The organism is Enterobacter cloacae complex sp. P13B (assembly GCF_014895915.1).
In the GTDB taxonomy this organism is placed as follows: Bacteria; Pseudomonadota; Gammaproteobacteria; order Enterobacterales; family Enterobacteriaceae; genus Enterobacter; species Enterobacter bugandensis.
On the sequence record NZ_JADBQN010000012.1, the window covers coordinates 1 to 57671 of the forward strand.

Here is a 57671-nt window from a genome sequence, read left to right on the forward strand (position 1 = left end):
ATTATATTTGTTTTTCTCTATTATTATTCCAGCTATGGTTCGTCATTATTCCATTAATTTAAATCCCCCCCTTGAAGATCATTCTCCCCGAAGAATATTATTTCATCGCATTTGGGATGGCGTTGTCTTTATGATAAACGCAATATTGATTTAATTAATGGAGTTATCATGAAAAATAATGGAATTACGGTGGCGATTGCACTCGCATCGGCGTTAATGGCAGGACAATCATTTGCTGCGGATGGTACGGTTCATTTCCGCGGAGAGGTTATTGATTCAACGTGTGAAGTGACGCCTGATACCGCCGATCAGACGGTGAATATCGGCCGCGTTGCCAAAACGACGTTCTCCGGCATTGACTCAACGGCGTCAGTAAAAGATTTCCATATTAAACTGGAGAAATGCCCTGCAACCTATACTCAGGCAGCAGTTCGTTTTGACGGAACAGAAGATAAAGACACCATCGGCAAAGGATATTTGTCTATTGGCACGCCTGTTAACGGTGAAGCGGATACTGACGGTATTTACACCGGCGAAGGTGAAGCCGTTACGGCTACCGGCGTTGCAATCAAGCTCTTCAACCTGAACGATGATACGGCGATCCCGCTGTATAACAATTCAAATTATGTTGCTATCACCGACGGCAAAGCGGACATGGGCTTTAAAGCGAAGTTTGTGCAGACGCTGGCTACGGTTACGCCGGGTACAGCGAACGCGGATTCCCAGTTCACCATTGAATACCTGAAATAATCTTCAGCTGTTCGCCTGGAGCCTGTTTTATCCTTTTTGCAGGCTCCTCCACAGGATGTGAGGATAACTGATGTATTTACGGCGTTTGTTGACTCTGTTCATCATGCTCTCTTTTTCATTTTTAACACCCTTGTCGACGGCTGGCGTCATTATTGGCGGAACCCGCGTTGTTTATAGTAGCGATAAATCCGATGCGACAATCAGCATAAAAAATAACGAAGCGACCACGCCTTATCTCATACAGACGTGGGTCGATCCTTTTAAAGGCGATACAGCGTCGAATAAACCTCCTTTTACCGTTATTCCGCCGGTTTCAAGGCTGGAGGCCGGGCAGGAGAAAGTATTGCGCATCATGAAAGTGAAGGGCGAACTGCCTCACGATCGGGAATCGCTGTTCTGGCTCAACATCAAAAATATTCCGCCGTCCAGTTCAAACCCCAATTCGCTCGAAATTGCGATTAAGACGCGGATAAAACTTTTTTGGCGTCCGGCGACCCTGAATATCACGCCTGAACGGGCTGCGGCGAAGGTTAAATGGCGTGTTCAAAACCGGCAGCTCGTGATTGAAAATCCGAGCCCGCTACATATTAACGTTATGAATGTCACCGTCGATAAAAAAGACGTTCCCTTAAACATCATTCCCCCTTTTGACACCGTGCGTTTGCCGCTTCCGGAAGGGATTAACGGCCACGCGCTGGTCTGGCGTTTCGTTAACGATTTTGGGGCAATCAGTCAGGAAATTCACGTCACGCTGTAAACATAGGGATGTTTGATATGGGGTGTTTCCGTTTTTTCATTGCGCTGGCCTCGGGGGTATCTCTCGGCTTTTCAGGCGTGACGCTGGCAAAAGATATCTTTAACCCTGCGCTTCTTGAAATTGACCATCCGGTGGATGTTGATATCCACCAGTTTAACCGCGCCAATACGTTACCTGCGGGCTCTTATAAGGTTGATATTCATGTTAACGATGAGTTTATCGATAGCCGGGAGGTCACCTTTATTGAAGATAAGGCTGGTGATAGGCTGCATCCCTGTTTTAAGCACGTCAGGACGGTGCTTGCGGAGCTCGGGGCTAAGGTGGCGGCGATCGGTTCGCTGGATCGCCTGGACGAAAACGCCTGTGTGGACCCTATCCCGCTGATCCCTGGCGCCACATGGACGTTCGATACCGATAAGCTGCTGCTCAACGTCACGCTGCCGCAGATTTACATTGATACCACCGCCCGCGGCTCCATCAATCCTGCCCGCTGGGATGAAGGTATTAATGCGTTGATGATGAACTATGACTTTTCCGGCTCCAGCACGTTGCAGTCTGATGATGACGACAATAGCGATTTCTACTATCTGAACCTGCGAAACGGGGCGAACATTGGCGCGTGGCGTTTACGCAATTACAGCACGCTAAACATCATTGACGGTCATTCGGATTACCATTCCATCAGCACCTATGTGCAGCGAAACCTCGCGACGTTACGCAGCCAGATCATGCTGGGTGATACCTGGACCGCGAGCGATGTCTTCGACAGTACCCAGGTGCGCGGCGTGCGCCTGTATACCGATGATGAAATGCTTCCTTCCAGTCTGACGGGCTTTGCGCCGGTCGTTCGGGGCGTAGCGAAAAGCAATGCGACGGTGATTATTCGGCAGAACGGCTACATCATTTACCAATCTGCCGTTCCGCAGGGACCGTTTGCGCTAAAGGATCTAAACACCACCAGCTCCGGCGGCGACCTGGACGTGACCATCAAAGAAGAAGACGGCAGTGAGCAACACTTCACGCAGCCCTACGCCTCGCTGGCCATCCTCAAGCGTGAAGATCAGACCGACGTCGATATCAGCGCGGGTGAACTGCGCGATCAAAGCGAATTCCAGCCCAACGTTTTTCAGGCGCAGATTCTGCACGGCTTTCCTGCCGGGATAACGGTTTACGGTGGCGTGCAGGCCGCGGAAGCGTATCGCTCGGCAGCGGTGGGGGTCGGCAAAGATATGGGGGCAGTTGGCGCGTTTTCCGTCGATATCACCCAGGCACGCGCGCAGTTTACGGACGAGGACTCAGAGGAGTCCGGCCAGTCCTGGCGTTTTCTCTATTCGAAACGGTTTGATGAGACGGATACCACGCTGAGGCTGGTGGGGTATCGCTACTCAACACAGGGCTACTACACCCTCAATGAATGGGCGTCACGCCAGAACAGTCAGCGCGATTTCTGGGTAACGGGCAACCGACGCAGCCGGCTTGAAGGGACCTGGACGCAGAATTTCGGCGATGGCATGGGGAACATTTATCTCACGCTGAGCCGCCAGCAGTACTGGAAAACCGACGAAGTTGAACGCCTGGTTCAGCTTGGCTACAGCAATGTCTGGCGGTCGCTTTCCTGGAACCTCTCCTGGAACTACAGCGATTCCATCACCACGGCGCAGAGCGCGGAGTATACAGATAGCGACGATCGAGAAAGCGAACAGGTTTTTATGCTGTCGTTCTCCGTGCCGCTGTCAGCATTGCTGCCGGACAGCTATGTGAGCTACGGCCTCACGCAGAATAACAGCGGAAAAGGAATGCACCAGCTTGGTCTGAACGGTACGGCGCTTGATAACCGTAATCTCTCCTGGAACCTCCAGCAGTCCTGGGATGCGGATGACAGTGTGTACAGCAGCAGCGCGGGGGTGGGATATGACGGAACCTATGGTTCGGTTAACGGCAGCTATGACTACAACCAGGACAGCCAGCGGCTCAACTACGGCGCGCGCGGCGGGATCCTGCTGCATGGCGATGGAGTGACGTTCTCGCAGGAGATGGGCGAAACCGTGGCGCTGATTAAAGCACCCGGTGCAGCCGGTCTGGCAATGGAAAACGGCACCGGTACGGCAACCGACTGGCGAGGCTACACCGTTCAAACGCAGCTTAACGCTTACGATGAAAACCGTGTGGAAATTGAGAGCGGCTATTTTGAAAAAGCGAACGTCGAGCTGGAGAACAGCGTGCTTAACGTCATCCCCACGCGAGGTGCGGTAGTGCGGGCGGAATTTATCACCCACGTTGGCTATCGCGTGCTCTTTGAGGTCACACAGGCCAACGGCAAACCGGTTCCCTTTGGCGCAGTGGCGTCTGCCGAACTGGCGACGGGCAGCGTGTCGGGCATTACCGGCGAGAATGGCGAACTCTATCTTTCGGGCATGCCGGAAGAGGGAACGTTCACGCTGAAGTGGGGGAGTGAAAAGACAAAACCTTGCAAGGTCCATTATCAGTTCCCCAAACCAACGGGTGTTGAACTGGTTCAAACAGCGGTCGTGTGCCAATAGGGAAATGAGATGAAACGACGTATCACTTTTATAGCAGTTGCCATGCTGCTTTTTACCCCTTTTTCCCACGCTGCGACGACAGAAGGCGGGGTGTGTTTCGCCATCGGCGGCACCTATATTTTCAATCTGAATCTTAACGGGGCAGAAATACCGGCAGATAAAAACCAGGCGGGAACCGAGGTGCGCGATCTAACGACCCTGCAATCGCCTTCCCAGTATAAACTGGGATGTAACTGCCTGAGCCATTTCACCACAACGTATCGTAGCGTCTACTTCACCGCACGTTCGCCCTTAAGCGTTAATACCGTTAAAAACGGATATACCTACTACAGGTTGAACGATCACCTCATTATTGCGTCCTCCATTCACGTGCTGGGACGTGACTATCTCCCCGTTCCCTTTGAGGCCGAGCCCAACCGGGTGACATCTGGTATTTACTGCTATGCCTCCGGTGAAGAAGGCTCAGAGGCAACGCTTGATACCGGCTCTCAGGTAAAATTATCGTTTTTAATCGACAAGCCCTTTATTGGAAAAGTTACCGTTTCGGGTACGACGATTGCCACGCTCTACGGCGGTATTGATGAAGCGTCCTCTGTGGCAAGCACCGAGAAGCTCGCCGAAATAAAAATTGCCGGAGACATCGTGGTACCGCAAAACTGCGAGATTGCGCCGGGTCAGTCGCTGGAAATTGATTTTGGAAAAATTCCCGCCAGCGCGTTTTCCGCCACCAAAGGCGAGGCGGTCGGTAGCCGCAAAATCCGCAAGATGATTCAGGTGAAATGTACCGGCATGCTGGATGAGAACATCGTCCGATCCGCTTTCCATGCCGATCCCGTTGACGCTGACGCCACGATGATGAAAGTGAACGGCAATGATGACGTAGGGATCGTTATTTATGATAAATGGGACCGCGTCGTCAACGTCAATGGGGGGAGCATGGAGATGGATATGGGAGCCAACCAGGGGGGCGCCGAAGTTAACTCGCTCACCTTCTCTGCTGCCCCGGCCAGCGCGACGGGGAGTATTCCGAAGCCCAGCGCCTTTGAAGCCTGGGCAACCGTGACCTTCGAAATTCAAAATTAATAACAACGGCTGTTTATGACAGCCGTTGTCATATTCACATCTTTGAACCAGGCTTAACGCATCTCAGTGTGACATTATCATGACAGAGATATGATTTTATTTGTATTAAAATCATTACCTTAACTCAAACACGTTGATTGTCATAAAACTGTCATATTTCGTACATTTATCTGTCACCTGTTTGTCCTATTTTTCTCATCGTAGCCACTTAAACAATGATTTACGAAATCCTTGCAGGAGACATTATGAAAGTTATGCGTACCACTGTCGCAACTGTTGTCGCCGCGACCTTATCTCTGAGCGCTTTCTCTGCTTTTGCAGCAGCAAGCCTGACTGGCGCTGGTGCAACCTTCCCTGCGCCGGTGTATGCCAAATGGGCGGATACCTACCAGAAAGAAACCGGTAACAAGGTTAACTATCAGGGTATCGGCTCCTCCGGTGGCGTAAAACAAATTACCGCGAATACCGTTGATTTCGGCGCATCCGACGCACCGCTGTCTGATGAAAAACTGAATCAGGAAGGCCTGTTCCAGTTCCCGACCGTGATCGGCGGCGTTGTGCTGGCCGTTAACATCCCTGGCCTGAAATCAGGCGAGCTGGTGCTGGACGGCAAAACCCTGGGCGACATCTACCTGGGCAAAATCAAAAAATGGGATGACGAAGCCATCACTAAGCTGAACCCTGGCGTTAAGCTGCCTTCGCAGAACATCGCTGTGGTTCGCCGTGCTGACGGCTCTGGTACCTCCTTCGTGTTCACCAGCTACCTGGCAAAAGTGAACGAAGAGTGGAAATCGAAAGTCGGCTCCGGCTCTACCGTTAACTGGCCAACCGGTCTGGGCGGTAAAGGTAACGACGGCATCGCTGCCTTCGTACAGCGTCTGCCTGGCTCTATCGGTTACGTAGAATACGCTTACGCGAAGCAGAACAACCTGGCTTACACCAAACTGGTTTCTGCTGACGGCAAACCGGTTAGCCCAACTGAAGAGAACTTCGCTAACGCAGCGAAAGGCGCTGACTGGAGCAAATCCTTCGCACAGGATCTGACTAACCAGAAAGGCGACAACGCGTGGCCAATCACTTCTACAACGTTCATTCTGATTCACAAAGATCAGAAGAAACCAGAGCAAGGTACTGAAGTGCTGAAGTTCTTTGACTGGGCGTACAAAAACGGCGGCAAACAGGCTAACGACCTGGATTACGCCAGCCTGCCAGACAGCGTGGTTGAGCAGATTCGTGCTGCATGGAAAACCAACGTGAAAGACAGCAGCGGTAAAGCATTGTATTAATTTAGCATTCTGACGAAAATGGCGGGTGGCGCTTGCGCTTACCCGCCGATTTCGTAAACGCGTTTAACAGAAGAGTGATTTATGGCTGCAACCAAGCCTGCATTTAACCCTCCGGGTAAAAAAGGTGACATGATTTTCGGCGCGCTGGTCAAACTGGCTGCGCTGATTGTGCTATTGCTGCTGGGCGGCATTATCGTGTCTCTGATTTTCTCCTCCTGGCCGAGCATTCAGAAATTCGGTTTCTCCTTCCTGTGGACCAAAGAGTGGGACGCGCCGAACGATATCTACGGTGCGCTGGTGCCGATTTACGGTACGCTGGTGACCTCGTTCATCGCCCTGCTGATTGCGGTTCCGGTAAGCTTCGGTATTGCGCTGTTCCTGACGGAACTGGCGCCGGGCTGGCTGCGTCGCCCGCTGGGTATTGCCATCGAACTGCTGGCGGCCATCCCAAGTATCGTATACGGCATGTGGGGCCTGTTTATCTTTGCGCCGCTGTTTGCCACGTACTTCCAGGAGCCGGTAGGTAATGTTCTCTCCGCCGTTCCGTTTGTGGGAGCCCTGTTCTCTGGCCCGGCATTCGGTATCGGTATTCTGGCGGCAGGTGTGATCCTCGCCATCATGATTATTCCGTACATTGCGGCGGTAATGCGCGATGTCTTCGAACAAACCCCGGTGATGATGAAAGAGTCGGCCTACGGCATCGGCTGTACCACCTGGGAAGTTATCTGGCGCATTGTCCTACCGTTCACCAAAAATGGGGTGATCGGCGGCGTAATGCTGGGCTTAGGTCGCGCGCTGGGTGAAACTATGGCGGTCACCTTTATCATCGGTAACACCTACCAGCTCGACAGCGTTTCACTCTATATGCCGGGTAACAGTATTACCTCCGCGCTGGCAAACGAATTTGCCGAAGCGGAATCCGGGCTTCACGTCGCAGCGCTGATGGAACTGGGTCTGATTCTGTTCGTTATCACCTTCATTGTTCTGGCGATTTCCAAGCTGATGATCCTGCGTCTCGCGAAAAATGAGGGGGCACGCTGATGGCAACTCTCGAAATGCAAAGCACCGCTCAGCTTGCCGAATCCCGCCGCAAAATGCAGGCGAAGCGTCGTTTTAAAAACCGCATTGCGCTGACGCTTTCCATGGCAACGATGGCATTCGGCCTGTTCTGGCTGATCTGGATCCTGATGTCCACCATCACCCGTGGTATTGATGGAATGTCACTGGCGCTGTTCACCGAGATGACGCCGCCGCCAAATACGGCGGGTGGTGGTCTGGCGAACGCCCTGGCGGGCAGCGGCCTGCTGATCCTGTGGGCGACCGTTTTCGGTACGCCGCTGGGCATCATGGCCGGCATCTACCTGGCCGAGTACGGGCGTAAATCCTGGCTGGCAGAAGTGATTCGCTTCATTAACGACATCCTGCTTTCCGCTCCGTCGATTGTCGTGGGCCTGTTTGTTTACACCATCGTAGTCGCGCAAATGGAACACTTCTCCGGCTGGGCGGGCGTAATTGCGCTGGCGCTGCTGCAGGTGCCTATCGTCATTCGTACCACCGAAAACATGCTGAAACTGGTGCCGGATAGCCTGCGTGAAGCCGCTTACGCGCTGGGTACGCCGAAATGGAAAATGATTTCTGCGATCACCCTCAAAGCGTCGGTCTCCGGGATCATGACCGGTATCCTGCTGGCTATCGCCCGTATTGCCGGTGAAACGGCACCGCTGCTGTTTACTGCCCTCTCCAACCAGTTCTGGAGCACGGACATGATGCAGCCGATCGCCAACCTGCCGGTGACGATCTTTAAATTTGCGATGAGCCCATTCGCGGAATGGCAGCAGCTGGCCTGGGCCGGGGTGCTGATCATCACCCTTTGCGTACTGTTGCTGAACATTCTGGCGCGCGTCATTTTCGCGAAGAAGAAACACGGTTAATTTTTTACGGCGCGGCAGCTCGCGGCGTCGAATGAGGAAATGAGTCAATGAGTATGGTTGATACTGCCCCGGGTAAGATTCAGGTTCGTGATTTGAACTTCTACTACGGCAAATTCCATGCCCTGAAGAACATCAACCTGGATATCGCGAAGAACCAGGTCACGGCATTCATCGGTCCGTCTGGCTGTGGCAAGTCCACGCTGCTGCGTACCTTTAACAAAATGTATTCGCTCTATCCGGAGCAGCGCGCTGAAGGTGAAATTATCCTGGATGGCGAAAACATTCTGACCCAGGCCCAGGATATCGCCCTGCTGCGTGCCAAAGTGGGCATGGTGTTCCAGAAACCGACGCCGTTCCCGATGTCCATCTATGACAACATCGCGTTTGGCGTTCGCCTGTTTGAGAAGCTCTCCCGTGCGGACATGGACGAGCGCGTGCAGTGGGCATTGACCAAGGCCGCATTATGGAACGAAACCAAAGATAAACTTCATCAGAGCGGGTACTCTCTCTCCGGTGGTCAACAGCAGCGTCTGTGCATTGCGCGCGGTATCGCCATTCGCCCGGAAGTGTTGCTGCTGGATGAACCATGTTCAGCGCTGGACCCGATCTCAACCGGCCGTATTGAAGAGCTGATCACCGAGCTGAAGCAGGATTACACCGTGGTTATCGTGACCCACAACATGCAGCAGGCTGCGCGTTGCTCAGATCACACGGCGTTTATGTACCTGGGCGAGTTGATTGAGTTCAGCGATACGGACGCGCTGTTCACCCGGCCCGCGAAGAAACAAACCGAAGATTATATTACTGGCCGCTACGGTTGATTTGCCTTAGTGCATGTGGAGAAACCATGGACAACCTCAATCTTAATAAACACATTTCAGGCCAGTTCAACGCAGAGCTGGAAAGTATTCGCACGCAGGTGATGACCATGGGTGGCATGGTTGAGCAGCAGCTTTCTGATGCGATTACGGCAATGCATAACCAGGACAGCGAGCTGGCGAAGCGCGTCATCGAAGGCGACCATAACGTCAACATGATGGAAGTGGCGATCGACGAAGCCTGCGTGCGTATTATCGCCAAGCGTCAGCCGACCGCGAGCGACCTGCGTCTGGTAATGGCGATCATTAAAACCATCGCCGAGCTGGAACGTATTGGTGACGTGGCGGATAAAATCTGCCGCACCGCGCTGGAGAAGTTTTCCCAGCAGCATCAGCCGCTGCTGGTGAGCCTGGAGTCGCTGGGCCGCCACACCGTGCAGATGCTGCACGACGTGCTGGATGCCTTTGCGCGCATGGATCTGGACGAAGCGGTCCGTATCTACCGTGAAGACAAGAAAGTTGACCAGGAGTATGAAGGCATTGTGCGTCAGCTGATGACCTACATGATGGAAGATTCCCGTACGATCCCAAGCGTGCTGACGGCCCTGTTCTGCGCGCGCTCTATCGAGCGTATCGGCGACCGCTGCCAGAACATTTGCGAATATATTTTCTACTTCGTGAAGGGTCAGGACTTCCGTCACGTGGGCGGCGACGAGCTGGACAAGCTGCTGGCGGGTAAAGATCCGAAAGAGTGATGTTTGTGGCGGGTGGCGCTGGCGCTTACCCGCCCTACGTTAGCTTAACGCGTAATATCCCACCCGCGCGCCTTCCACAACTCTGGCAATTGCGCCAGATCGGTAAAGGTCGTCACTTTTGGATGATCGATCGGCTTGTTGTGCGGATCGGCACAGAAGTAAAACACCTCCATCCCCGCATCAATCCCCGACTGGGCGCCCGCAGGCGAGTCATCCACCAGAATGCAGTTCTCCACGTTGACGTTCATCGCTTTCGCCGCGTGGAACATCAGCGCCGGATCGGGCTTCCAGCGCTGGATATCGTAGCCGCTGAACAGTTTTTCCGGAAAGTGGTGCAGCATTTCAAGCTTGCCCAGTGAATGCTGCATTTTGCTGACTGGACCGTTGGAAACTACGCAGATTGGCACCGTCATCGCATCCAGCAGCGCGTTAGCCCCGGCAATAACTTCCAGTTCTGAGTCGAAGAGGCGTGCGACCTCGGCGCGGTACACTGGTTCCAGCTCCGCTTTCGCCAGATCCACCCCGTGCTCTTCGTTAATGATGTCGATGATCTCGTACAGCTTCACGCCCTTAAAGCGTTTGAACACCTCTTCGAGATCGAGCGTAATGCCAAATTCCTGGAACATGGCGACATACGCGCGGGAACAAATGACCTCACTGTCGACCAGCGTACCGTCACAGTCGAAAAATACCGCTTCAATTCCGGACATGCCCTTCCCTTTTAACAAGTTTAACGTTTACGTACGACAGATTTACGAGACGCAATCGTTGCCGTATAAGCATAATCAATGAAAAAAGTATCCCGTAACCGCCACTATTGTCGCATTTTGGTATAGGATAGCGACGAATTTTCCCTCCTTGTTCGGAAATTGATGATGAGTCAACAACACACAACCCAGACATCTGGTCAGGGTCTGCTTGAGCGCGTATTCAAACTGCGCGAGCACGGCACAACGGCACGCACCGAAGTGATCGCCGGTTTCACCACCTTCCTGACGATGGTCTATATCGTTTTTGTGAACCCGCAAATTCTGGGCGTCGCTGGCATGGACACCAGCGCCGTCTTTGTTACCACCTGTCTGATCGCGGCCCTTGGCAGCATCCTGATGGGCGTTTTCGCTAACCTGCCTGTGGCGCTGGCACCCGCTATGGGCCTGAATGCGTTCTTCGCGTTCGTGGTGGTTCAGGCGATGGGCCTGCCGTGGCAGGTTGGTATGGGCGCTATCTTCTGGGGTGCGGTCGGCCTGCTGCTGCTGACCATCTTCCGCGTCCGCTACTGGATGATTGCCAATATCCCGGTGAGCCTGCGCGTGGGTATCACCAGCGGTATCGGTCTGTTCATCGGCATGATGGGGCTGAAAAACGCCGGTGTGATCGTGGCGAACCCGGAAACGCTGGTGAGCATCGGTAACCTGACCTCGCACAGCGTGCTGCTGGGCGTGCTGGGCTTCTTCATCATCGCGATCCTGGCGTCGCGCAACATCCACGCTGCGGTGCTGGTCTCTATCATCGTGACCACGCTGCTGGGCTGGATGCTGGGTGACGTGCATTACAGCGGTATTGTCTCTGCGCCGCCGAGCGTCTCAACCGTGATTGGTCACGTTGACCTGGCGGGTTCCCTGAACCTGGGCCTGGCGGGCGTGATCTTCTCCTTCATGCTGGTCAACCTGTTTGACTCCTCCGGTACGCTGATTGGCGTGACGGACAAAGCGGGTCTGGCTGACGAGAAAGGCAAATTCCCGCGCATGAAGCAGGCGCTGTATGTGGACAGCATCTCTTCCGTGGCGGGTTCTTTCATTGGCACCTCATCTGTTACCGCTTACATTGAATCCTCTTCCGGCGTGTCCGTGGGTGGCCGTACCGGCCTGACGGCGGTGGTGGTGGGTATCCTGTTCCTGCTGGTGATCTTCCTCTCTCCGCTGGCGGGTATGGTTCCACCGTATGCGGCTGCCGGCGCACTGATTTACGTGGGCGTGCTGATGACGTCGAGCCTGGCGCGCGTGAAGTGGGAAGATTTAACCGAAGCGGTGCCAGCCTTTATTACCGCCGTGATGATGCCGTTCAGCTTCTCGATCACCGAAGGTATCGCGCTGGGCTTTATCTCTTACTGCGTAATGAAGATCGGTACCGGCCGCTTCCGCGAACTCAGCCCGTGCGTGATTATCGTTGCGCTGCTGTTTGTGTTGAAGATTGTGTTTATTGACGCGCACTAAGGTGCGGTTTGTGGTGTCAGGTGGCGCTTCGCTTACCTGACCTACAGACGAGTGTAGGCCCGGTAAGCGCTGGCGCCACCGGGCTTTTTTATCAGGCTTTAACCCGCTTAATATAATCCCCGAACGCGGTCAGCTGGCCAGAGAGATGGTCACGCGTGCTCTGATCCACCACTTCACCCGTCTGCGGGTCGACCTTGTTTTGAATCACACCGCCCATAAATTCCGGCTTGTTCATCACCATCGCATCCAGGAACACCAGAATCTGACGCAGGTGATACTGGCAGCGTGCGCCACCAATCGCGCCCATTGAGCTGGTCTGGATCAGCACCGGTTTGCCAGACAGCGGCTGCTCCGGTAAACGGGATAACCAGTCAATGGCGTTCTTCAGGCCACCCGGAACCGAGTAGTTATACTCCGGCGTGACAATGACCACACCGTCGGCCTGGCGGATCTGCTCGGCTATCGCCTCCACGCTCTGCGGGAACCCCTCTTCCTGCTGGACATCTGCATCATACAGCGGGATATCGCCAATAGATGGCAGGGCGCTAATTTCCATACCTGCCGGGGCCAACTGCGGCAGCGTGCGGGCAACCATTCCGTTAAATGAACCTTTGCGCAGGCTTCCCAGTAACGTAACTACTTTCAACGTATCAGACATGATTACTCCTGTTTCATCATGATGACCCTGATTGGATCAGCTATGGGTAAATGCTTTTTCTGCCGGTAAACTGGTTAAACGCATCAGGCGTGCGGCGGGCTCGTTGGCGCGCTCGGGCACATCCGGAAGGCTACTCCATCCCTCTTTACTGTCAAATTCCCAAATCTTTAGCCGTTCGATGGCTGGGCTAACTGCAACAGACCATATCAACACATCTTCTGCATCGCTGAGCGCCTCTACAAGCGTGGCTTTAGCGGCACGCAGGCGTCCGGAGCCGGGCAACAATTGCAACAGACTGGCGTCGTCTGAAGCGCATCCGCAGAGCTTGCGAATACTCTGGCGCAGGGTGATGAGCTGGGCTCTGGCCTCGACGGAGTCGTTCTGGTTGCGTACCCACAGCTTCTCATTACTGGAGAGCGGGTAGTCATCGTGCGGGCTTGCGCCGTGGAAGCTCCGCGTCGCACGCTGAAGCTCCATATCCAGCCCGCAATCCCCTTCGGTGGTCAGCGCCACGCCAATGATATTGCCCGTATAGGCAATGGAAAAACGGGGGAGTTCCGGGTCAGCAAAGACCGGGCGGCCTTCTGGTTGCGTGATGATCTCCGGGAGTTCGCTGGCGCCGTACAGCATAAACAGCAGTTCTGCGAGAAGTGCTCTCGAGGCTAAAAACCGCGTCCTGCGGTGTTCGGGGAGTTTGAGCGCCTCACTGTGACAGGCTGAAGAGAGTCTGGCCGATACGAGACGTCCTTCTGTAAGTATCCCTCTTGCAAAGTGCGTTGCCATTTTTCGCTCCTTGATAATGGTCGTAATCGGTTAAACGGTTACATGATTATCGCTTAACTTGACTCCTGTTTTAATCAGTAAATCGGAGTAAGAGAAGCCTGAAGGCCGAACTTTACATTTTCTTAGGCAAAAATTGGATCGCTGCCACCGTACAACGCCTTGATGGTCTCCCGCAGCCAGAGGATTTTCGGATTATGGCTGTTCCGTTTATGCCAGATCAGCGTGAAGGGAACGGTCAGCTTTTCAGCCTGCGCTTCGTCAATGGGAATAGGAAGCGCGATCAGCTTCCGCTGGTGGAGTTCATTGTAGTGGCGGCAGTAGTGGGGAGCCGTGGCGATATAGTTATGGCCGGGCTGCGCCGCCATAAACATCGACTGCTCAAAGCCCGGCAAACACATGGCAATGTTTCTCTCCCGCCCCATCTCTTTTAGCACCTCATCCAGCGCCCACGTGTCGCTCCGTTCCCAGAAGATACTGATATGGGGATAGCGCAGGAAGGTCTCCAGATTCCACTCCTCCTGCAGAGCGGGGTGGTCCTCACGCAAGTAGACGTATGGACGGTCGCTAAACAGGATTTCGTAGTCGATAAACCACGGCATCAGCTTCAGCAGTTCACGCGAGCGCGGGTGGGTTTCGCGACCGGTGAAGCCAACGTCCACTTCCCCGCGCGTAATGGCGTCCAGCGAGTCGTAATCCCAGTGACGCATCTTCACCGTCGCCTGCGGATAACGCTGGTTCACCTGCTCAAGCAGGGCGTTAAAGCGGATGAGCATCAGCGGCGTTTCGGCGGCCAGCACAAACGTCAGCCCGCCAGGCGAATCATGGTGAGATTTATCGAGGATCTGGTTGCCGATCTGCATCCAGTCGGCCAAATCCTGCTCCAGGCTGACCGTCAGCGGCGTAGGCAGCAGCCCTAACGGCGTTTTGACAAACAGCGGGTCGTCAAACCAGTCGCGCAGCCTGGCCAGCGATTTACTCACTGCCGACGGCGTCACGTTCATCCGCTTCGCGGCTTTGGTGACGCTGCGCTCCTGCAGCAAAAGCTGCAGGCAAAGCAACAGGTTAAGATCGAGACTGCTGATGGGCTTCTTCATACTGTGCCGCGGGCTGGATGACCATAAGTAAGGTGATGCAGACTATGCTACAGCCAATCAGAATCCCGATCAGCATATTGAGCGCGTTAAGTCCGATGACTGCCGCCAGCCATATCCACAGAGACGAACCGCAGACCTGCGCAATCCCCAGCACCGAGCTTGCCACGCCTGCCCGCAGCGAGAACGGGCCGAGCGCCTGACTCATCGCCACGCCAAAGCCAACCGAGAACCCGGCACAGATGAGCGTAATGCCCACCAGCATCAGCGCATGAGAGCTGGTGGTTGCCAGAACCACACCTGCGGCGAGAAACAGTACCTGCGAGGTCAGCATCAGCGTGCGCTGGCGGAAGATATTCAGCGCGAAGGGGGTAGAAAATGAGACGGCCATACTGACCATGGCGGTTAATGCCATCACCGTTGAATACTCACCGCGATCGAAACCCATGGTCTCCATCAGCAACACCGGGGAAACGTTTACATACGTCAGGATCACCGCCACGCTTAACGTGGTTACGGCCAGACGGCTGAGGAAAAAGCGATTGAGAAGTTTCTCTGCCGGATGAATGGTCGCGGTATGGCTGGGATTCTGCGAGCCCGGATGGGTCTCTTTCAGTACGGCGATCGACAGCACAAAGACCAGGGCGCCCATGGCAGCCATGGTCCAGAACAGGCTCTGCCACGGGAATTTCAGCATGATCAGATAGCCTACAACCGGTGCCAGGACCGGAATGATGCAGGTTATCCCGTTCAGCATGGAGAGCACTTTAGCGCGTCGCTGGGCGCTTAAGGTGTCGCGCAAAATGGCAAACGCCACCACGTAACAGCCGCCGGCTCCAATGCCCTGGATGAACCGTCCAGCCAGGAACAAGGTGCTGTTCTGTGCCTGTGAGCAGAGAAGAGAGGCCAGGGCAAAGATGATGGCTCCGGTTATTGCGACGGGCTGACGGCCAGCCTTATCCGCGATCTTCCCGGCAAAGACCATCGACGACGCCATTCCTGCGAGGTAGGCCGAAAACGCGATATGCAGCTGCGCTTCGCTGGCACCCAGATCGCGGGCGATGTGCGGTAATCCCACCAGATACATATCAATACCCGACGGATAAAGCAGAACTAATGCGAAACTACAAAACAGAAAACGCGCCATAAACCCCCCATAGATGCAGGCATGCAGGATAGGGGGTGAAATGGGATTAGGCGAGTTGCCATTTGGACAATGGTGATTTCCCAGGAGGAAATCACCATGGACTAGCGGGAATTACTTACCAATACAGAAGCTTGAGAAGATCCGTCCCAGCAGATCGTCCGACGTAAACTCCCCGGTGATCTCGCTCAGATTCTGCTGCGCCAGACGCAGCTCTTCCGCCAGCAGTTCACCCGCCCACGCACCAATCAGCTGCGCTTTGCCCTGGTCAAGATGGCGTGCCGCCTCTTCCAGCGCCTGCAGGTGACGACGACGCGCCAGGAAGCCGCCTTCCATGCTGGTGTCAAAGCCCATGCTCTGCTTGAGATGGTTACGCAGGTCGTCCACGCCTTCACCGGTCCGCGCCGACAGGCGAATAAGTGAGTGACCATTCACATCGCTGATGCCCAGCGTTTCGCCGGTAACGTCCGCTTTGTTACGCACCACGGTGATAGGCAGCTTGGCCGGCAGACGGGCGATAAAGTCCGGCCAGATCTCCGCCGGATCGACGGCGTCGGTCGTTGTGCCGTCCACCATAAACAGCACGCGGTCGGCCTGCTCGATTTCCTGCCAGGCGCGTTCGATGCCGATACGCTCGACTTCATCGCTCGCATCGCGCAGGCCCGCGGTGTCGATAATGTGCAGCGGCATCCCGTCGATGTGGATATGCTCGCGCAGCACGTCGCGGGTGGTGCCGGCTATGTCGGTCACGATCGCCGCTTCACGGCCCGCCAGGGCGTTCAGCAGGCTCGATTTCCCGGCGTTAGGGCGACCAGCAATGACGACCTTCATCCCTTCACGCAGCAGGCTGCCCTGACGCGCTTCGGCGCGGACGGCATCCAGATCGCTCATCACCTGGTTCAGCTGTGCTTCGATTTTACCGTCAGAGAGGAAGTCGATTTCCTCGTCCGGGAAGTCGATAGCCGCTTCGACATAGATTCGCAGGTGAGTAAGTGCTTCCACAAGGTGATTCACACGCGCGGAGAATGCCCCCTGCAGCGAGTTAAGGGCGGAGCGGGCCGCCTGTTCAGAGCTGGCGTCGATCAGGTCTGCAATCGCCTCGGCCTGTGCCAGGTCGAGCTTGTCGTTCAGGAAGGCACGCTCGGAGAATTCGCCCGGCTTCGCAATGCGCAGGCCTGGCAGGGTCAGAATACGTTTTAACAGCAAGTCGAGGATAACCGGGCCGCCGTGGCCCTGCAGCTCCAGCACGTCTTCGCCGGTAAAGGAGTTCGGGCCGGGGAACCACAGCGCAATGCCCTGGTCCAGCGGCGTGCCGTCGGCATCTTTAAACGGCAGGTAATCAGCGTAGCGTGGCTTTGGCAGTTTACCCAGCACCGCTTCTGCCACCTCGCGCGCCTTCAGGCCGGAGATGCGCAGAATGCCTACACCACCGCGTCCCGGTGGGGTTGCCTGGGCGACGATAGTGTCGTTATGGCTCATGGTTGCTCTCGTTCAATACAAATAAAAAAGGCGGTCAATCGACCGCCCTTATTTTAGCGTTATCTTACCGAATCAGGACTTTTTCTTTTCGCGGCTATGCAGGCCACGTTTTTCCAGACCACGGTAAATCAGCTGCTGCTGGATGATGGTCACCAGGTTGCTGACGATATAGTACAGCACCAGACCTGACGGGAACCACAGGAAGAACACGGTGAAGATGACCGGCATAAAGGTCATGATCTTCTGCTGCATCGGGTCGGTCACGGTGGTTGGCGACATCTTCTGGATGAAGAACATCGTCACGCCCATCAGGATCGGCAGGATGTAGTACGGGTCCTGTGCGGACAGGTCATGGATCCACAGGGCGAACGGCGCGTGGCGCAGCTCAACGGAACCCATCAGCATGTAGTACAACGCAAGGAAGATTGGCATCTGAATCAGCAGCGGGAAGCAACCACCCAGGGGGTTCACTTTCTCTGCCTTATACAGGGCCATCATTTCCTGGCTCTGACGCTGTTTATCATCACCCAGACGCTCACGCATCGCCTGAATCTTCGGCTGCAGCATGCGCATCTTCGCCATGGAGGTGTACTGCGCTTTGGTCAGCGGGTACATGATGCCACGAACGATGAAGGTGATAACGATGATGGAGAAGCCCCAGTTACCCAGGAAGCTGTGGATGAACTTCAGCAGCTTAAACAGCGGCTGAGAGATGAACCACAACCAGCCGTAATCAACGGTCAGATCCAGGTGCGGCGCGACGGCAGCCATTTTGTCCTGGATTTCCGGGCCGACCCACAGGGTGCTTGCCAGCTTACCGGTTTGACCCGGCTGAACCAGAACAGGCTGTGATTTGTAGCCGATGGCTGCAATACCGTTGCCCAGGTTCGCGGTGTAGAAGTTATTCGTACCGTCGTTATTCGGGATCCACGCGGTCGCGAAATACTGCTGCAGCATTGCGACCCAACCGCCTTTGGAGCTGACGTTCAGGTTTTCGTTATCGGCAATGGTGTCGAATTTGTATTTCTCGTACTTCGCATCAGGCGTGGAGTACGCCGCGCCACGGAAGGTATGCAGCGCAAAGTTGCTGCTTCCGGTGTCACGGTGTGACGGCAGATTGATGGACTGCTTCAGCTGACCGAAGGTAGACAGTTCCAGCGGTTTCGCACCGGCGTTCTGTACGCTGTAGCCCACGTTCACCGCATACTCACCGCGTTTCAGGGTGAAGGTTTTGGTGAAGGTGTTGCCTGCCGCGTCGGTGTAGGTCATCGGGATAACGAGTTCGTTCTGGCCATCAGCCAGTACAAAGGTGTCGTTCTCGACGTTATACAGTGGACGCGCACCGTTAGCAGGGTTGTCCGGGCCATCACGACCGGTCAGGCCGCTCTGCGCCTGATACAGGAACTCCGGTGTGGTTTCCAGTAACTGGAACGGTTCGTTAGACTTCAGCTCTTTCGGGTAGGTCAACAGCAGCGCCTGCTCAACATCACCACCACGGGTGTTGATAGTCAGCTCAAGCACATCGGTCTTAACCGTAATCTGTTTCCCCTGGCCACTGGCCGGTACGCCCTGGTCGGCGGCGCTACCCGCTGCGGTGGTCGTGGTCTGCGTGGTCTGCTGCTGGGGTTGAGGATTTTTATCCTGCTCCCATGCCTGCCAGATCATGAAAGACACGAACAACAAAGCGATGATAAGAAGATTGCGTTGCGAATCCATCGTTAGTGTTCTCTGGTATCAAAAGGTCCTGGGGGGACGGGGTCGTCTCCACCGGGGTGTAAAGGGTGGCATTTTAATACGCGTTTCACCGTCAACCAACTGCCTTTTATCACTCCAAACCTGCGCAATGCCTCAATTCCGTAGCTTGAGCATGTTGGTGTGAAACGGCAGTGCGGCCCGAGTAGCGGACTAATCAGGCGTTGATAGACCCGAATGAGGGCTATCAGGACCCGTGAGCCAGGCGACAGTGGCGGCGCCATAATTTTTCCAACGCTTCCGAGAGAGCACGGTTATCGAGGTCGGCAACCCCCTTTTTAGCCACCACCACGAAATCCATAGAAGGCAGTTCGTGCTGACGTAAACGGAAGCTTTCACGCGTCAGACGTTTAATCCGGTTGCGTTCATGCGCACGCTTAACGTTTTTCTTAGCGACTGTGAGACCGATGCGGGGATGCCCCAGCGAATTTTGGCGGCCGAGGATGGTGATTTGCGGCGTGCCAGCCCGTTGTGGCTGCTGGAAGACGAAAGTGAAATGAGTGGGAGTTAACAAACGTAACTCCCTGGGAAATGCTAGCTTAACCACTCAGGGGTTAGCTTTATTACTTGGAAACGGTCAGACGAGCGCGGCCTTTAGCACGACGACGTGCCAGAACCTGACGACCATTTTTAGTAGCCATACGAGCACGGAAGCCGTGAGAACGGTTGCGCTTCAGTACAGACGGTTGAAAAGTGCGTTTCATGGCGATTTCTACCTAAACTTGAAAAAATTCATGACTTTTGCGGATGCCCGACCGAGTTTCGAATGACGGACGCCGAAGCCGTGGGTGATTAAAGAGGCCGGATTGTAATAATTGTACACTCCGGAGTCAATTCTCTTTCCTTATTTCCCGCGTATTTCCGCACGATTTCGCGTGGAAAATGAGCAACGGACGACGCAGGAAGATGAGCATCACGCGCCGGGTCGAGGATTATACGGCCTCGCCAACAAAGCGCAAGGATCGTCCCGGATCTTCGTTAGATCATTTAAGCAATAAATTGTCGCTGCTCATTAAATTTTCCAATATGCGGGCTAAATCGCGGGGCACTCGCGCCAGGATCGTTTACACTTACCCGGTTTCAGATCTTCCTGTGGATAAATCGGGAAGAATCTGTGAGAAACAGAAGATCTCTGGCTCAGTTTACGCTATGATCCGCGGTCCCGATCGGGATCCCAGGATCCTGGTTAGGATAAATTGCAGATAGCAATTCGCACGTCCCCCTTTACGCAGGGTCATGTCGATGTGCGCCAACAATCATGAATATTCAATAGTTTTCTTTTATTGTTCGAGTGGAGTCCGCCGTGTCACTTTCGCTTTGGCAGCAGTGTCTTGCCCGATTGCAGGATGAGTTACCAGCCACAGAATTCAGTATGTGGATCCGCCCGTTGCAGGCGGAGCTGAGCGATAACACGCTGGCTTTGTATGCGCCAAACCGTTTTGTGCTCGATTGGGTAAGAGACAAGTACCTCAATAACATCAATGGCCTGCTGAACGATTTTTGCGGGTCAGATGTCCCACAGCTGCGTTTTGAAGTGGGCACAAAGCCGGTCACCCAAACCGTTCGTGAAACCGTAAATGTAGCCGCGCCCGCTCAGGCTGTTCCGGCTCCGGCGCCTCGCGTTGCACCTGCTCGTCAGGGCTGGGATAACGTCCCTGCCCCCGCAGAGCCAACTTACCGCTCTAACGTTAACGTGAAACACACGTTCGATAACTTCGTTGAAGGTAAGTCGAACCAGCTGGCGCGCGCGGCAGCCCGTCAGGTTGCCGATAACCCCGGCGGTGCTTACAACCCGCTGTTCCTGTATGGCGGCACGGGTCTCGGTAAAACCCACCTGCTGCATGCGGTAGGTAACGGCATTATGGCGCGCAAGCCCAACGCGAAAGTGGTGTATATGCACTCCGAGCGCTTCGTTCAGGACATGGTAAAAGCCTTGCAAAACAATGCGATCGAAGAGTTTAAACGCTACTACCGTTCCGTTGACGCGCTGCTGATCGATGACATCCAGTTCTTTGCCAATAAAGAACGATCGCAGGAAGAATTTTTCCACACCTTCAACGCCCTGCTGGAAGGCAATCAGCAGATCATTTTGACCTCGGATCGTTATCCTAAAGAGATCAACGGTGTTGAAGATCGTCTCAAATCCCGCTTCGGCTGGGGCCTCACCGTGGCGATCGAGCCACCGGAGCTGGAAACCCGCGTCGCGATCCTGATGAAGAAAGCCGATGAGAACGACATACGCCTGCCGGGTGAAGTGGCGTTCTTCATCGCCAAGCGCCTGCGCTCCAACGTGCGTGAGCTGGAAGGGGCGCTGAACCGCGTTATCGCCAATGCCAACTTCACCGGTCGTGCGATCACCATCGATTTTGTGCGTGAAGCGCTGCGCGATTTGTTGGCATTGCAGGAAAAACTGGTCACCATCGACAATATTCAAAAGACGGTGGCTGAGTACTACAAGATCAAAGTGGCAGATTTACTGTCTAAACGTCGTTCCCGCTCGGTGGCGCGTCCGCGTCAGATGGCGATGGCGCTGGCAAAGGAGTTAACCAACCACAGTCTGCCGGAAATCGGCGATGCGTTTGGTGGCCGTGACCATACGACCGTGCTGCACGCGTGTCGCAAGATTGAGCAGTTACGCGAAGAAAGCCACGACATAAAAGAAGATTTTTCCAATCTAATCAGAACATTATCATCGTGACGCTATGAAATTTACCGTTGAACGTGAACATTTATTAAAACCGCTGCAACAGGTGAGTGGCCCATTAGGCGGCCGCCCAACGCTGCCTATTCTCGGAAACCTGCTGCTTCAGGTCGCGGACGGTACGCTGTCGCTGACCGGTACAGATCTGGAAATGGAAATGATCGCGCGCGTTACGTTGACGCAGCCGCACGACGCGGGCGCGACCACGGTTCCGGCACGTAAATTCTTTGATATTTGCCGCGGGTTGCCGGAAGGCGCTGAAATCGCCGTGCAGCTGGAAGGCGACCGCATGCTGGTGCGCTCTGGCCGCAGCCGTTTCTCGCTCTCCACGCTGCCCGCTGCGGACTTCCCGAACCTGGACGACTGGCAGAGTGAAGTAGAATTCACTCTTCCGCAGGCGACGATGAAGCGTCTGATTGAAGCCACGCAGTTCTCCATGGCGCATCAGGACGTTCGTTACTACTTAAACGGCATGCTGTTCGAAACCGAAGGTGAAGAGCTGCGTACCGTGGCCACAGACGGCCACCGTCTGGCGGTCTGTTCCATGCCGATTGGCGACTCACTGCCGAACCATTCGGTGATCGTGCCGCGTAAAGGCGTGATTGAACTGATGCGTATGCTCGACGGCGGTGACACGCCGCTGCGGGTGCAGATTGGCAGCAATAACATCCGTGCCCACGTGGGCGATTTTGTCTTCACTTCGAAGCTGGTTGATGGCCGTTTCCCGGATTATCGCCGCGTATTGCCGAAGAACCCGGACAAAACGCTGGAAGCGGGCTGCGATAGCCTCAAGCAGGCGTTTGCCCGCGCGGCCATTCTCTCGAACGAGAAATTCCGCGGCGTACGCCTGTACGTGAGTGAAAACCAGATCAAAATCACCGCCAACAACCCGGAGCAGGAAGAGGCAGAAGAGATTCTGGACGTCACCTACGCCGGGGCTGAGATGGAAATCGGCTTCAACGTCAGCTACGTGCTGGATGTGCTCAATGCACTGAAATGCGAGAATGTGCGCATTCTGCTGACCGACTCCGTTTCGAGCGTACAGATTGAAGATGCGGCCAGCCAAAGCGCGGCTTATGTTGTCATGCCAATGAGACTGTAATGTCGCTCACCCGTCTGTTGATCCGCGACTTTCGCAATATCGAAAGCGCGGATCTCGCTTTATCCCCCGGCTTTAACTTCCTGGTTGGCGCGAACGGCAGCGGCAAAACCAGCGTGCTGGAAGCCATCTATACGCTCGGCCATGGCCGGGCGTTTCGCAGTTTGCAGATTGGTCGCGTCATTCGCCACGAGCAAGAATCCTTTGTTCTGCACGGGCGTTTGCAGGGCGCAGAGCGGGAAACCGCCATCGGCCTGACCAAAGACAAGCAGGGCGATAGCAAGGTGCGCATCGACGGCACCGACGGCCATAAGGTGGCGGAGCTGGCGCTGCTGATGCCAATGCAGCTGATTACGCCCGAGGGGTTTACTTTACTCAACGGCGGCCCCAAATACAGAAGAGCGTTCCTCGACTGGGGATGCTTTCACAATGAAGCCGGTTTCTTTAACGCCTGGAGCAACCTGAAGCGTCTGCTTAAACAGCGTAACGCCGCGTTGCGCCAGGTCACGCGCTACGCACAGCTGCGTCCGTGGGACATGGAACTCATCCCTCTTGCGGAACAGATCAGCCGCTGGCGTGCCGAATACAGCGCGGGTATCGCCGAAGATATGGCCGACACCTGCAAACAGTTTTTACCCGAGTTCTCTCTCACCTTCTCCTTCCAGCGTGGCTGGGAGAAAGAGACGGATTATGCCGAGGTGTTAGAGAGAAGCTTCGAGCGCGACCGGATGTTGACCTACACCGCGCACGGCCCGCACAAGGCGGATTTCCGCATTCGTGCCGACGGTGCGCCGGTGGAAGACACGCTGTCGCGCGGGCAGCTCAAGCTCCTGATGTGCGCGCTACGCCTGGCGCAGGGGGAGTTCCTCACCCGCGAGAGCGGACGACGCTGCCTGTACCTGATAGATGATTTTGCCTCGGAACTTGACGACGCGCGGCGCGGCCTGCTTGCCAGCCGCTTAAAAGCCACGCAGTCGCAGGTTTTCGTCAGCGCCATTAGCGCTGAACACGTTATGGACATGTCGGACGAAAATTCGAAGATGTTTACCGTGGAAAAGGGTAAAATAACGGATTAACCCAAGTTGAAATGAGCGAGAAACGTTGATGTCGAATTCTTATGACTCCTCCAGTATCAAAGTCCTGAAAGGGCTGGATGCGGTGCGTAAGCGCCCGGGTATGTATATCGGCGACACGGATGACGGCACCGGTCTGCACCACATGGTATTCGAGGTGGTAGATAACGCTATCGACGAAGCGCTCGCGGGTCACTGTAAAGACATCGTGGTCACCATCCATGCGGATAACTCTGTGTCCGTTACCGATGACGGCCGTGGCATCCCGACCGGTATTCACCCGGAAGAGGGCGTATCGGCTGCGGAAGTGATCATGACCGTACTGCACGCAGGCGGTAAGTTCGACGATAACTCCTATAAGGTTTCCGGCGGCCTGCACGGCGTAGGCGTTTCCGTAGTAAACGCCCTGTCGCAAAAGCTGGAGCTGGTTATTCAGCGCGAAGGCAAAATTCACCGTCAGATCTATCAGCACGGTGTGCCTGAAGCCCCGCTGGCCGTTACCGGTGATACCGATAAAACCGGTACCATGGTGCGTTTCTGGCCGAGTCTTGAAACCTTCACCAACGTCACTGAATTTGAGTACGACATCCTGGCGAAGCGCCTGCGTGAACTGTCGTTCCTGAACTCCGGCGTCTCTATTCGCCTGCGCGACAAGCGTGACAACAAAGAAGACCACTTCCACTACGAAGGCGGTATCAAGGCGTTTGTTGAGTATCTGAACAAGAACAAAACGCCAATTCATCCGAATATCTTCTATTTCTCCACCGAAAAAGACGGTATTGGCGTGGAAGTGGCGCTGCAGTGGAACGACGGTTTCCAGGAAAACATCTACTGCTTTACCAACAACATTCCACAGCGCGACGGCGGTACTCACCTAGCGGGCTTCCGCGCGGCGATGACCCGTACCCTGAACGCCTACATGGACAAAGAAGGCTACAGCAAAAAAGCGAAAGTCAGCGCCACCGGTGATGACGCCCGTGAAGGCCTGATTGCCGTGGTTTCCGTGAAGGTGCCGGATCCGAAGTTCTCCTCACAGACCAAAGACAAGCTGGTCTCTTCCGAGGTGAAATCGGCGGTTGAGCAGCAGATGAACGAACTGCTGAGCGAATACCTGCTGGAAAACCCGAACGACGCGAAAATCGTGGTGGGCAAAATTATCGATGCGGCACGTGCTCGTGAAGCAGCGCGTAAAGCCCGTGAAATGACCCGTCGTAAAGGCGCGCTGGACCTGGCAGGCCTGCCGGGCAAGCTGGCTGACTGTCAGGAACGTGACCCGGCGCTGTCCGAACTGTACCTCGTGGAAGGGGACTCCGCGGGCGGTTCTGCGAAGCAGGGCCGTAACCGTAAGAACCAGGCGATCCTGCCGCTGAAGGGTAAAATCCTCAACGTTGAGAAAGCGCGCTTCGACAAGATGCTCTCTTCTCAGGAAGTGGCGACGCTCATCACCGCGCTCGGCTGCGGCATTGGCCGCGACGAGTACAACCCGGACAAGCTGCGCTATCACAGCATCATCATCATGACCGATGCGGACGTCGACGGCTCGCACATCCGTACGCTGCTGTTGACCTTCTTCTATCGTCAGATGCCGGAAATCGTTGAGCGCGGTCACGTCTACATTGCCCAGCCGCCGCTGTACAAGGTGAAGAAAGGCAAGCAGGAACAGTACATTAAAGATGACGACGCGATGGATCAGTACCAAATCGCGATTGCCCTTGATGGCGCGACCCTGCATGCGAACTCCAGCGCGCCAGCGCTGGCCGGCGAGCCGCTGGAGCGTCTGGTCTCCGAGTTCAACGCCACGCAGAAAATGATTGGCCGTATGGAACGCCGCTATCCAAAAGCGCTGCTGAAGGAGCTGGTCTATCAGCCAACCCTGACCGAAGCCGATCTGAGCAACGAGCAGGCCGTGACCCGCTGGGTGAATACCCTGGTGAGCGAGCTGAACGAGAAAGAGCAGCACGGCAGCCAGTGGAAGTTCGACGTTCAACAGAATGCGGCACAGCAGTTTGAGCCGATTGTTCGCGTGCGTACTCACGGCGTCGACACCGACTACCCGCTGGAGCACGAATTCGTGACCGGCCCGGAATACCGCCGTATCTGCACCCTCGGCGAGAAGCTGCGCGGCCTGATCGAAGACGATGCCTTCATCGAACGTGGCGAGCGTCGTCAGCCGGTAGCAAGCTTCGAGCAGGCGCTGGACTGGCTGGTGAAAGAATCCCGTCGCGGTCTGTCTATTCAGCGTTATAAAGGTCTGGGCGAAATGAACCCGGATCAGCTGTGGGAAACCACCATGGATCCGGAAAGCCGTCGCATGCTGCGCGTCACCGTTAAAGACGCGATTGCTGCGGATCAGCTGTTCACCACCCTGATGGGCGATGCGGTAGAACCACGTCGTGCGTTCATTGAAGAGAACGCGCTGAAAGCGGCGAATATCGATATTTAACAGTCGCTATCCCGCATGAAAACTGGCCGCGCTTTTAGCGCGGCTTTTTTATGGGCGCAGGAATGTCCAGCGACATCGTCGCCGGTAAACGGCTCGCCAGCGCATCTATGGCCATTCTTACCCTCAGGGGCAGGTACGGCGTCTGTTGCCAGACGGCATGGACGTCAAAATGGACATCCGGCGCCTGCATAAAGAGCGGGACAAGCTTTCCCTGATGAATTTCTTTGATGGCCATCCAGCAGGGGAGCCAGGCAATGCCGTGCCCGGTCACCGCCGCGTCGCAGATGGCCTGCAAATCATCCATATTGAGTGATGACCGCGGCGTAAACGTGCGCGGCGTTCCGTCGCTGTCCATAAGCTGCCAGGATAGCACGCGGCCTGCGCGCAGATAGTTAATGGCCGCGTGCCGGGATAAATCATCCACAGCGCCTGGATGACCTCTTTTTTGCAGATAGTCGGGCGAGGCGCACAGGACCATGCGGTGTTCTCCCAGCTTTCTGGCCACCAGCACGCTGCTGTCCTGCAGCGTGCCGTTACGTACCGCCATATCGAAGCCTTCCTCGACCAGATCCACCACGCGGTCGCTGAACGACATTTCAAGCTCAAGCCCAGGCTGTTCCTGCGCCAGTTCAATCAGCAGCGGCGCGACGCACTGCCGTCCAAACAGCACCGGCATGGCAACACGAAGCCGACCGTTGATCTGATGCTTCCCCGTTTCCAGCAGGGATTCCGCGCTCTTGATCTCCTCCAGCGCGCGCAGGCAGCGCTCGTAGAACAGGGCGCCGTTATCGGTGAGCCGCTGGCTGCGGGTAGTGCGCTGAAACAGCCGCACTCCCAGACGTTCCTCAAGTCGAGCAATGCTTTTACCCACCGCAGAGCGCGACAGGTGCAGGCGAACTGCGGCCTGCGCAAAGCTTCCTGCCTCCACGGCAGCGACAAAAACAGGAATATCTTTCAGCGTATCGGTCACGGTTTGTATCCATTCAGGCGTCAATGAAGAGAAAACTTATCGCCACTGGTGACGAGGAGTCAACGGTAGACTGTCATTACTGAAGCTTATCTGATGGCAGGAGAAAAAAATGACAGAGACAATGCAGCGCTGGTCAATGAACGCCCTCGGGCGCGAGAATCTCAAACTCATTCATGAATCGGTTCCACAGCCAGGCCCCGGTGAGGTTCGCGTACGGGTAAATGCCGTTGCGCTCAACTATCGCGATAAAATGGTTATCGAAGGCACGATGCCGATTCCGCTTTCCTTCCCGTTCACCCCGGCGTCTGACATGGCGGGCGTGGTGGACAGCGTAGGTGAAGGTGTCACGCGTTTCAAACCCGGCGCTCGCGTCATTTCAACCTTCTTCCCGGAGTGGATCGACGGCAAGCCGCAGGCAGACGCGCGTGATTTGCCCTACAAAACGTCCGGCGGCTATTTCCAGGGAATGCTGGCCGAATATGTGGTTGTAAATGAAAACGCGCTGGTAGCCTCACCGGAAAGCCTGGATGACGCAGAGGCCAGCACGTTACCCTGCGCAGGGCTTACCGCCTGGTTCGCGCTGGTGGAGCGGGGTCAGCTCCGCGCCGGGCAATCGGTGCTGGTACAGGGGACGGGCGGCGTGGCGATTTTCGCCCTGCAAATTGCAAAAGCGCACGGAGCGGAGGTGTTTGTCACCTCGGGGAGCGATGAAAAACTGGCGCTCGCCAAAAAACTGGGCGCCAGCCAGGGCGTTAACCGCCTGAAGAGTGACTGGGCTGAAGAGGCATTGGCGCTGACTCAGGATCGCGGCATCGACCATATTATCGAAACCGTAGGAGGGGAAAACCTGAAGCATTCCCTGCGTGCCGTTGCCGTTCACGGGCGTATCTCCGTCATTGGCGTGCTGGCCGGGACTGACATTTCGCTGCCTGCTGGCGAGCTGCTGCTGAAATCCCCCGTCATCCAGGGGATTGGCGTGGGGCACCGCCGGGCGCTGGAGGATTTGGTCCGCGCTGTTGACGTCACGGGACTGAAGCCGGTGATTGAGCATCGCTACCGTTTTAACGAGCTTGAACAGGCCCTTGAACATCTGGATCGCGGCGCATTCGGTAAAATCGTTCTCACCCGCGAGTAAGTCGTCGTTCCTCGGGTAAGCGTAAAAGGGGTGTTTCTGTTGCGCAATGTAGCTCTATTTTTGTGTGCTTAATCGCGTTAGCATGAGGTAGCACTCATTTATCCCGGGGAACTCATGGCTATCAAACTCATTGCAATCGATATGGACGGCACGCTGCTGCTGCCAGACCACACTATCTCTCCTGCCGTTAAAAACGCGATCGCCGCCGCACGAGCGAAGGGCGTGAATGTGGTTCTGACCACGGGGCGTCCGTATGCGGGCGTACACAGCTACCTGAAAGAGCTGCACATGAATCAGCCGGGCGATTACTGCATCACCTATAACGGCGCGCTGGTGCAGAAAGCCGCAGACGGCAGCACGGTTGCGCAAACTGCGCTGAGCTATGATGACTACCTGTTCCTCGAAAAACTGTCCCGTGAAGTGGGCTCCCACTTCCACGCGCTCGATCGCAATACGCTCTACACCGCCAACCGCGATATCAGCTACTACACGGTGCATGAATCCTACGTTGCGACCATTCCGCTGGTGTTCTGTGAAGCCGAGAAAATGGATCCGGCGACGCAGTTCCTGAAGGTGATGATGATCGACGAGCCGGAGATCCTGGATAAAGCCATCGCGCGCATTCCGGCGGAGGTAAAAGAGAAGTACACCGTGCTGAAAAGTGCGCCGTACTTCCTCGAAATCCTCGATAAACGCGTCAATAAGGGCACCGGCGTGAAATCACTTGCTGATGCGTTAGGGATTAAGCAGGAAGAAATCATGGCGCTCGGCGACCAGGAAAACGACATCGCGATGATTGAATTCGCGGGCGTTGGCGTGGCAATGGATAACGCCATTCCTTCGGTGAAAGAGGTGGCTGATTTCGTCACAAAATCTAACCTCGAAGACGGCGTTGCCTACGCGATCGAGAAGTTTGTGCTGCAGTAACGCTTATTTTCAATCATCAGCCCCGGTTATCAACCGGGGCTTTTTTTTGCCCTGTATTTATCGAATTGTTCTTTTTGTGATCTTGATTGTAGTACAACATTGACTGATTGTACTACATTGTCACCACGGAAAAGACGAATGGCCTCACGTTTGTACTGCAAAAGTGAGGCGAAATTCAGCGGTCGCGGTAAAGTAGTGATGGACATACAGAGCACAAGGACTCTCCATGACTCTCAATAAAACCGATCGCATCGTTATTACGCTGGGCACCCAGATTGTGGGCGGTAAATACGTTCCCGGTTCGCCGCTCCCCGCAGAGGCTGAACTGTGCGAGGAGTTTGAAACCTCGCGCAACATCATCCGGGAAGTGTTCCGCTCGCTGATGGCGAAGCGGCTGATTGAAATGAAGCGCTATCGCGGCGCATTTGTTGCTCCGCGCAACCAGTGGAACTACCTCGATACCGACGTGCTGCAGTGGGTGCTGGAAAACGACTACGACCCGCGGCTTATCGGCGCGATGAGTGAAGTTCGAAACCTGGTGGAGCCGGCAATTGCGCGCTGGGCGGCGGAACGCGCGACATCCGGTGATTTGGCCCAGATTGAATCGGCTTTAAACGACATGATCGCCAATAACCAGAACCGGGAGGCGTTCAACGAGGCGGACATTCGCTACCACGAAGCGGTGCTGCAGTCGGTGCATAACCCGGTTTTACAGCAGCTTAGCGTGGCGATCAGCTCGCTACAGCGAGCGGTATTTGAACGTACCTGGATGGGTGATGAGGCCAACATGCCAAAAACTCTCCAGGAACATAAAGCGCTGTTCGATGCGATACGGCATCAGGACGGCGATGCGGCAGAGCAGGCGGCGCTTACCATGATTGCCAGCTCGACACGAAGGCTGAAGGAAATCACATGACATCTCGTTACATCGCAATTGACTGGGGATCGACCAATCTGCGCGCCTGGCTTTATCAGGGCGAGCAGTGCCTGGAGAGCAGGCAATCAGAAGCAGGCGTGACGCGCCTGAACGGTAAATCCCCCGAGGCGGTGTTAGCAGAGGTCACACAAAACTGGCGCGACAGCGCCACGCCGGTGGTAATGGCGGGAATGGTGGGCAGTAACGTAGGCTGGAAAATTGCACCTTACCTGTCGGTTCCCGTCCATTTCTCCGCTATTGGCGAGCAGTTGACGTCCGTTGGCGACAATATCTGGATTATTCCCGGTTTGAGCGTCTCTCGCGACGATAACCACAACGTGATGCGCGGCGAAGAGACGCAGCTGCTTGGCGCGCGCGCTCTCTCTCCTTCTTCTGTCTACGTCATGCCCGGCACGCACTGTAAGTGGGTCCAGGCTGACGCTGAGCAAATCCACTATTTTCGCACCGTAATGACCGGCGAGCTGCACCATTTGCTGCTCAACCATTCGCTGGTCGGGGCCGGTTTACCTGAGCAGGAATCCTCGTCAGAGGCGTTTTCCGCCGGGCTTGAACGTGGGATCGCCTCCCCTGATGTGTTGCCGCAGCTTTTTGAGGTTCGCGCCTCGCACGTGCTGGGACTTCTCCCGCGCGAGCAGGTAAGCGAGTTTCTCTCCGGCCTGCTGATTGGCGCAGAGGTCGCCAGCATGCGTGAGTTCATCGCGCACGAGCAGGCCATTACGATTGTCGCAGGCGCATCGCTAACGTCGCGCTACGAACAGGCATTTCGCGCCGTTGGGCGTGATGTTTCGACGGTATCCGGCGACACGGCATTTCAGGCAGGAATAAGGAGCATCGCTCATGCAGTGGCAAACTGATCTTCCCCTTATCGCGATTTTGCGCGGCATCACGCCCGATGAGGCGTTAGACCACGTCGGCGCGGTTATCGACGCCGGATTCGACGCGGTAGAAATCCCGCTCAACTCGCCCGACTGGGAAAAAAGCATTCCGGCCGTGGTGGAGGTTTTCGGCGATAAGGCGCTGATTGGCGCAGGCACCGTGTTACAGCCTGAGCAGGTCGATCGGCTGGCAAAGATGGGCTGCAGGCTTATCGTCACGCCCAATATTCAGCCTGAGGTGATCCGCCGCGCGGTGGGTTACGGCATGACAGTCTGCCCGGGCTGCGCCACCGCCACGGAAGCCTTTGCTGCCCTTGATGCGGGCGCGCAGTCGCTCAAAATTTTCCCGTCATCGGCTTTTGGACCGGACTACATCAAGGCGTTGAAAGCGGTATTGCCCGCCAGCGTGCCTGTCTTTGCCGTGGGCGGCGTAACGCCAGAAAACCTGGGCCAGTGGATGAGCGCTGGCTGTGTGGGCGCAGGGTTGGGGAGCGATCTTTATCGTGCCGGACAGTCCGTGGAACGTACCGCACAGCAGGCGGCAGCATTTGTGAAAGCGTATCGAGAGGCAGTGAAATGAAAATAACCAAACTCACCACGTACCGTTTACCCCCGCGCTGGATGTTCCTGAAAATCGAAACCGATGAAGGGGTTGTAGGCTGGGGCGAACCGGTGATTGAAGGGCGCGCGCGCACCGTTGAAGCGGCAGTACACGAGCTGGGCGAATACCTTATTGGTCAGGATCCGGCGCGCATTAACGACCTGTGGCAGGTGATGTACCGCGCGGGCTTCTACCGCGGTGGTCCGATCCTGATGAGCGCCATCGCCGGTATCGACCAGGCGCTGTGGGATATCAAAGGTAAAGTGCTTAACGCACCGGTCTGGCAGCTTATGGGCGGCCTGGTGCGCGACAAAATCAAAGCCTACAGCTGGGTAGGCGGCGACCGTCCTGCGGAAGTGATCGACGGCATCACGCAGTTACGCAATATCGGCTTTGACACCTTCAAGCTCAACGGCTGCGAAGAGATGGGCGTTATCGACAATTCGCGTGCGGTAGACCGGGCGGTCAATACCGTGGCGCAAATTCGTGAAGCCTTCGGCAACGAGATTGAGTTTGGCCTGGATTTCCACGGCCGCGTCAGCGCGCCGATGGCCAAAGTGCTGATTAAAGAGCTGGAGCCGTATCGCCCGCTGTTTATCGAAGAGCCGGTGCTGGCCGAGCAGGCGGAGTACTATCCGAAGCTGGCTGAACAGACCCACATTCCTATCGCGGCGGGTGAACGTATGTTCTCGCGCTTCGAGTTTAAACGCGTACTTGAAGCGGGCGGCATAGCGATCCTGCAGCCGGACCTTTCTCATGCGGGCGGCATCACCGAATGCTACAAAATTGCCGGGATGGCAGAAGCTTACGATGTGGCGCTGGCGCCGCACTGCCCGCTCGGCCCAATCGCGCTGGCGGCCTGCCTGCACGTCGACTTCGTCTCCCGCAATGCGGTGTTCCAGGAACAGAGCATGGGGATTCACTATAACAAGGGCGCGGAACTGCTCGATTTTGTGAAAAATAAAGAAGACTTCTGCATGGAAGGCGGTTTCTTTAAACCGCTTACGAAGCCGGGCCTTGGCGTGGAAATTGACGAAGCTAAAGTCATTGAGCTGAGTAAGAATGCGCCGGACTGGCGAAACCCGCTGTGGCGTCATGAGGACGGCAGCGTAGCGGAATGGTAATCGCCATCCCGTAGACCCGGTAAGCCTCCGGGCAAAAATCATACATACAAAAATATAACCCTCTGTAAATTACAGGGCATGGTGAGCGGCTTCGCTATGCCCAAAATCTGGAGACAGATTGCGATGGATATTCCAGTTACCGCTACAAAAATCGGGCGTCGCCGATACCTGACGCTGATGATGATCTTTATTACCGTGGTCATTTGCTATGTTGACCGCGCCAACCTTGCCGTGGCATCGGCCCATATTCAGGAAGAGTTTGGCATCACCAAAGCGGAAATGGGCTACGTCTTCTCGGCGTTTGCCTGGTTGTATACCTTATGCCAGATCCCCGGCGGCTGGTTTCTTGACCGCGTGGGTTCACGTCTGACCTACTTTATCGCCATATTAGGCTGGTCCGTGGCGACCCTATTCCAGGGCTTCGCCACCGGGCTGATATCGCTGATTGGCCTGCGTGCCATCACCGGGGTTTTCGAAGCGCCCGCGTTTCCGACCAACAACCGTATGGTGACCAGCTGGTTCCCGGAACACGAGCGCGCGTCCGCCGTTGGTTTTTACACCTCTGGCCAGTTTGTCGGCCTGGCGTTCCTGACGCCGCTGCTGATCTGGATCCAGGAGCTGCTGAGCTGGCACTGGGTGTTCATCGTCACCGGCGGGATTGGCATTATCTGGTCGCTAATCTGGTTCAAGGTGTATCAGCCGCCGCGTCTGACCAAAAGCATCACCAAAGCCGAGCTGGACTACATCCGCGACGGTGGCGGTCTGGTGGACGGTGATGCCCCGGTGAAAAAAGAGGCGCGCCAGCCGCTGACCAAAGCGGACTGGAAGCTGGTCTTCCACCGTAAGCTGGTGGGCGTTTATCTGGGTCAGTTCGCGGTTACTTCTACGCTGTGGTTCTTCCTCACCTGGTTCCCGAACTACCTGACCCAGGAAAAGGGGATCGCGGCGCTGAAGGCGGGCTTTATGACCACCGTGCCGTTCCTCGCCGCATTTTTCGGCGTGCTGCTCTCCGGCTGGCTGGCCGATAAGCTGGTGAAAAAAGGGTACTCGCTGGGCGTGGCGCGTAAAACGCCGATTATCTGCGGCTTGCTGATCTCAACCTGCATCATGGGTGCCAACTACACCAACGATCCGGTGTGGATTATGGCCCTGATGGCGGTGGCGTTCTTTGGTAACGGTTTCGCCTCTATCACCTGGTCGCTGGTGTCGTCCCTCGCGCCGATGCGGCTGATTGGCCTGACCGGCGGTGTGTTCAACTTTGTCGGCGGACTGGGCGGGATCACCGTACCGCTGGTCATCGGCTACCTGGCGCAGGACTACGGCTTCGGCCCGGCGCTGGTCTACATCTCTGCTGTGGCGCTGATCGGGGCACTCTCCTACATCCTGCTGGTGGGCGATGTGAAACGAGTAGGCTAATCCCTGCGGATGTTTTACCCTGATGCACTCACCGTGCATCAGGGTATCCTCATGAAACAAATCACCTTCGCTTCCCGCAACCACCAGCTGACCAACATCAATACCTGGACGCCGGATAGCCGGTGGCTGGTCTACGACGTACGTCCGTCAGGCGCGTCATTTACCGGCGAAACCATTGAGCAGGTCAACGTCGTTACGGGTGAGGTGGAGGTGGTTTATCGCGCTACTGACGGCGCGCATGTTGGCGTGGTGACCGTTCATCCGGCACAGGACAAATACGTCTTTATCCACGGTCCGAAAAACCCGGATGCTGGCTGGCACTACGATTTTCATCATCGTCAGGGTGTGATTGCGCATCACGGTCAGGTGAGCAACCTGGACGCGATGGATATCACCGCGCCTTATACCGCAGGCGCGCTGCGCGGCGGCAGCCACGTGCACGTCTTTAGCCCGAACGGGCAGTTCGTCAGCTTTACCTATAACGACCATGTTTTACATGAGCGCGATCCGAAGCTCGATTTACGCAACGTCGGCGTGGCGGCACCGTTTGGCCCGGTGAACCCGCAGGGGAATCATCCACGTGAATATTCAGGCACGTTCTGGAGCGTGCTGGTCAGCCGCACAACACCCAACCCGCAGCCGGGCAGCGATGAAATTAACCGCGCCTACGAAGAAGGCTGGGTGGGCAACAACAGGCTGGCATTTATCGGCGATACCCTCTCCGTGCAGGGCGAAAAAGTGCCTGAACTGTTTGTTGTTAACCTGCCAGAAGACGAGCAGGGCTGGAAACAAGCGGGCGATGCGCCGCTGCAGGGCACCCCAGATACCCTGCCAGCGCCGCCTGCCGGGGTGAAGCAGCGTCGTCTGACCTTTACCCACCAGAGGGCCTACCCGGGTCTGGTGAACGTGCCGCGTCACTGGGTGCGCAGTAACCCGCAGGGGACGCAAATCGCGTTTCTGATGCGGGATGATAACGGCATTGTGCAGCTGTGGCTGATCTCTCCTGAGGGCGGCGAGCCGCGCCAGTTGACGCGCACCGGGAGCGGTATTCAGTCTGCGTTTAACTGGCACCCTTCCGGGAACATGCTGGGATTTGTGCTTGAAAACCGAATCGCCTGCTGTGACGCGAAGACTGGAGAAGTGACGTTTTTGACGTCCGATCACGGCAATCCGCCGTCTGCTGATGCGGTCGTGTTTTCCCCGGACGGGCGCTTTATTGCGTGGATGCAAGAGACGGGCGGTTTCCGTCAGCTTTGGGTAACGGAAACCGCGAAGGACTAGCGCGGCGGCATCTCGGCGGGCGGGATAACGGCGTTTGTCGCCAGATTTTCCTGCTCGCTTTTCTCTACCCGTGAGCGCACGGAATCGTCCTTACGGAATACATCCCACGGCAGCAGAAGCGTATCCGCCACTGCTGTAAAGGGCATATCCAGGATAACCAGGGATTTGGTGCCCCAGTTCGTATCGTCATCGGAGATCATCGCCGCGCTGGCGCGCGTCCCCGGATATGTTCCTTCTTTACCGCCGGTGTGAGACATCACGCTCGAACACCCGCAAAGTAAAACCACCCCGCTGAACGTCGTCAGCTTTATCAGAACATTTTTCATCATCACTCAGTCATCGTTAATGGCACTGCATAGACCTGCAACTCAGGGTTATAGCGAGCCTTATCCGAAATGAATAGCCCGATAACCCCGCACTGTGGCAGCCATCGCAATTTAACCCTTTGTGCTGTTGTCCCAGAGTCTATGCGACAACCAGCAAAGTGCAAAAAAATCTCGCCTAAATAGTCTTGAAAAGCTCGGTTCCAGACCCATTTTAAGAATGTGACCCGATAACGAACACGCCTGATGGGTGCTCGGGGGCGCAAAGGCCTGTCCATGGTGGAAGGCTACAATTTCTCGCTGATTTCAGGAGTATTATCTATGCGTAACTTCGATCTTTCTCCGCTATACCGTTCTGCAATTGGTTTTGACCGCCTGTTTAACCATTTAGAAAATAACCAAAGCCAGAGCAACGGCTACCCTCCATACAATGTTGAGCTGGTTGACGAAAACCACTACCGCATCGCCATTGCCGTCGCCGGTTTTGCAGAAAACGAGCTGGAAATCACCGCGCAGGACAACCTGCTGGTGGTGAAAGGTTCCCATACGGCCGAGCAGAAAGAACGTACCTACCTTTACCAGGGCATCGCCGAGCGCAACTTTGAACGCAAGTTCCAGTTAGCCGAGAACATTCACGTTAAAGGCGCGAACCTGGTTAACGGCCTGCTGTTTATCGAACTGGAACGCGTGATTCCGGAAGAGAAAAAACCGCGCCGTATCGAAATTAACTAATTACGCGGGTCGCGCGGGCGGCCCACCCAGACTTGCTTGCCGTAACGGGAGCATATGCGAATCCATCAGGATTTGCAGGAACAACTGTGCACAAAATTAAACTGTGCCGAACTCGCTTCTCAGAAGGAGATTTAGTATGCGTAACTACGATTTATCCCCCCTGCTGCGTCAGTGGATTGGTTTTGACAAACTGGCTAATGCCCTGCAAAGCACCACCGAGCAACAGACATTTCCGCCGTACAACATCGAAAAAAGCGACGATAACCACTATCGCATCACCCTTGCGCTGGCCGGGTTCCGCCAGGAAGATCTGGATATCCAGCTCGAAGGCGCGCGCCTGACCGTGAAGGGTACGCCGGAAAAACAAGAGACCGAAACCCGGTGGCTGCATCAGGGTCTGGTTAATCAGCCGTTTAGCCTGAGCTTTACCCTGGCAGACCATATGGAAGTGTCCGGTGCGACGTTTACCAACGGGCTGCTGCATATCGACCTTATCCGTAACGTTCCGGAAGCCATCGCGCCGCAGCGTATCGCCATTAGCGAGCGGCCGGCGTTGAACAGCTAATCCGCTTTACTCACAGACTGCACAAAGCCCTGCTCCGGCAGGGCTTTTTTGTGCGCCATCGCCCATACAACCGCATCCGGCTCTGAGAAAATCCTTGTTATAACTAAGGTTATGCCAAGGATGTGGATCATGAGTGATATCGCGTTAACCGTAAGCGTGTTGGCCCTGGCCGCGGTTGTAGGGCTATGGATTGGCAATATCAAAATCCGTGGCGTCGGGTTTGGAATTGGCGGGGTGCTGTTTGGCGGCATTTTTGTCGGGCATTTTGCTGACAAGCTCGGGCTGGTTCTCAGCGCCGATATGCTCCACTTTATTCAGGAGTTCGGCCTGATCCTCTTCGTCTACACCATCGGGATTCAGGTAGGGCCGGGCTTTTTCGCTTCCCTGCGCGTCTCCGGGCTACGGCTCAATCTGTTTGCCCTCGGCATTGTGGTGATGGGCGGGCTGGTCACCGCGATCCTGCACAAAATCTTTGCTATCCCGCTTCCCGTGGTGCTGGGCATTTTTTCCGGGGCGGTTACCAACACGCCAGCGCTCGGAGCCGGGCAGCAAATCCTTCGCGATTTGGGCATTGAACCCGGCATTGTTGACCAGATGGGGATGAGCTACGCCATGGCCTATCCGTTTGGGATTTGCGGCATTCTGCTCTCCATGTGGCTGGTCCGCGTCCTGTTTCGCGTTAACGTCGACAAAGAGGCGAAGGATCACGAAACCACGCTCACCAATGGCCACATGCCGATCAAAACCATCAACATTCGCGTCGATAACTCCAACCTGAACAATATGGCGATTCAGGACGTGCCGATCCTGAACAGCGCCAATATTATCTGCTCCCGCCTTAAGCGCGACGACGTGCTGATGGTGCCTGCGCCCGGCACGATGATCCAGCAGGGTGACCTGCTGCACCTGGTCGGCCAGCCGGGGGATTTGAACAACGCGCGGCTGGTGATTGGTCAGGAAGTGGATACCTCGCTTTCAACGCGCGGCACCGATATGCGCGTGGAGCGTGTTGTGGTGACCAACGAGCACGTTCTGGGCAAGAAAATACGCGATCTGCAGGTAAAAGAGCGCTACGACGTGGTCATCTCCCGCCTCAACCGTGCGGGCGTCGAACTGGTTGCCAGCCCGGAGGCCAGCCTGCAGTTCGGGGATATCCTCAACCTGGTCGGACGCCCGTCGTCCATCGATGCCGTGGCGGATATGGTGGGCAACGCCCAGCAAAAACTGCAGCAGGTGCAGATGCTGCCGGTGTTTATCGGCATCGGGCTTGGCGTGCTGCTCGGCTCTATTCCGCTGTACGTGCCGGGCTTCCCGGTGGCGCTCAAGCTCGGCCTGGCGGGCGGGCCGCTGATTATGGCGCTGATCCTCGGGCGTATCGGCTGTATCGGGAAGCTCTACTGGTTTATGCCGCCGAGCGCTAACCTGGCGCTGCGCGAGCTGGGCATCGTGCTGTTCCTGGCGGTTGTCGGGCTGAAGTCCGGCGGGGATTTTATCGATACCCTGGTCAAGGGCGAAGGGATGAGCTGGGTCGGCTACGGCATCTTTATCACGGCGATCCCGCTGCTGACGGTGGCAATCCTGGCGCGGATGTTCGCCAAAATGAACTACCTGACGCTGTGCGGCATGCTGGCGGGCTCCATGACCGACCCGCCAGCGCTCGCTTTTGCCAACAACCTGCACGCCACCAGCGGCGCGGCCGCGCTCTCCTATGCCACCGTCTACCCGCTGGTGATGTTCCTGCGCATCATCACCCCGCAGCTACTGGCGGTGCTGTTCTGGGGGATGGGCTAACAGCTCTTCCGGGTGGATGCGCCGCAGATGGTAGTCCACCTGGTAATCGCTGGTATTTCGGAACATCACGGAATAATTGAGGAACTCGCCGCTGTCGCTGTAGGAGAGAGAGGTAATTCGCAGCAGCGGCGTCTGTTCCGGCAGATTCAGATAACCAGCCAGCTGTTTATCTGCCAGCACCGGCGTCAGGCTCTCGTAGTTGCCGCTGATGGTGATCCCGCACTCCTTCTCAATGTAATCAAACTTAGACCCCTCAAGATGCGCCAGTGACAGGTTGCGGAACAGCTTCACCGGCATAAAGCTGTCCTCCAGCATCAGCGGCTTTCCGTCCACGTAGCGCACCCGCCGTGAAAAGTAGATCCGCTCATCCACCTGGATCCGCAGCTGGCTGGCGATGGCGGGCGGGGCGGGCATCACTTCGAACTGCAGCACCTTGCTCTGCACCTCTTTTCCCTGCTGACGCAGTACCTCCACCAGCCCGGTCAGGTTAGTGGTTTCGTGGTGAACGTCTTTGCGCGAGACAAACGTTCCGCTGCCGTGCCGGCGCTCAACCAGCCCCCAGCTCACCAGCAGATCCAGCGCCTTGCGGATGGTCATGCGCGCCACGCCAAACTCCTGCGCCAGCGCTTTTTCACCAGGCAGCGGGCTGCCGATGTTGTAGTCCGATGAATTCAGCCGCAGCCGCAACCTGTCAGCAATTGATTTGTAGATCACCAGTAGACCTCTCTGCCCTTATCAGGGCGTGGAATGCGTCCTGACATGTCCATATTTAACTCAAAAAGTAGACCTGACTGGTCAAAATAAAACCATGAATGCGATCACGAATCGCAGCGGCACGCCATGTTCGCGCATCAGTAAGTTCTTATGCTCACCTCAGGCCAGCACAAAACCATAAAGGCCTCTACCCCTACAGGTTGTTACGTGAGGATTTAAAAATGCTCAGTCAAATACAACGTTTTGGCGGTGCCATGTTTACCCCGGTGTTGCTGTTTCCGTTTGCCGGGATCGTGGTGGGAATCGCCATCATGCTTCGCAACCCGCTGTTTGTCGGCGAAGCCTTAACCGCCCCCGATCATCTTTTCGCGCAGATCGTTCACATCATTGAAGAGGGCGGCTGGGCGGTGTTTCGCAATATGCCGCTGATTTTTGCCGTCGGCCTGCCGATTGGGCTGGCGAAGCAGGCGCAGGGCCGCGCCTGTCTGGCCGTGCTGATTAGCTTCCTGACCTGGAACTACTTCATTAACGCGATGGGGATGACCTGGGGCCACTTCTTTGGCGTCGACTTCTCCGCCGAACCAACGGCGGGAAGCGGGCTGGCGATGATTGCCGGGATCAAAACACTCGATACCAGCATCATCGGTGCCATCGTGATCTCAGGCATCGTCACCGCCATTCACAACCGCTATTTCGACAAGCCGCTGCCGGTCTTTCTGGGGATTTTCCAGGGCAGCTCGTTTGTCGTTATCCTCGCGTTCTTCGTGATGATCCCCTGTGCCTGGCTGACGCTGCTGGGCTGGCCGAAAGTGCAGATGGGCATCGAATCCCTGCAGGCGTTCCTGCGCTCTGCCGGTGCGCTGGGCGTGTGGGTGTATACCTTCCTGGAACGCATTCTGATCCCAACGGGGCTGCACCACTTCGTCTACGGTCCGTTCATCTTCGGCCCGGCGGCGGTGGAGGGCGGTATTCAGGTCTACTGGGCGCAGCATCTGCAGGAATTCAGCCAGAGCACCCTGCCGCTGAAGACCCTCTTCCCGGAAGGTGGCTTCGCGCTGCACGGCAACTCAAAAGTGTTTGGCTCGGTCGGGATTGCCTTCGCTATCTGGTACACCGCGTCGCCAGAAAATCGCGTCAAGGTGGCGGGCCTGCTGGTTCCGGCCACGCTCACCGCCGTGCTGGTGGGCATTACCGAACCGCTTGAGTTCACCTTCCTGTTTATCTCGCCGCTGCTGTTCGCCGTGCATGCGGTGCTGGCGGCGACCATGGCGACAGTGATGTACGCCTTCGGCGTCGTGGGGAATATGGGCGGCGGCCTGCTGGACCAGTTCCTGCCGCAAAACTGGATCCCGATGTTCCATAACCACGCCTCGACAGTGTTCACCCAGATCGGCATTGGCGTCTGCTTCACCGGCATCTACTTCGTGATCTTCAAAACGCTGATTGAGCGTCTGAACCTGAAAACGCCGGGCCGGGAAGAGAGCGAAATCAAACTCTACAGCAAGGCCGACTATAAGGCGGCGCGCGGGCAAACCACCGCCCCGGCGGCGGCCAGCCAGCAGGTTGGGCAAGCCGCCGGATTCCTGCAGGCGCTCGGCGGTGCGGCCAACATCGAAAGCATCAATAACTGCGCCACCCGCCTGCGTATCGCGCTGGTGGATATGGCGAAAACCCAAAGCGACGACGTCTTCAAAGCCCTGGGCGCACACGGCGTAGTGCGACGCGGCAACGGCATTCAGGTGATTGTCGGCCTGCACGTTCCTCAGGTGCGCGACCAGCTGGAATCGCTGATGAAAACTCCTTTAACAAATGAACAAACCACCCTGACAGAGGCTATATCATGAAAAAATTCTCAGTTGTCATTGCAGGCGGCGGCAGCACCTTTACGCCTGGTATCGTCCTGATGCTGTTAGCCAACCGTGACCGTTTTCCGCTGCGCGCCCTGAAGTTCTATGACAACGACGGCGCGCGTCAGGAGACCATCGCCGAAGCGTGCAGAATCATCCTTAAGGAGCAGGCCCCGGAGATTGAATTCAGCTACACCACCGATCCAAAAGCGGCGTTTACCGATGTCGATTTCGTGATGGCGCACATCCGCGTGGGCAAATACCCGATGCGCGAAAAAGATGAAAAAATCCCGCTGCGCCACGGCGTGCTGGGCCAGGAAACCTGCGGACCGGGCGGTATCTCTTACGGCATGCGCTCTATCGGCGGCGTGCTGGAGCTGGTGGATTATATGGAGCAGTACTCCCCGAACGCGTGGATGCTGAACTACTCCAACCCGGCGGCGATTGTCGCAGAAGCCACGCGCCGCCTGCGTCCGAACGCTAAAATCCTCAACATCTGCGATATGCCGATCGGCATTGAAGGGCGCATGGCGCAGATTGTCGGCCTGAAAGACCGCAAAGAGATGCGCGTGCGCTACTACGGCCTGAACCACTTCGGCTGGTGGACGTCGATTGAAGACCTGAACGGCAACGATCTGATGCCGAAGCTGCGCGAATACGTGGCGAAAAACGGCTATGTTCCGCCTTCGGAAGATGCACATACCGAAGCGAGCTGGAACGATACCTTTGCCAAAGCTAAAGACGTGCAGGCGCTGGATCCGGACACCATGCCGAACACCTACCTGAAGTATTACCTGTTCCCGGACTACGTGGTCGCGCATTCCAACCCGGAACGGACCCGCGCCAATGAAGTTATGGATCACCGTGAGAAGCATGTGTTCAGTTCCTGTCGGGCGATTATCGAAGCCGGCAACTCCGCCGCCGGTGAGCTGGAAATCGACGAACATGCGTCGTACATCGTCGATCTGGCGACTGCGATTGCCTTTAACACCCAGGAGCGGATGCTGCTGATAGTGCCAAACAACGGTGCCATCCATAACTTTGACGCCGACGCGATGGTGGAGATCCCGTGCCTGGTGGGCCATAACGGACCGGAGCCGCTTACGGTGGGCGATATTCCGCACTTCCAGAAAGGGCTGATGAGCCAGCAGGTGGCGGTGGAAAAACTGGTGGTGGATGCCTGGGAGCAGCGCTCGTACCAGAAGCTCTGGCAGGCCATTACCCTGTCGAAAACCGTGCCGAGCGCCTCCGTCGCGAAAGCGATTCTGGATGACCTGATCGAGGCCAACAAAGAGTACTGGCCAGAGCTGCATTAATCGTCCTGACCGGCATCGCCCGATGCCGGTCTCCTTGTCCTTGTCGATTTACGCTATGCTGAAGCCTGCCCGTAGCACGACAAGGAACCTCCATGAAAATTTCCCGCCTCGGCGAAGCGCCGGACTACCGCTTCTCTCTGGCTAATGAACGCACTTTTTTAGCGTGGATCCGCACCGCACTGGGCTTTCTGGCCGCAGGTGTCGGCCTTGACCAGCTCGCCCCCGATTTTGCCACGCCGCTGATTCGTGAAGTGCTGGCGCTGCTGCTGTGCCTGTTCGCGGGCGTGCTGGCGATTTACGGCTACCTGCGATGGCTGCGCAATGAGAAGGCGATGCGCCTGAAGCAGGATCTGCCCTATACGCGCGGGTTACTCATCATCAGCGTGATTCTGCTGGCGGTGGCGGGCGTGGTGATGGGGCTGGTGTTCTATGGCGGATAGCCGCAAAGCGCGACGCGAAGCGGACCCAGGCCTGCAGCCGGAGCGGACGTCGCTGGCCTGGCTGCGCACGCTGCTGGGGTATGGCGCGCTGATTGCCCTGGCGATTAAGCACAACTGGCACCGAACCGGGGTGCCATTCTGGATCTCTATTATTGTGCTGGCGCTGGTGGCCATCATTTTATGGCGCTATACCCGCAGCCGTAACCTGATGGACGTGGCGCAGAACGATTTTGTACAGCCGAAAGCGGTGCGGGATAAATTCCTGATTGCGCTGGCTGTTCTCTCGCTGTCGCTGCTGTTTGCGGTGACCCATATTCAGCAAATTTTGAGCCTGTAAACCGAGTGGCGGCTTAATTACTTCCCTTTAGCCAGATACTTCGCCATCTCGTCTTCCGGCACCATGCCGCCGCCGGTTGCCCACACCAGGTGGGTAATGTTGGTATGCGAATGAACGCGCAGCGGCCCGGCCATCCCCGCCAGCGCTGAAGGCTCAAGGCGGATCCCTTCCTCCTGCGCCAGCCAGCCGAGCATGTCGTACATGCTCCGATCGGAAAGCGTATAGAACCCGTCGAGCAGGCGCTCCATCGCGCGGCCTACGAAGCCGGACGCGCGCCCAACCGCCAGACCGTCCGCCGCCGTCACGTTATCAATGCCCAGATCCTGCACTGCAATCGCATCATGCAGGCCGGTGTAAACACCCAACAGCATGCACGGCGAGTGCGTTGGCTCCGCGAAGAAGCAGTGCACGTTATCACCAAAGGCCAGCTTCAGGCCAAACGCCACGCCGCCAGGCCCGCCGCCTACGCCGCACGGCAGATAGACGTACAGGGGATGATCCGCATCCACCACGCGGCCCTGTTCGGTGAACTGCGTTTTCAGGCGCTCGCCCGCCACCGCATAGCCCAGGAACAGGGTGCGGGAATTCTCATCGTCAATGAAGAAGCAGTTCGGATCGCTTTCCGCCGCTTTGCGCCCTTGCTCCACCGCCACGCCGTAATCCTGCTCATATTCCACGACGATGACGCCGTGGCTGCGCAGCCTGGCTTTCTTCCACTCGCGGGCGTCGGCGGACATATGGACCGTCACCTTAAAGCCGATGCGGGCGCTCATTATGCCAATGGATAACCCCAGGTTGCCGGTGGAGCCCACGGCAATGCTGTACTGGCTGAAGAAGGCCTTAAAGCGCGGCTCCAGCAGAATGCTGTAGTCGTCTTCGGTGGTCAGCAACCCGGCTTCCAGCGCCAGCTTCTCCGCGTGGGTCAGCACTTCATAGATGCCGCCGCGCGCTTTAATCGAGCCGGAAATCGGCAGGTGGCTGTCTTTTTTCAGCAGCAGCGTGCCGGGAATGGATTTGCCAGATTCTTTCTCCAGCCGTTTTTTCATTGCCGGAATAGCAACCAGCTCGGACTCGATAATCCCACCCGTTGCCGCCGTCTCCGGGAAGGCTTTCGCCAGATACGGCGCGAAGCGGTTGAGGCGCGCGTGGGCGTCGTCCACGTCGGCTTTGGTCAGCCCGACATAGGGTAACCCTTCCGCCAGCGTGGTGGTGCGCGGGTTAAGCCAGGTGGTTTCTTTCAGGGCAATCAGATCCTCAACCAGAGGAAACTGTGCGATAAGTGTATTGATGGCCGTTGCGTTCATAATTTTTCTCAGCAATTAGTTCGTTCTGACTCTACACCAAATGTGAAAAAGCGTGCTAAATACAGGTAATGCTTTCGATTTATCCAGGGTAAACCGTGCTAAAGCTTCTCATTGCTACCGCGTTACTGATCTCTTCCGGCTGGGCCATTGCCGCTGAGCCGCCGCTGACGGCTGCCCGTTATGCGCAGCAGCTTGGCGTCGGGATGGATGTGGACTGGGCGCGCACCGAGCGCGGCATACGCGAGTTCGACCCGCTGGTGGTACGTGATTTTCGCGCAAAAGGCATTACCCACGTGCGCATCCGCGTGGCCGATGAGCCGACGGAAGCACGGCTGATCCACCTGCGCAAGCTGGTGGAAGCCTGCGAGCAGTATGGCGTGATCCCGATTATCGCTTATCAGGCCGATGAATATAAAAACGACCCGAAAGCCGACAACGAGAAAGAGACGATCAACTGGTGGATTGCCGTGGCGCACTATTTCGGCCAGAGCTATCCGCTGCTGGGTTTTGATCTCATTTATGAGCCAGCCGACAAGCTTAACCACAACCTCGCGTCGTTAAACCGCGTGTATGATAAAACCATTAAAGCGATCCACGACATCGACCCGCAGCGCATGATTTTCATTGCGCCGCGCCTGCGCGCTGCGCCGGAGGATTTATCCGGCCTGAAGCTGCCTGCGCACAGTCAAAACTACCTGCTGGCGGAGTGGCATATTTTCCCGTGGGGGCCGCTGAAAAATAGCGGTAAATACCCGTGGACGTCCGGCACGGCGGCGGAGAAGGCGGCTATCCGTAACCGCATCAGCACCGCGCTGCGCTGGCAGCAAAAAACCGGGCACGTCAGTTGGGTTGGGGGCTGGGGCGTGGGGGAGTCAAACCACCTCACGCCAACCGCTTCGCAAATGGCCTTCGCCACCTTTATGGCCTGCGAGCTGCAAAAGGCGAAAATCCCATATGCGCTTAACGCGGATTTCCAGTTTTACGACGGGGAAGAGGGGGCCTGGCGGCCTGCGCCGGAGCCGTTATTGCAGGCGATGATTGAGCCCGTCTGTGAAAAGCCCGGCGAGAAGCCGGGCCATCATGCGGTTAAACCGGCTGCTCGTGATGCGGAACGCGTGACGCCAGCGGCAGCCAGCACAGTAAAATCAGCAGCCCCATTAGCGTCATCAGCAGACCCAAACTAGCCTGCCCGGTCTGCGGCATCATGGCGGAGAGCCAGGCCAGCGCGCCGGAACCGATGTTCTGCAAACCGCCCACCAGCGCGCCCGCCGTGCCGGCGAGGAACGGGAACGGCTCCATCGCGCCGCTGGTGGCGAGCGGGAACAGCATTCCCGCGCCGAAGAAGAACAGCGCCGCCGGAATCAGCAGCGTCCAGACGGTCATCACGCCAAACAGCCCCGGGATCCACATCATCAGACCCGCCAGCAGACAGCTGATCACCGACTGCCACATCAGGGTGGAGAAGCGTTTGTTTGGTCGCCCGGCAAACCAGGCGCCAAAGAACGCCGCCGGGATTGGCAGAATAAACAGAATGCTCACCACCATGCTGCTCAGGCCAAGACCCGCGCCCAGCAGCACGCCGGAGCAGGCTTCGAACACTGCAATACCCGCCAGGCCGCCGATCAGCATCAGCAGGTAGCAGGTAAACGCGCCGTTGCCGAACAGCGTCTTATAGCTTGTGAGAAGCTTCGTGCGCGGCGCGTCTTTTGGACGGGTTTCCGGCATCCAGCGCGCCATGCTGAAGGTGACAATTACGCAGAGCAACAGCAGGAAGGCGTAGCAGGCGCGCCAGGACCACATTGTGTCCAGCAGGCCGCCAATCAGCGGAGCGAGAAGCGGGCTGACCAGAATGCCCATATTCAACAGGCTGTTGGCGTGGCGGAGCTGGGTGCCCTGATACATATCGCGCGGTAAGGTTCGTGCCATCACCCCGCCGACACCCGTCCCAACGCCCTGCAGGGCGCTGGCGGCAATCAGTACGGTCAGGCTGTGGGTGGTAATGGCAATCACCGTCGCTACCATGAAAATGCTCATGCCCACCAGGATCACCGGGCGACGCCCGACGCGGTCGGAGAGCGGGCCGTAGAAGAGCTGTGAAACGCCATAGGTCAGCAGGTAGGCTGCCATCACGCTCTGCACCGCGCCTTCGCGGACGTTCAGTTCCTTTGCCATGTCGGCAATCGCCGGAATGTAGATGGTTTGCGCCATCTGACCGACGGCCACCAGTAACACCAGCATCAACAATAAGTTAACGTTCCTTTGCTTTTTCATGTCGCTGAATACTTTTGCCAAAAGAGATAAATAAAGAATAAGTGACTACGCATTCCCATAAATGCGCGAGGAATCTACCACAGACAGATGACAATTTAAGCATTGTCGCTGTGAATGAAAAAACCGGGAAAGGCAGGATTTGTAAACAAGAACGGCAACTAATGTTGCCAGCGATTTACGCCAGACGCAGCAGAATTGCGCCGACAGCAATACCCAGCGCTGCCGCGATGCGCAGGCCCGCAACCTTCTCTTTTAAAAGGACAAAGGCGATCAGCGCCCCGAAAAGAATCGAGGTTTCACGCAGCGCGGCGACCACCGCCAGCGGCGCCTGCGTCATCGCCCAGAGGGCCAGACCGTAAGAGCCCATGGTCCCCACGCCGCCGAGCAGCCCTTTTTTCCAGTGCAGGCGCAGGTAGCTGGACGCCTCGCGCCGACGCGCCACCATCGCCCAGCCCAGCAGGCAGAAGCCGTTCATAAAGAAGGTCCAGAGCGTGTAGCCCAGCGCGGTGTCCGACAGCCGCACGCCGGTGCCGTCCACCAGCGTATACCCGGCGATAAAACAGGCATTCAGCAGCGCCAGCCAGATCCCCCTGCGTGACTGCATGCGGCCATTAATCGCCATCGCCAGAATCGACAGGCAAATGACTCCGATACCGGACCAGGCGAGCCAGGAGAGATGGTCGCCGAGCGCCAGCACGCTGATCAGCGCCACCAGCAGCGGGGCGGTGCCGCGCATCAGCGGATAGGTCTGGCTCATGTCCGAGACCTGATAGGTCTTCGCCACCAGCACGGTGTAGACCACCTGTAAGGCGCAGGAGACGATCAAAAACGGCCAGCTTGCCGCAGAAGGCTGTGGTGAGAAGGGCAGTAAAATCAGGGCAATAATCGCGGCTGAGCCGCTAACGCCGATCGCAGAGTAGAGTTTATCCGTTCCGGCTTTAACGATAGCGTTCCAGCTGGCATGCAGCAGTGCGGCGAAAAGCAAAATGCAGAAAACGGTGATGGTCATGGCGTATTGGGTGATGAATTGTCACTCAACTGTAACATTCACATCCTGATGCCGCCAGCCGGTTACACCGCACAAAAAAGGCGGTGCGTCACCCGTGGTTCGTCTGAGACCAGCGTAAAACCGGCTCGATTGTAAAATCCGTACGCGCTGTCCGGCGCGTGAGTATTCAGAAAATCAAACCAGATGCTGGCATCCGACATCACTACGGTTAAAAGCTGTTTTCCAATGCCCAGCCCGCGGCACTTCTCGCTGACGTAGAGATGGCGAATGCGTCCGGCACGCGGCTGCTGGCTGAACGGATCGCGGTTGAGGCCACACACGCCCACCAGCTTGCCGTTAAGAAACGCACCCAGCAGCTTTTCACCCGGCGCGTTAAAGCGGTTCTCACCCCGCAGCCAGTTCTCTTCCAGCCTGCGCAGCATGTTGAAATTCAGCGCGATACTTTCCGCCTTCAGGGCGATATACCCCGGCTCATCCGGTGTGACAGGCTCAATTAACAGACGCGACATAGCATTCCCTCGTTATTAAAGAGGGGCGGTTGCCCGCCCCTCTCAGGTGCGACTTGAAACTGAATTACCGAACGTATTTCAGGACAGCATCAAGCAGTTGCAGTACTGCAACAATGAGTTTGAGGATAAGTATCACCATATCCACTACGCTCATACGCGTCTCCTTTTGGTTAAAAGGAGCACGATGCTGGCGTACCTTTCCGCCGCCTGTTGCCAGCATCTGGATTGACGTAACACAGTGTGCTCACTTCAGGGGTTAAGGCACTGACGGCACCACCCGTTTCAGCCAGGACTTCGTTGCGCCGGTAAACTGCGGCCCCCTCGCTCACTGCGAACACCCTCAGTATAGATAAATACTGTATGCATGAACAGTATTTTTTGGACAAAATTTGGAAGGTGATCCATACTCAAAAACGTCAAAATCCGTGCCGGAATTGCGCGTTCGAGTTCTATCGCGTATACTTTTCGCGTTGACGTAACACAGTGTGTTCTGCGGCGACCAACCGCAAAACCCTGATAAAAACCTCGCTCCGGCGGGGTTTTTTGTTTTCTGGTCTGCCCACAAAAAAATACCGGGATAAGCGGTGGCCTGGTCAGGCCTCTTAAGAAATCAATTTTATGCAGGGGAACCAGGATAGTTTTACGAGATGCAGCACCAAATAAGTCATTTAATATAAAAAACAAACCATTCCTGTCTGAACTGATTAAGAAGGTTCAAATGGGTTTCTACAGGGATTTTGAAGCGATTTATGACGACTTAAGGAACAAGTAGCGTGTTTAAGAGTCTGTTATCAATTCTATTTACGGATATTTTATTTCCCGTTTATGTTTTTGTATGCGCCTCTTTTTTTCTATGGTTGATACCTGACCACTGGGTATTACTCACATTTATTGCTATCGGTGTATTTATTCTTGTTCATCCAATAATTTTTGGTCGTTTTGATAAGTACGATTGATTTTTAAAAAAAAGGTATTCTTTATGTCAAATCCGGCTTATTTATTTCTTACAGATGAAAATGGTTCCCCCATGGTTGGCCCCTGCCTTGTGACAGGGCGTGAAGGTGCAATTGAACTCAAATCATTCACTCATAATGTCAACATTCCAGTCGACGGGAATACCGGGAAATTGACGGGCACGCGCATACACATGCCCATCATGTTCCAGAAAGAATTTGATCGTGTAACCCCGCTTCTCTTTCGCGCGCTGAGTACGGGAAGAACACTCCAGTCAGCCACCATTAAGATGTATCAGATTAATGAGGCGGGTTTAGAACAGGAATATTTTAATATCCTCCTGGAGAATGTGAAAATAACTTCAATCACCCCTGACCTGTATCCCGGCGCAAACACGGGAACACACCTTGAAACGGTTCTCATACGCTATGAGAAAATCACCTGGAAGCATTGCGACGGCAATGTTATCTATAGTGACTCCTGGAATGAGCGAGCAACGTACTGAAACGTGATCCCTGACGCATTTTTGCGCAGATGAAAATATTTCCATTGTCACGCCCGAAAACCTGTGTTTGTATAAATTCAAGCAATGATTTCAAACACAGGTCCCCAATGACTTCATCCATCTTCACTTCGACCCTACTAAAAACTGCGCAACCTGCCGCAGTGGTCGTCGTGCGTGTGGTGGTGGTCGTCGGCAATGCGCCGTAGGGACTGGATCAACACACGAATCCAAAACCCCGCCGGCGCAAACCGGGCGGGGTTTTTTGTTTAGGACCCTCCCCGGAAAGTCGGCCCAGAAGAAAAGGACTGGAGCATGGCAAGTTCGGGCACAACATCCACAAAGACGCGTTTTACAGGCGCGCAGCTGATTGTTCATTTACTGGAACGACAGGGCATCACCACGGTTGCGGGTATCCCGGGTGGAACCGTGCTGCCGCTGTACGATGCGTTAAGCCAAAGCACGCAGATCCGCCACGTGCTGGCGCGCCACGAGCAGGGGGCGGGGTTCATCGCTCAGGGCATGGCGCGTACGCAGGGCAAACCGGCGGTCTGTATGGCCTGCAGCGGGCCGGGCGCGACCAACCTGGTCACCGCCATCGCCGACGCGCGCCTCGACTCCATTCCGCTGATCTGCATTACCGGCCAGGTGCCGTCCTCGATGATCGGCACCGATGCGTTCCAGGAAGTGGACACCTACGGCATCTCTATCCCCATCACCAAACATAACTATTTAGTTCGCGATATCAGCGAGCTGCCTCAGGTTATCAGTGATGCGTTCCGCATTGCGCAGTCTGGCCGCCCGGGCCCGGTGTGGATAGACATTCCTAAGGATGTCCAGACCGCAGAGATCGAGATCGACGTGTTGCCGGAGCCGGGCGAGCGCGCCCCCGCGCCGGAATTCAGCGCTGAAAGCGTGCGCGACGCCGCCGCCATGATTAACGCCGCCAAACGCCCGGTGCTCTATCTGGGCGGCGGGGCGATTAACGCTGCGGATGAAATCCGCCAGTTTGCGGAAAAGGCCAACCTGCCGACCACCATGACCCTGATGGCGCTGGGTATGCTGCCTAAAGCGCATCCGTTGTCATTAGGCATGCTGGGCATGCACGGTGCGCGCAGCACCAACTACATCCTGCAAGAAGCGGATTTGCTGATTGTTATGGGGGCGCGTTTTGATGACCGGGCGATTGGCAAAACCGAGGAGTTCTGCCCGAACGCCAAAATCATTCACGTGGATATCGACCGCGCCGAGCTGGGTAAAATCAAACAGCCGCACGTGGCGATTCAGGGCGACGTGGCCGAAGTGCTGGCGCAGCTGATCCCGCAGACGGACGCAACTGACCGGGCCGACTGGCGTCAGCTGGTGGCGGATCTGCAGCGCGAGTTCCCGGGCGCCATCCCAACTGAGGGCGACCCGCTGAGCCACTACGGGCTGATCAACGCCGTGGCCGCCTGCGTGGACGACAGCGCGATTATCACCACCGACGTGGGCCAGCATCAGATGTGGACCGCGCAGGCTTATCCGCTGAACCGTCCGCGCCAGTGGCTGACCTCCGGCGGCCTCGGCACCATGGGCTTCGGCCTGCCGGCGGCAGTAGGCGCGGCGCTCGCCAACCCGGACCGCAAGGTCATCTGCTTCTCCGGCGACGGCAGCCTGATGATGAACATTCAGGAGATGGCGACCGCGGCCGAAAACCAGTTAGACGTGAAAATCATCCTGATGAACAACGAGGCGCTGGGTCTGGTGCACCAGCAGCAGAGCCTGTTCTACAAGCAGGGCGTGTTTGCGGCGACCTATCCCGGGATGATTAACTTTATGCAGATTGCCGCCGGCTTTGGCCTGCACACCTGCGATCTGAACGCCGAAGAGGATGCCCACGCGGCGCTGCAGGCGGCGATTTCTCGCCCTGGCCCGGCGCTGATCCACGTGCGTATCGACCCTGAACAAAAAGTGTATCCGATGGTGCCGCCGGGTGCGGCAAATACTGAGATGGTGGGAGAATAAGCCATGCAGAAACAACATGATAACGTCATTCTGGAACTCACCGTCCGCAACCACCCTGGCGTCATGACCCACGTTTGCGGGCTGTTTGCCCGCCGGGCGTTCAACGTGGAAGGCATTCTCTGTCTGCCGATTCAGGGCAGCGAGCACAGCCGCATCTGGCTACTGGTCAACGACGACCAGCGTCTGGAGCAGATGATAGCGCAGATCGACAAGCTGGAAGACGTCACCAAAGTGGCGCGCAACCAGTCCGATCCCACCATGTTTAACAAAATTGCGGTGTTTTTCGAGTAAATCGCTTAAGGTAAGCGTCTTTCGCTCTTGTAGGCCGGATAAGCGCAGCGTTATCCGGCTTTTTCAGATCGCAGGAACACACATGACCACCATCGCTCTCATCGACGACCACCTTATCGTCCGCTCCGGCTTTGCCCAGCTTCTTAACCTCGAACCGGATTTTCAGGTCGTGGCCGAGTTTGGCTCCGGTCACGAGGCGCTGGCGGGCCTGCCGGGGCGCGGGGTGCAGGTCTGTATCTGTGACATCTCGATGCCGGATCTCTCCGGGCTGGAGTTGTTGAGCCAGCTGCCGAAAGGGATGGCGACGATCATGCTCTCGGTTCACGACAGCCCGGCGCTGGTCGAGCAGGCGCTCAACGCGGGCGCACGCGGCTTCCTCTCCAAACGCTGTAGCCCGGACGAGCTGATCGCTGCCGTGCGCACCGTCTCCACCGGCGGCTGCTACCTGACGCCGGATATCGCCATCAAGCTGGCGGCCGGACGTCAGGATCCGCTCACCAGACGCGAGCGCCAGGTGGCGGAGAAGCTTGCCCAGGGCATGTCGGTGAAAGAGATTGCCGCCGAGCTGGATCTGTCGCCGAAAACCGTGCACGTCCACCGCGCCAATCTGATGGAAAAACTCAACGTCAGCAACGACGTCGAGCTGGCGCGCCGCATGTTTGACAGCTGGCAATGAGTCCCGTGTTTTCGCGGCTGATCGCCGTCGTTGCCAGCTTTTTTATCTTCTCCGCTGCGTGGTTCTGCCTGTGGAGCATCAGTCTGCATCTGGTGGAGCGCCCGGAGCTGGCGGTGCTGCTGTTTCCCTTCGGCCTGCGTCTGGGGCTAATGCTCCAGTGCCCGCGCGGCTACTGGCCCGTTTTGCTCGGCGCGGAGTGGCTGATGCTGGTCTGGCTGGCGCAGGAAGTGGCCCTCGCACATCTTCCCTTATTGATGACCGGAAGCCTGCTCACGCTTCTCCCCGTTGCCCTGATTTCCCGCTACCGCCACCAGCGCGACTGGCGCACGCTGCTGCGTCAGGGGGCGGCGCTGATTGCCGCCGCGCTGTTGCAGTCACTGCCGTGGTTAGGCGAGAAGGAGATGCTTAACGCCCTGCTTCTGACCCTTACCGGCGGCCTGACCCTCGCGCCGACCTGTCTGGTTTTCTGGCACTACCTCACCAGCACCGTCTGGCAGCCGCTCGGCCCCGCGCTGGTCTCCCAACCGGTGAACTGGCGCGCCCGGCATCTCATCTGGTATTTGCTGCTGTTTATGGTGAGCCTGTGGCTGCAGCTTGGTCTGCCCGCCGAGCTTTCGCGCTTCACGCCGTTTTGCCTGGCGCTGCCGATCATCGCTCTGGCCTGGCACTACGGCTGGCAGGGGGCGCTGATCGCCACGCTGATGAACGCCATCGCGCTGATCGCCAGCCAGACCTGGCACGACCATCCGGTAGATCTGCTGCTCTCGCTGCTGGCCCAGAGCCTGACCGGACTGCTGCTCGGCGCGGGCATTCAGCGTCTTCGCGAGCTGAACCAGTCCCTGCAAGCCGAGCTGGCGCGCAACCGTCGTCTGGCGGAGCGTCTGCTGGAGACTGAGGAGAGCGTGCGGCAGGAGGTGGCCCGCGAGCTGCACGACGATATCGGCCAGACCATTACCGCCATCCGCACCCAGGCGGGCATTGTTCAGCGCCTGGCGGCGGATAACGCGGGCGTGAAGCAGGGCGGGGCGCATATCGAACAGCTTTCGCTGGGTGTCTATGACGCCGTTCGCCGCTTGCTGGGACGGCTGCGTCCGCGCCAGCTTGATGACCTGTCGCTGGAGCAGGCGATACGCTCCCTGATGCGCGAGATGGAGCTGGAAAGCCGCGGCATTGTCAGTCATCTCGACTGGCGCATTGATGAATCATTGCTCAGCGAAGGCCAGCGCGTGACGCTGTTCCGCGTCTGCCAGGAGGGGCTGAACAACATCGTCAAACACGCCAATGCCAGCGCGGTGACGCTCCAGGGCTGGCAGCAGGACGAGCGCCTGATGCTGGTGATTGAAGACGACGGCTGTGGCCTGCCGCCGGGCTCCGGCCAGCAGGGCTTTGGCCTGGCGGGCATGCGCGAGCGCGTGAAGGCGCTGGGCGGCACGCTGACCCTCTCCTGCACCCACGGGACGCGCGTCAGCGTCAGTTTGCCGTTAAGGACGTACCATGTTTAAAACCCCAACCAGCGCGGCTCCGTTGCGCGACAAGGCGGAAATCGACGCCCGCTATCGCTACTGGCGTCGCCATATCCTGATCACCATCTGGCTCGGCTACGCGCTGTTCTACTTCACCCGCAAAAGCTTCAACGCCGCCGCGCCGGAAATCCTCGCCAGCGGCGTGATGACGCGCACCGATATCGGCCTGCTGGCGACGCTGTTTTACATCAGCTACGGGCTGTCGAAGTTCTTCTCCGGCATCGTCAGCGACCGCTCCAACGCGCGCTATTTCATGGGCGTTGGGCTGATCGCCACCGGCGTGGTGAACATCCTGTTTGGCTTTTCCACCTCGCTGTGGGCCTTCGCCCTGCTGTGGGCGCTGAACGCCTTTTTCCAGGGCTGGGGCGCACCGGTCTGCGCCCGCCTGCTCACCGCCTGGTACTCGCGCAACGAGCGCGGCGGATGGTGGGCGATCTGGAACACCGCGCATAACGTCGGCGGGGCGCTGATCCCGATGGTCGTGGGAGCCGCAGCGCTGCACTACGGCTGGCGCACGGGGATGATGATTGCTGGTGGCCTCGCGATTGTCGCCGGGCTGTTCCTCTGCTGGCGCCTGCGCGACAGGCCGCAAACCGTCGGCCTGCCGGCGGTGGGCGACTGGCGGCACGACGAGATGGAGATTGCCCAGCAGCAGGAGGGCGCCGGGCTGTCCCGCCAGGAAATCCTCACCAAATACGTGCTGAAAAATCCGTACATCTGGCTGCTGTCCCTCTGCTACGTGCTGGTCTATGTGGTGCGCGCGGCGATCAACGACTGGGGCAACCTGTACATGTCCGAGACGCTCGGCGTGGACCTGGTGACCGCCAACTCTGCGGTGACGATGTTCGAGCTGGGCGGGTTTATCGGCGCGCTGGTGGCGGGCTGGGGCTCGGACAAGCTGTTCAACGGCAACCGCGGCCCGATGAACCTGATTTTTGCCGCCGGGATTTTACTCTCCGTCGGCTCGCTGTGGCTGATGCCGTTCGCCAGCTACGTGATGCAGGCGGCGTGCTTCTTCACCATCGGCTTTTTTGTCTTTGGTCCGCAGATGCTGATCGGCATGGCGGCGGCGGAGTGCTCGCACAAGGAGGCGGCAGGCGCGGCAACGGGCTTTGTCGGGCTGTTTGCCTACCTCGGCGCGTCGCTCTCCGGCTGGCCGATGGCACGGGTCATCGACATCTGGCACTGGAGCGGATTCTTCGCGGCGATCGCCATCGCGGCGGGCATCTCCGCCCTGCTGCTGCTGCCGTTTTTGCACGCCCAGGCGCCCCGCGAAGCGTGACGTGCCTCACCTTTTGTTGCCGAATGGCGCAAAACTAGGAAATTTTCCCGGTTTCACCTGGACGCTGTCTCAGGCATCTCTCCCGGCTGATTTTTACAATGCTGCAAAAATCAGCTCAGGAGTAAACCAACCATGCTGGCCTTCTTAAACCAGGTGCGCAAGCCGACCCTGGATCTGCCGCTCGACGTGCGGCGCAAGATGTGGTTCAAACCGTTCATGCAGTCTTATCTGGTGGTCTTCATCGGCTACCTGACCATGTACCTGATCCGCAAAAACTTTAACATCGCGCAGAACGACATGATCTCCACCTACGGGCTGAGCATGACGCAGCTGGGGATGATTGGCCTGGGCTTCTCCATCACCTACGGGGTGGGGAAAACGGTTGTGTCCTACTACGCGGACGGCAAAAACACCAAGCAGTTCCTGCCGTTTATGCTGATCCTCTCCGCCATCTGTATGCTCGGCTTCAGCGCCAGCATGGGCGCGGGCTCCGTCAGCCTGTTCCTGATGATTGCCTTCTACGCCCTGAGCGGTTTCTTCCAGAGCACCGGCGGGTCGTGCAGCTACTCCACCATCACCAAATGGACGCCGCGCCGCAAGCGGGGTTCGTACCTCGGCATGTGGAACATCTCCCACAACCTCGGCGGGGCGGGTGCGGCAGGCGTGGCGCTGTTTGGCGCGAACTATCTGTTCGACGGCCACGTGATCGGCATGTTTATCTTCCCGTCGATTATCGCCCTGATCGTCGGCTTTATCGGCCTGCGTTTCGGCAGCGACTCCCCGGAATCGTACGGCCTCGGCAAAGCCGAAGAGCTGTTCGGTGAGGAGATCAGCGAAGAGGACAAAGAGACCGAAGAGAACGAGATGTCCAAATGGCAGATCTTTGTTGAGTACGTGCTGAAAAACAAAGTGATTTGGCTGCTGTGCTTCTCAAACATCTTCCTGTACGTGGTGCGCATCGGCATTGACCAGTGGTCAACGGTGTATGCCTTCCAAGAGCTGAAGCTCTCAAAAGAGGTGGCGATTCAGGGCTTCACCCTGTTCGAAGTGGGCGCGCTGGTCGGCACGCTGCTGTGGGGCTGGCTCTCCGACCTCGCCAACGGCCGTCGCGCGCTGGTGGCCTGCGTCGCGCTGGCGCTGATTATCGCCACGCTCGGCATCTACCAGCACGCCAGCAACCAGTACGTTTACCTGGCGTCCCTGTTCGCGCTCGGCTTCCTGGTGTTTGGCCCTCAGCTGCTGATTGGCGTGGCGGCCGTAGGGTTCGTGCCGAAAAAAGCGATCGGCGCCGCCGATGGGATTAAAGGCACCTTCGCCTACCTGATCGGCGACAGCTTCGCCAAGCTTGGCCTGGGGATGATCGCCGACGGCACGCCGATTTTCGGCCTTACCGGCTGGGCGGGCACCTTCGCGGCGCTGGATGCGGCAGCGATTGGCTGTATCGTCCTGATGGCGATGGTCGCGGTGCTGGAAGAACGTAAAATTCGCCGCGAGAACCGCGCGCAGAAATTAAAAGCGGCCTGAGTGTGCAGGTAACTTCTTTTCCCGGCTTACCGCCGGGCTTTTTTATTTGCTCGTCCTACCTTTACCCCGCTTTACACACCCACTCCTCTCCATGCTCTACAGTGTTTTTTGCTGCCGCCTTTCGTGCAGCCTTAG

56 protein-coding genes and 1 other annotated feature are annotated in these 57671 nt (G+C 56.8%); of the genes, 38 read left to right on the top strand and 18 right to left on the bottom strand.

Annotated elements, in window-relative coordinates; translation table 11 throughout:
- Window positions 1-168: 168 nt before the first annotated feature.
- From IM273_RS07135 to phoU, 9 genes are all read left to right on the top strand, one after another.
- Window positions 169-750, top strand: coding sequence for a chaperone-usher fimbrial major subunit (locus IM273_RS07135; RefSeq protein ID WP_047366742.1), 582 nt, complete (start codon window positions 169-171; stop codon window positions 748-750).
- A gap of 70 nt (window positions 751-820) precedes the next feature.
- Entirely contained in the window at window positions 821-1507 is a 687-nt protein-coding gene (locus IM273_RS07140; protein ID WP_047366741.1) for a fimbrial chaperone, read from the top strand.
- Between the two features lie 17 nt (window positions 1508-1524).
- The gene (locus IM273_RS07145) at window positions 1525-4047 is read left to right on the top strand and encodes a fimbria/pilus outer membrane usher protein (RefSeq protein WP_193050938.1); all 2523 of its coding nucleotides are present in this window, start codon (window positions 1525-1527) and stop codon (window positions 4045-4047) included.
- A 9-nt stretch (window positions 4048-4056) separates the two neighbouring features.
- Window positions 4057-5130, top strand: coding sequence for a fimbrial protein StgD (stgD, locus tag IM273_RS07150; protein WP_193050936.1), 1074 nt, complete (start codon window positions 4057-4059; stop codon window positions 5128-5130).
- 245 nt (window positions 5131-5375) lie between these two features.
- Window positions 5376-6416, top strand: coding sequence for a phosphate ABC transporter substrate-binding protein PstS (pstS, locus tag IM273_RS07155; protein ID WP_028014923.1), 1041 nt, complete (start codon window positions 5376-5378; stop codon window positions 6414-6416).
- An 81-nt stretch (window positions 6417-6497) separates the two neighbouring features.
- Window positions 6498-7457, top strand: a complete 960-nt coding sequence (pstC, locus tag IM273_RS07160) for a phosphate ABC transporter permease PstC (protein ID WP_193050934.1) — start codon at window positions 6498-6500, stop codon at window positions 7455-7457.
- Window positions 7457-8347: a phosphate ABC transporter permease PstA gene (gene pstA, locus IM273_RS07165; RefSeq protein WP_014881893.1), complete on the top strand. Its 891-nt coding sequence runs from the start codon at window positions 7457-7459 to the stop codon at window positions 8345-8347. Before pstC ends, pstA begins: the two co-directional genes overlap by 1 nt.
- 47 nt (window positions 8348-8394) lie before the next feature.
- Complete coding sequence (gene pstB / locus IM273_RS07170; protein ID WP_010426574.1) at window positions 8395-9168, top strand: phosphate ABC transporter ATP-binding protein PstB; 774 nt, start codon at window positions 8395-8397, stop codon at window positions 9166-9168.
- A 26-nt stretch (window positions 9169-9194) separates the two neighbouring features.
- Window positions 9195-9920: a phosphate signaling complex protein PhoU gene (gene phoU, locus IM273_RS07175; RefSeq protein WP_003861153.1), complete on the top strand. Its 726-nt coding sequence runs from the start codon at window positions 9195-9197 to the stop codon at window positions 9918-9920.
- Between the two features lie 44 nt (window positions 9921-9964).
- On the opposite strand, the gene yieH is transcribed toward phoU, so the two are convergent.
- Window positions 9965-10630, bottom strand: coding sequence for a 6-phosphogluconate phosphatase (gene yieH / locus IM273_RS07180; protein ID WP_045630884.1), 666 nt, complete (start codon window positions 10628-10630; stop codon window positions 9965-9967).
- 165 nt (window positions 10631-10795) lie between these two features.
- On the opposite strand from yieH, the gene adeP reads away from it, so the two are divergent.
- Window positions 10796-12133 (top strand): adenine permease AdeP, encoded by a 1338-nt coding sequence (gene adeP, locus IM273_RS07185; RefSeq protein WP_028014926.1) that lies wholly within the window; start codon window positions 10796-10798, stop codon window positions 12131-12133.
- Between the two features lie 91 nt (window positions 12134-12224).
- On the opposite strand, the gene IM273_RS07190 is transcribed toward adeP, so the two are convergent.
- The 9 genes from IM273_RS07190 to rpmH all read right to left on the bottom strand — a co-directional run bounded on the left by IM273_RS07190 (window position 12225) and on the right by rpmH (window position 19744).
- Window positions 12225-12791, bottom strand: a complete 567-nt coding sequence (locus IM273_RS07190; protein WP_003861147.1) for an NADPH-dependent FMN reductase — start codon at window positions 12789-12791, stop codon at window positions 12225-12227.
- 36 nt (window positions 12792-12827) lie between these two features.
- Window positions 12828-13574 (bottom strand): 4'-phosphopantetheinyl transferase superfamily protein, encoded by a 747-nt coding sequence (locus IM273_RS07195; protein ID WP_193050932.1) that lies wholly within the window; start codon window positions 13572-13574, stop codon window positions 12828-12830.
- A gap of 122 nt (window positions 13575-13696) precedes the next feature.
- Window positions 13697-14668, bottom strand: coding sequence for an HTH-type transcriptional regulator YidZ (gene yidZ, locus IM273_RS07200; protein WP_028014928.1), 972 nt, complete (start codon window positions 14666-14668; stop codon window positions 13697-13699).
- Window positions 14637-15812, bottom strand: coding sequence for an MFS transporter (locus tag IM273_RS07205; protein WP_045260851.1), 1176 nt, complete (start codon window positions 15810-15812; stop codon window positions 14637-14639). Before IM273_RS07205 ends, yidZ begins: the two co-directional genes overlap by 32 nt.
- A gap of 111 nt (window positions 15813-15923) precedes the next feature.
- Window positions 15924-17288 (bottom strand): tRNA uridine-5-carboxymethylaminomethyl(34) synthesis GTPase MnmE, encoded by a 1365-nt coding sequence (gene mnmE, locus IM273_RS07210; RefSeq protein ID WP_049137086.1) that lies wholly within the window; start codon window positions 17286-17288, stop codon window positions 15924-15926.
- Between the two features lie 72 nt (window positions 17289-17360).
- On the bottom strand, window positions 17361-19004 hold the full coding sequence (gene yidC / locus IM273_RS07215) for a membrane protein insertase YidC (protein ID WP_028014931.1): 1644 nt from the start codon (window positions 19002-19004) through the stop codon (window positions 17361-17363).
- A gap of 2 nt (window positions 19005-19006) precedes the next feature.
- Window positions 19007-19264: a membrane protein insertion efficiency factor YidD gene (yidD, locus tag IM273_RS07220; protein WP_001307474.1), complete on the bottom strand. Its 258-nt coding sequence runs from the start codon at window positions 19262-19264 to the stop codon at window positions 19007-19009.
- A complete protein-coding gene (gene rnpA / locus IM273_RS07225) occupies window positions 19228-19587 on the bottom strand; it encodes a ribonuclease P protein component (protein WP_014072458.1) in 360 nt (119 codons plus the stop codon). The genes yidD and rnpA overlap by 37 nt, the downstream gene beginning before the upstream one ends.
- Window positions 19588-19603: 16 nt before the next feature.
- Window positions 19604-19744, bottom strand: coding sequence for a 50S ribosomal protein L34 (gene rpmH, locus IM273_RS07230; RefSeq protein WP_000831330.1), 141 nt, complete (start codon window positions 19742-19744; stop codon window positions 19604-19606).
- Between the two features lie 599 nt (window positions 19745-20343).
- Between rpmH and dnaA the strand changes: the two genes are divergently transcribed.
- From dnaA to gyrB, 4 genes are read left to right on the top strand one after another with little or no spacing between them, the layout of a single operon-like run.
- Entirely contained in the window at window positions 20344-21738 is a 1395-nt protein-coding gene (gene dnaA / locus IM273_RS07235; RefSeq protein WP_032644944.1) for a chromosomal replication initiator protein DnaA, read from the top strand.
- Window positions 21739-21742: 4 nt separating this feature from the next.
- Window positions 21743-22843: a DNA polymerase III subunit beta gene (gene dnaN, locus IM273_RS07240; protein ID WP_008500170.1), complete on the top strand. Its 1101-nt coding sequence runs from the start codon at window positions 21743-21745 to the stop codon at window positions 22841-22843.
- Window positions 22843-23916, top strand: coding sequence for a DNA replication/repair protein RecF (recF, locus tag IM273_RS07245; RefSeq protein ID WP_045260850.1), 1074 nt, complete (start codon window positions 22843-22845; stop codon window positions 23914-23916). Before dnaN ends, recF begins: the two co-directional genes overlap by 1 nt.
- 28 nt (window positions 23917-23944) lie before the next feature.
- The gene (gyrB, locus tag IM273_RS07250) at window positions 23945-26356 is read left to right on the top strand and encodes a DNA topoisomerase (ATP-hydrolyzing) subunit B (protein ID WP_028014934.1); all 2412 of its coding nucleotides are present in this window, start codon (window positions 23945-23947) and stop codon (window positions 26354-26356) included.
- Between the two features lie 34 nt (window positions 26357-26390).
- Here gyrB and IM273_RS07255 read toward each other — a convergent pair whose 3' ends face one another.
- The gene (locus IM273_RS07255) at window positions 26391-27326 is read right to left on the bottom strand and encodes a LysR family transcriptional regulator (protein WP_193050930.1); all 936 of its coding nucleotides are present in this window, start codon (window positions 27324-27326) and stop codon (window positions 26391-26393) included.
- Window positions 27327-27435: 109 nt separating this feature from the next.
- On the opposite strand from IM273_RS07255, the gene IM273_RS07260 reads away from it, so the two are divergent.
- The 8 genes from IM273_RS07260 to IM273_RS07295 all read left to right on the top strand — a co-directional run bounded on the left by IM273_RS07260 (window position 27436) and on the right by IM273_RS07295 (window position 35622).
- Window positions 27436-28461, top strand: a complete 1026-nt coding sequence (locus tag IM273_RS07260; protein WP_193050928.1) for an NAD(P)-dependent alcohol dehydrogenase — start codon at window positions 27436-27438, stop codon at window positions 28459-28461.
- A gap of 114 nt (window positions 28462-28575) precedes the next feature.
- Entirely contained in the window at window positions 28576-29388 is an 813-nt protein-coding gene (gene yidA / locus IM273_RS07265; protein ID WP_047363227.1) for a sugar-phosphatase, read from the top strand.
- A 226-nt stretch (window positions 29389-29614) separates the two neighbouring features.
- Complete coding sequence (gene dgoR, locus IM273_RS07270) at window positions 29615-30304, top strand: D-galactonate utilization transcriptional regulator DgoR (protein ID WP_003861109.1); 690 nt, start codon at window positions 29615-29617, stop codon at window positions 30302-30304.
- The gene (locus tag IM273_RS07275; protein WP_193050926.1) at window positions 30301-31179 is read left to right on the top strand and encodes a 2-dehydro-3-deoxygalactonokinase; all 879 of its coding nucleotides are present in this window, start codon (window positions 30301-30303) and stop codon (window positions 31177-31179) included. Before dgoR ends, IM273_RS07275 begins: the two co-directional genes overlap by 4 nt.
- Entirely contained in the window at window positions 31163-31780 is a 618-nt protein-coding gene (locus IM273_RS07280) for a 2-dehydro-3-deoxy-6-phosphogalactonate aldolase (protein ID WP_063437524.1), read from the top strand. Before IM273_RS07275 ends, IM273_RS07280 begins: the two co-directional genes overlap by 17 nt.
- Window positions 31777-32925, top strand: coding sequence for a galactonate dehydratase (gene dgoD / locus IM273_RS07285; protein ID WP_028014940.1), 1149 nt, complete (start codon window positions 31777-31779; stop codon window positions 32923-32925). Before IM273_RS07280 ends, dgoD begins: the two co-directional genes overlap by 4 nt.
- A 78-nt stretch (window positions 32926-33003) precedes the next feature.
- Window positions 33004-34341 (top strand): MFS transporter, encoded by a 1338-nt coding sequence (locus IM273_RS07290; RefSeq protein ID WP_193055539.1) that lies wholly within the window; start codon window positions 33004-33006, stop codon window positions 34339-34341.
- A 51-nt stretch (window positions 34342-34392) separates the two neighbouring features.
- On the top strand, window positions 34393-35622 hold the full coding sequence (locus IM273_RS07295) for a DUF3748 domain-containing protein (RefSeq protein WP_193050922.1): 1230 nt from the start codon (window positions 34393-34395) through the stop codon (window positions 35620-35622).
- Here the strand turns inward: IM273_RS07295 and IM273_RS07300 are convergent.
- Window positions 35619-35951 carry a YceK/YidQ family lipoprotein gene (locus IM273_RS07300; protein WP_014881914.1) on the bottom strand — a complete coding sequence of 111 codons (333 nt, stop codon included), beginning with the start codon at window positions 35949-35951 and terminating at the stop codon, window positions 35619-35621. The two genes, IM273_RS07295 and IM273_RS07300, sit on opposite strands and share 4 nt — an antisense overlap.
- 250 nt (window positions 35952-36201) lie before the next feature.
- Window positions 36202-36273, top strand: a sequence feature (ROSE (Repression Of Heat Shock gene Expression) occurs in the 5'-region of heat shock genes and acts as an RNA thermometer to modulate expression.).
- On the opposite strand from IM273_RS07300, the gene ibpA reads away from it, so the two are divergent.
- From ibpA to IM273_RS07315, 3 genes are all read left to right on the top strand, one after another.
- Window positions 36267-36677 (top strand): small heat shock chaperone IbpA, encoded by a 411-nt coding sequence (gene ibpA, locus IM273_RS07305; RefSeq protein ID WP_008500162.1) that lies wholly within the window; start codon window positions 36267-36269, stop codon window positions 36675-36677. It overlaps the preceding feature by 7 nt.
- A gap of 136 nt (window positions 36678-36813) precedes the next feature.
- Window positions 36814-37242 (top strand): small heat shock chaperone IbpB, encoded by a 429-nt coding sequence (gene ibpB / locus IM273_RS07310; protein WP_028014943.1) that lies wholly within the window; start codon window positions 36814-36816, stop codon window positions 37240-37242.
- A gap of 129 nt (window positions 37243-37371) precedes the next feature.
- Window positions 37372-39033 carry a putative transporter gene (locus IM273_RS07315; protein ID WP_193050920.1) on the top strand — a complete coding sequence of 554 codons (1662 nt, stop codon included), beginning with the start codon at window positions 37372-37374 and terminating at the stop codon, window positions 39031-39033.
- On the opposite strand, the gene IM273_RS07320 is transcribed toward IM273_RS07315, so the two are convergent.
- Window positions 39001-39747, bottom strand: coding sequence for a GntR family transcriptional regulator (locus tag IM273_RS07320; RefSeq protein WP_059357501.1), 747 nt, complete (start codon window positions 39745-39747; stop codon window positions 39001-39003). The genes IM273_RS07315 and IM273_RS07320 overlap by 33 nt on opposite strands.
- Before the next feature lie 221 nt (window positions 39748-39968).
- Here IM273_RS07320 and IM273_RS07325 point away from each other — a divergent pair, with 221 nt between their 5' ends.
- From IM273_RS07325 to IM273_RS07340, 4 genes are all read left to right on the top strand, one after another.
- Window positions 39969-41591, top strand: coding sequence for an alpha-glucoside-specific PTS transporter subunit IIBC (locus IM273_RS07325; protein ID WP_028014946.1), 1623 nt, complete (start codon window positions 39969-39971; stop codon window positions 41589-41591).
- Window positions 41588-42910, top strand: coding sequence for a 6-phospho-alpha-glucosidase (locus tag IM273_RS07330; protein WP_045260840.1), 1323 nt, complete (start codon window positions 41588-41590; stop codon window positions 42908-42910). The genes IM273_RS07325 and IM273_RS07330 overlap by 4 nt, the downstream gene beginning before the upstream one ends.
- Window positions 42911-43002: 92 nt before the next feature.
- Complete coding sequence (locus tag IM273_RS07335; RefSeq protein ID WP_028014948.1) at window positions 43003-43350, top strand: YidH family protein; 348 nt, start codon at window positions 43003-43005, stop codon at window positions 43348-43350.
- The gene (locus IM273_RS07340; RefSeq protein ID WP_023309822.1) at window positions 43340-43687 is read left to right on the top strand and encodes a DUF202 domain-containing protein; all 348 of its coding nucleotides are present in this window, start codon (window positions 43340-43342) and stop codon (window positions 43685-43687) included. Before IM273_RS07335 ends, IM273_RS07340 begins: the two co-directional genes overlap by 11 nt.
- Window positions 43688-43704: 17 nt before the next feature.
- Here IM273_RS07340 and dsdA read toward each other — a convergent pair whose 3' ends face one another.
- Entirely contained in the window at window positions 43705-44991 is a 1287-nt protein-coding gene (gene dsdA, locus IM273_RS07345) for a D-serine ammonia-lyase (protein WP_193050918.1), read from the bottom strand.
- A 95-nt stretch (window positions 44992-45086) separates the two neighbouring features.
- Here dsdA and IM273_RS07350 point away from each other — a divergent pair, with 95 nt between their 5' ends.
- Entirely contained in the window at window positions 45087-46175 is a 1089-nt protein-coding gene (locus IM273_RS07350) for a cellulase family glycosylhydrolase (RefSeq protein ID WP_193050916.1), read from the top strand.
- Here the strand turns inward: IM273_RS07350 and emrD are convergent.
- The 4 genes from emrD to tisB all read right to left on the bottom strand — a co-directional run bounded on the left by emrD (window position 46078) and on the right by tisB (window position 48934).
- Window positions 46078-47262: a multidrug efflux MFS transporter EmrD gene (gene emrD / locus IM273_RS07355; RefSeq protein WP_193050913.1), complete on the bottom strand. Its 1185-nt coding sequence runs from the start codon at window positions 47260-47262 to the stop codon at window positions 46078-46080. The genes IM273_RS07350 and emrD overlap by 98 nt on opposite strands.
- A gap of 175 nt (window positions 47263-47437) precedes the next feature.
- Window positions 47438-48271, bottom strand: a complete 834-nt coding sequence (locus IM273_RS07360) for an EamA family transporter (RefSeq protein ID WP_163333036.1) — start codon at window positions 48269-48271, stop codon at window positions 47438-47440.
- Window positions 48272-48333: 62 nt separating this feature from the next.
- Window positions 48334-48780: a GNAT family N-acetyltransferase gene (locus tag IM273_RS07365; RefSeq protein WP_193050911.1), complete on the bottom strand. Its 447-nt coding sequence runs from the start codon at window positions 48778-48780 to the stop codon at window positions 48334-48336.
- A gap of 64 nt (window positions 48781-48844) precedes the next feature.
- On the bottom strand, window positions 48845-48934 hold the full coding sequence (gene tisB, locus IM273_RS07370) for a type I toxin-antitoxin system toxin TisB (RefSeq protein WP_045260836.1): 90 nt from the start codon (window positions 48932-48934) through the stop codon (window positions 48845-48847).
- Window positions 48935-49759: 825 nt separating this feature from the next.
- Here tisB and IM273_RS07375 point away from each other — a divergent pair.
- The 8 genes from IM273_RS07375 (at window position 49760) to uhpT (ending at window position 57536) form a co-directional block, all read left to right on the top strand.
- Window positions 49760-50239, top strand: a complete 480-nt coding sequence (locus tag IM273_RS07375) for a type VI secretion system tube protein TssD (RefSeq protein ID WP_063943320.1) — start codon at window positions 49760-49762, stop codon at window positions 50237-50239.
- A gap of 107 nt (window positions 50240-50346) precedes the next feature.
- On the top strand, window positions 50347-50445 hold the full coding sequence (gene ivbL / locus IM273_RS07380; protein WP_057979964.1) for an ilvB operon leader peptide IvbL: 99 nt from the start codon (window positions 50347-50349) through the stop codon (window positions 50443-50445).
- Window positions 50446-50551: 106 nt separating this feature from the next.
- Window positions 50552-52240 carry an acetolactate synthase large subunit gene (gene ilvB, locus IM273_RS07385; RefSeq protein ID WP_048957716.1) on the top strand — a complete coding sequence of 563 codons (1689 nt, stop codon included), beginning with the start codon at window positions 50552-50554 and terminating at the stop codon, window positions 52238-52240.
- Between the two features lie 3 nt (window positions 52241-52243).
- Window positions 52244-52531: an acetolactate synthase small subunit gene (gene ilvN, locus IM273_RS07390; RefSeq protein WP_028014960.1), complete on the top strand. Its 288-nt coding sequence runs from the start codon at window positions 52244-52246 to the stop codon at window positions 52529-52531.
- Between the two features lie 82 nt (window positions 52532-52613).
- Window positions 52614-53207, top strand: coding sequence for a transcriptional regulator UhpA (gene uhpA, locus IM273_RS07395; RefSeq protein WP_041911714.1), 594 nt, complete (start codon window positions 52614-52616; stop codon window positions 53205-53207).
- On the top strand, window positions 53204-54709 hold the full coding sequence (gene uhpB, locus IM273_RS07400) for a signal transduction histidine-protein kinase/phosphatase UhpB (protein WP_193050909.1): 1506 nt from the start codon (window positions 53204-53206) through the stop codon (window positions 54707-54709). The genes uhpA and uhpB overlap by 4 nt, the downstream gene beginning before the upstream one ends.
- Window positions 54702-56012 carry an MFS transporter gene (locus IM273_RS07405; protein WP_193050907.1) on the top strand — a complete coding sequence of 437 codons (1311 nt, stop codon included), beginning with the start codon at window positions 54702-54704 and terminating at the stop codon, window positions 56010-56012. Before uhpB ends, IM273_RS07405 begins: the two co-directional genes overlap by 8 nt.
- 132 nt (window positions 56013-56144) lie before the next feature.
- The gene (uhpT, locus tag IM273_RS07410) at window positions 56145-57536 is read left to right on the top strand and encodes a hexose-6-phosphate:phosphate antiporter (RefSeq protein WP_028014963.1); all 1392 of its coding nucleotides are present in this window, start codon (window positions 56145-56147) and stop codon (window positions 57534-57536) included.
- Window positions 57537-57671 lie beyond the last annotated feature (135 nt).

Coding starts and splice junctions, on each gene's coding strand:
- uhpB (WP_193050909.1), top strand. CDS start 53,204: ATGAGTCCCGTGTTTTCGCGGCTGATCGCCGTCGTTGCCAGCTTTTTT.
- yidZ (WP_028014928.1), bottom strand. CDS start 14,668: ATGAAGAAGCCCATCAGCAGTCTCGATCTTAACCTGTTGCTTTGCCTG.
- IM273_RS07275 (WP_193050926.1), top strand. CDS start 30,301: ATGACATCTCGTTACATCGCAATTGACTGGGGATCGACCAATCTGCGC.
- IM273_RS07190 (WP_003861147.1), bottom strand. CDS start 12,791: ATGTCTGATACGTTGAAAGTAGTTACGTTACTGGGAAGCCTGCGCAAA.
- rpmH (WP_000831330.1), bottom strand. CDS start 19,744: ATGAAACGCACTTTTCAACCGTCTGTACTGAAGCGCAACCGTTCTCAC.
- IM273_RS07140 (WP_047366741.1), top strand. CDS start 821: ATGTATTTACGGCGTTTGTTGACTCTGTTCATCATGCTCTCTTTTTCA.
- IM273_RS07300 (WP_014881914.1), bottom strand. CDS start 35,951: ATGATGAAAAATGTTCTGATAAAGCTGACGACGTTCAGCGGGGTGGTT.
- IM273_RS07325 (WP_028014946.1), top strand. CDS start 39,969: ATGCTCAGTCAAATACAACGTTTTGGCGGTGCCATGTTTACCCCGGTG.
- ibpA (WP_008500162.1), top strand. CDS start 36,267: ATGCGTAACTTCGATCTTTCTCCGCTATACCGTTCTGCAATTGGTTTT.
- yidD (WP_001307474.1), bottom strand. CDS start 19,264: ATGGCGCCGCCACTGTCGCCTGGCTCACGGGTCCTGATAGCCCTCATT.
- ivbL (WP_057979964.1), top strand. CDS start 50,347: ATGACTTCATCCATCTTCACTTCGACCCTACTAAAAACTGCGCAACCT.
- yidA (WP_047363227.1), top strand. CDS start 28,576: ATGGCTATCAAACTCATTGCAATCGATATGGACGGCACGCTGCTGCTG.
- gyrB (WP_028014934.1), top strand. CDS start 23,945: ATGTCGAATTCTTATGACTCCTCCAGTATCAAAGTCCTGAAAGGGCTG.
- IM273_RS07195 (WP_193050932.1), bottom strand. CDS start 13,574: ATGGCAACGCACTTTGCAAGAGGGATACTTACAGAAGGACGTCTCGTA.
- pstA (WP_014881893.1), top strand. CDS start 7,457: ATGGCAACTCTCGAAATGCAAAGCACCGCTCAGCTTGCCGAATCCCGC.
- IM273_RS07315 (WP_193050920.1), top strand. CDS start 37,372: ATGAGTGATATCGCGTTAACCGTAAGCGTGTTGGCCCTGGCCGCGGTT.
- dnaN (WP_008500170.1), top strand. CDS start 21,743: ATGAAATTTACCGTTGAACGTGAACATTTATTAAAACCGCTGCAACAG.
- IM273_RS07135 (WP_047366742.1), top strand. CDS start 169: ATGAAAAATAATGGAATTACGGTGGCGATTGCACTCGCATCGGCGTTA.
- IM273_RS07340 (WP_023309822.1), top strand. CDS start 43,340: ATGGCGGATAGCCGCAAAGCGCGACGCGAAGCGGACCCAGGCCTGCAG.
- dgoD (WP_028014940.1), top strand. CDS start 31,777: ATGAAAATAACCAAACTCACCACGTACCGTTTACCCCCGCGCTGGATG.
- pstC (WP_193050934.1), top strand. CDS start 6,498: ATGGCTGCAACCAAGCCTGCATTTAACCCTCCGGGTAAAAAAGGTGAC.
- pstB (WP_010426574.1), top strand. CDS start 8,395: ATGAGTATGGTTGATACTGCCCCGGGTAAGATTCAGGTTCGTGATTTG.
- IM273_RS07295 (WP_193050922.1), top strand. CDS start 34,393: ATGAAACAAATCACCTTCGCTTCCCGCAACCACCAGCTGACCAACATC.
- uhpA (WP_041911714.1), top strand. CDS start 52,614: ATGACCACCATCGCTCTCATCGACGACCACCTTATCGTCCGCTCCGGC.
- IM273_RS07360 (WP_163333036.1), bottom strand. CDS start 48,271: ATGACCATCACCGTTTTCTGCATTTTGCTTTTCGCCGCACTGCTGCAT.
- ilvN (WP_028014960.1), top strand. CDS start 52,244: ATGCAGAAACAACATGATAACGTCATTCTGGAACTCACCGTCCGCAAC.
- IM273_RS07260 (WP_193050928.1), top strand. CDS start 27,436: ATGACAGAGACAATGCAGCGCTGGTCAATGAACGCCCTCGGGCGCGAG.
- ibpB (WP_028014943.1), top strand. CDS start 36,814: ATGCGTAACTACGATTTATCCCCCCTGCTGCGTCAGTGGATTGGTTTT.
- tisB (WP_045260836.1), bottom strand. CDS start 48,934: ATGAGCGTAGTGGATATGGTGATACTTATCCTCAAACTCATTGTTGCA.
- IM273_RS07330 (WP_045260840.1), top strand. CDS start 41,588: ATGAAAAAATTCTCAGTTGTCATTGCAGGCGGCGGCAGCACCTTTACG.
- recF (WP_045260850.1), top strand. CDS start 22,843: ATGTCGCTCACCCGTCTGTTGATCCGCGACTTTCGCAATATCGAAAGC.
- IM273_RS07365 (WP_193050911.1), bottom strand. CDS start 48,780: ATGTCGCGTCTGTTAATTGAGCCTGTCACACCGGATGAGCCGGGGTAT.
- yidC (WP_028014931.1), bottom strand. CDS start 19,004: ATGGATTCGCAACGCAATCTTCTTATCATCGCTTTGTTGTTCGTGTCT.
- dsdA (WP_193050918.1), bottom strand. CDS start 44,991: ATGAACGCAACGGCCATCAATACACTTATCGCACAGTTTCCTCTGGTT.
- stgD (WP_193050936.1), top strand. CDS start 4,057: ATGAAACGACGTATCACTTTTATAGCAGTTGCCATGCTGCTTTTTACC.
- adeP (WP_028014926.1), top strand. CDS start 10,796: ATGAGTCAACAACACACAACCCAGACATCTGGTCAGGGTCTGCTTGAG.
- IM273_RS07290 (WP_193055539.1), top strand. CDS start 33,004: ATGGTGAGCGGCTTCGCTATGCCCAAAATCTGGAGACAGATTGCGATG.
- IM273_RS07145 (WP_193050938.1), top strand. CDS start 1,525: ATGGGGTGTTTCCGTTTTTTCATTGCGCTGGCCTCGGGGGTATCTCTC.
- ilvB (WP_048957716.1), top strand. CDS start 50,552: ATGGCAAGTTCGGGCACAACATCCACAAAGACGCGTTTTACAGGCGCG.
- phoU (WP_003861153.1), top strand. CDS start 9,195: ATGGACAACCTCAATCTTAATAAACACATTTCAGGCCAGTTCAACGCA.
- IM273_RS07335 (WP_028014948.1), top strand. CDS start 43,003: ATGAAAATTTCCCGCCTCGGCGAAGCGCCGGACTACCGCTTCTCTCTG.
- IM273_RS07405 (WP_193050907.1), top strand. CDS start 54,702: ATGTTTAAAACCCCAACCAGCGCGGCTCCGTTGCGCGACAAGGCGGAA.
- emrD (WP_193050913.1), bottom strand. CDS start 47,262: ATGAAAAAGCAAAGGAACGTTAACTTATTGTTGATGCTGGTGTTACTG.
- uhpT (WP_028014963.1), top strand. CDS start 56,145: ATGCTGGCCTTCTTAAACCAGGTGCGCAAGCCGACCCTGGATCTGCCG.
- dgoR (WP_003861109.1), top strand. CDS start 29,615: ATGACTCTCAATAAAACCGATCGCATCGTTATTACGCTGGGCACCCAG.
- mnmE (WP_049137086.1), bottom strand. CDS start 17,288: ATGAGCCATAACGACACTATCGTCGCCCAGGCAACCCCACCGGGACGC.
- pstS (WP_028014923.1), top strand. CDS start 5,376: ATGAAAGTTATGCGTACCACTGTCGCAACTGTTGTCGCCGCGACCTTA.
- IM273_RS07375 (WP_063943320.1), top strand. CDS start 49,760: ATGTCAAATCCGGCTTATTTATTTCTTACAGATGAAAATGGTTCCCCC.
- IM273_RS07205 (WP_045260851.1), bottom strand. CDS start 15,812: ATGGCGCGTTTTCTGTTTTGTAGTTTCGCATTAGTTCTGCTTTATCCG.
- IM273_RS07280 (WP_063437524.1), top strand. CDS start 31,163: ATGCAGTGGCAAACTGATCTTCCCCTTATCGCGATTTTGCGCGGCATC.
- yieH (WP_045630884.1), bottom strand. CDS start 10,630: ATGTCCGGAATTGAAGCGGTATTTTTCGACTGTGACGGTACGCTGGTC.